The organism is Kitasatospora sp. NPDC058048 (genome assembly GCF_042885555.1).
In the GTDB taxonomy this organism is placed as follows: domain Bacteria; phylum Actinomycetota; class Actinomycetes; order Streptomycetales; family Streptomycetaceae; genus Kitasatospora; species Kitasatospora lactacystinica.
Genome location: NZ_JBHVRT010000029.1, coordinates 1 through 54,973, shown reverse-complemented (window position 1 = coordinate 54,973; position 54,973 = coordinate 1). Strand labels below are relative to the sequence as shown.

The 54,973-nt window shown below is 75.1% G+C and carries 54 protein-coding genes (1 of these 54 cut by a window edge); 23 read left to right on the top strand and 31 right to left on the bottom strand.

Going from position 1 to position 54,973, the window contains the following annotated elements:
* The 4 genes from ACFVVA_RS27545 to ACFVVA_RS27530 all read right to left on the bottom strand — a co-directional run.
* A protein-coding gene (locus ACFVVA_RS27545) for a CocE/NonD family hydrolase (protein WP_387693508.1) crosses the window boundary here: on the bottom strand, positions 1-892 show its start. It extends 977 nt beyond the left edge of the window; the window shows 892 of its 1,869 coding nt (coding positions 1-892); its start codon is at positions 890-892; the stop codon falls past the left edge of the window.
* A complete protein-coding gene (locus ACFVVA_RS27540; protein ID WP_387693507.1) occupies positions 889-1,014 on the bottom strand; it encodes a hypothetical protein in 126 nt (41 codons plus the stop codon). Before ACFVVA_RS27540 ends, ACFVVA_RS27545 begins: the two co-directional genes overlap by 4 nt.
* 95 nt (positions 1,015-1,109) lie before the next feature.
* On the bottom strand, positions 1,110-1,934 hold the full coding sequence (locus ACFVVA_RS27535; RefSeq protein ID WP_387693506.1) for a Mut7-C RNAse domain-containing protein: 825 nt from the start codon (positions 1,932-1,934) through the stop codon (positions 1,110-1,112).
* A 187-nt stretch (positions 1,935-2,121) separates the two neighbouring features.
* Complete coding sequence (locus ACFVVA_RS27530) at positions 2,122-3,396, bottom strand: MFS transporter (RefSeq protein WP_387693505.1); 1,275 nt, start codon at positions 3,394-3,396, stop codon at positions 2,122-2,124.
* A 451-nt stretch (positions 3,397-3,847) separates the two neighbouring features.
* On the opposite strand from ACFVVA_RS27530, the gene ACFVVA_RS27525 reads away from it, so the two are divergent.
* The 3 genes from ACFVVA_RS27525 (at position 3,848) to ACFVVA_RS27515 (ending at position 8,145) form a co-directional block, all read left to right on the top strand.
* The gene (locus ACFVVA_RS27525; RefSeq protein WP_387693504.1) at positions 3,848-6,328 is read left to right on the top strand and encodes a molybdopterin cofactor-binding domain-containing protein; all 2,481 of its coding nucleotides are present in this window, start codon (positions 3,848-3,850) and stop codon (positions 6,326-6,328) included.
* Positions 6,329-6,372: 44 nt separating this feature from the next.
* Entirely contained in the window at positions 6,373-6,840 is a 468-nt protein-coding gene (locus ACFVVA_RS27520) for a (2Fe-2S)-binding protein (RefSeq protein WP_387693503.1), read from the top strand.
* Between the two features lie 138 nt (positions 6,841-6,978).
* A complete protein-coding gene (locus tag ACFVVA_RS27515; protein WP_387693502.1) occupies positions 6,979-8,145 on the top strand; it encodes an alpha/beta hydrolase in 1,167 nt (388 codons plus the stop codon).
* A 96-nt stretch (positions 8,146-8,241) separates the two neighbouring features.
* Here the strand turns inward: ACFVVA_RS27515 and ACFVVA_RS27510 are convergent, their stop codons facing one another.
* The 7 genes from ACFVVA_RS27510 to ACFVVA_RS27480 all read right to left on the bottom strand — a co-directional run bounded on the left by ACFVVA_RS27510 (position 8,242) and on the right by ACFVVA_RS27480 (position 17,140).
* The gene (locus ACFVVA_RS27510; protein WP_387693501.1) at positions 8,242-8,847 is read right to left on the bottom strand and encodes a TIGR03086 family metal-binding protein; all 606 of its coding nucleotides are present in this window, start codon (positions 8,845-8,847) and stop codon (positions 8,242-8,244) included.
* A 113-nt stretch (positions 8,848-8,960) separates the two neighbouring features.
* Positions 8,961-9,716 carry an SDR family NAD(P)-dependent oxidoreductase gene (locus ACFVVA_RS27505; RefSeq protein WP_387693500.1) on the bottom strand — a complete coding sequence of 252 codons (756 nt, stop codon included), beginning with the start codon at positions 9,714-9,716 and terminating at the stop codon, positions 8,961-8,963.
* Between the two features lie 118 nt (positions 9,717-9,834).
* Positions 9,835-10,533 (bottom strand): class I SAM-dependent methyltransferase, encoded by a 699-nt coding sequence (locus ACFVVA_RS27500; protein ID WP_387693499.1) that lies wholly within the window; start codon positions 10,531-10,533, stop codon positions 9,835-9,837.
* Positions 10,534-10,764: 231 nt separating this feature from the next.
* Positions 10,765-11,520 (bottom strand): transglycosylase family protein, encoded by a 756-nt coding sequence (locus ACFVVA_RS27495; RefSeq protein WP_387693498.1) that lies wholly within the window; start codon positions 11,518-11,520, stop codon positions 10,765-10,767.
* A 556-nt stretch (positions 11,521-12,076) separates the two neighbouring features.
* Positions 12,077-12,745, bottom strand: coding sequence for a response regulator (locus ACFVVA_RS27490; RefSeq protein WP_387693569.1), 669 nt, complete (start codon positions 12,743-12,745; stop codon positions 12,077-12,079).
* A 148-nt stretch (positions 12,746-12,893) separates the two neighbouring features.
* A complete protein-coding gene (locus tag ACFVVA_RS27485) occupies positions 12,894-14,561 on the bottom strand; it encodes a sensor histidine kinase (protein WP_387693497.1) in 1,668 nt (555 codons plus the stop codon).
* A gap of 140 nt (positions 14,562-14,701) precedes the next feature.
* On the bottom strand, positions 14,702-17,140 hold the full coding sequence (locus ACFVVA_RS27480) for a SpoIIE family protein phosphatase (RefSeq protein WP_387693496.1): 2,439 nt from the start codon (positions 17,138-17,140) through the stop codon (positions 14,702-14,704).
* Positions 17,141-17,326: 186 nt separating this feature from the next.
* Here ACFVVA_RS27480 and ACFVVA_RS27475 point away from each other — a divergent pair, with 186 nt between their 5' ends.
* Entirely contained in the window at positions 17,327-17,653 is a 327-nt protein-coding gene (locus tag ACFVVA_RS27475; protein WP_387693495.1) for a DUF4326 domain-containing protein, read from the top strand.
* A gap of 11 nt (positions 17,654-17,664) precedes the next feature.
* Here ACFVVA_RS27475 and ACFVVA_RS27470 read toward each other — a convergent pair whose 3' ends face one another.
* Complete coding sequence (locus ACFVVA_RS27470) at positions 17,665-18,231, bottom strand: Uma2 family endonuclease (protein ID WP_387693494.1); 567 nt, start codon at positions 18,229-18,231, stop codon at positions 17,665-17,667.
* A 162-nt stretch (positions 18,232-18,393) separates the two neighbouring features.
* Here ACFVVA_RS27470 and ACFVVA_RS27465 point away from each other — a divergent pair, with 162 nt between their 5' ends.
* Together ACFVVA_RS27465 and ACFVVA_RS27460 are read left to right on the top strand one after the other, a co-directional pair.
* A complete protein-coding gene (locus ACFVVA_RS27465) occupies positions 18,394-19,731 on the top strand; it encodes a PQQ-binding-like beta-propeller repeat protein (protein WP_387693493.1) in 1,338 nt (445 codons plus the stop codon).
* 86 nt (positions 19,732-19,817) lie between these two features.
* Entirely contained in the window at positions 19,818-20,453 is a 636-nt protein-coding gene (locus ACFVVA_RS27460; protein ID WP_387693492.1) for a uridine kinase, read from the top strand.
* On the opposite strand, the gene ACFVVA_RS27455 is transcribed toward ACFVVA_RS27460, so the two are convergent.
* Together ACFVVA_RS27455 and ACFVVA_RS27450 are read right to left on the bottom strand one after the other, a co-directional pair.
* Positions 20,401-21,249 carry a DNA-formamidopyrimidine glycosylase family protein gene (locus ACFVVA_RS27455; protein WP_387693491.1) on the bottom strand — a complete coding sequence of 283 codons (849 nt, stop codon included), beginning with the start codon at positions 21,247-21,249 and terminating at the stop codon, positions 20,401-20,403. The two genes, ACFVVA_RS27460 and ACFVVA_RS27455, sit on opposite strands and share 53 nt — an antisense overlap.
* 51 nt (positions 21,250-21,300) lie before the next feature.
* Positions 21,301-21,762 (bottom strand): universal stress protein, encoded by a 462-nt coding sequence (locus tag ACFVVA_RS27450; RefSeq protein ID WP_359900206.1) that lies wholly within the window; start codon positions 21,760-21,762, stop codon positions 21,301-21,303.
* A 147-nt stretch (positions 21,763-21,909) separates the two neighbouring features.
* Between ACFVVA_RS27450 and ACFVVA_RS27445 the strand changes: the two genes are divergently transcribed.
* Positions 21,910-22,293: a hypothetical protein gene (locus ACFVVA_RS27445; RefSeq protein ID WP_387693490.1), complete on the top strand. Its 384-nt coding sequence runs from the start codon at positions 21,910-21,912 to the stop codon at positions 22,291-22,293.
* Between the two features lie 45 nt (positions 22,294-22,338).
* Here the strand turns inward: ACFVVA_RS27445 and ACFVVA_RS27440 are convergent, their stop codons facing one another.
* From ACFVVA_RS27440 to ACFVVA_RS27430, 3 genes are all read right to left on the bottom strand, one after another.
* A complete protein-coding gene (locus ACFVVA_RS27440) occupies positions 22,339-23,343 on the bottom strand; it encodes a zinc metalloprotease (protein ID WP_387693489.1) in 1,005 nt (334 codons plus the stop codon).
* A 93-nt stretch (positions 23,344-23,436) separates the two neighbouring features.
* The gene (locus tag ACFVVA_RS27435; RefSeq protein WP_387693488.1) at positions 23,437-24,105 is read right to left on the bottom strand and encodes an AAA family ATPase; all 669 of its coding nucleotides are present in this window, start codon (positions 24,103-24,105) and stop codon (positions 23,437-23,439) included.
* 144 nt (positions 24,106-24,249) lie between these two features.
* Positions 24,250-25,176, bottom strand: a complete 927-nt coding sequence (locus tag ACFVVA_RS27430; RefSeq protein WP_387693487.1) for an LLM class F420-dependent oxidoreductase — start codon at positions 25,174-25,176, stop codon at positions 24,250-24,252.
* Positions 25,177-25,339: 163 nt separating this feature from the next.
* Between ACFVVA_RS27430 and ACFVVA_RS27425 the strand changes: the two genes are divergently transcribed.
* Positions 25,340-25,693, top strand: a complete 354-nt coding sequence (locus ACFVVA_RS27425) for a DUF6401 family natural product biosynthesis protein (protein WP_359910813.1) — start codon at positions 25,340-25,342, stop codon at positions 25,691-25,693.
* Positions 25,694-25,733: 40 nt separating this feature from the next.
* Here the strand turns inward: ACFVVA_RS27425 and ACFVVA_RS27420 are convergent, their stop codons facing one another.
* The gene (locus ACFVVA_RS27420) at positions 25,734-26,540 is read right to left on the bottom strand and encodes a hypothetical protein (protein ID WP_387693486.1); all 807 of its coding nucleotides are present in this window, start codon (positions 26,538-26,540) and stop codon (positions 25,734-25,736) included.
* Positions 26,541-26,741: 201 nt separating this feature from the next.
* Here ACFVVA_RS27420 and ACFVVA_RS27415 point away from each other — a divergent pair, with 201 nt between their 5' ends.
* A complete protein-coding gene (locus ACFVVA_RS27415) occupies positions 26,742-27,506 on the top strand; it encodes an alpha/beta hydrolase (protein ID WP_387693485.1) in 765 nt (254 codons plus the stop codon).
* A gap of 102 nt (positions 27,507-27,608) precedes the next feature.
* Here ACFVVA_RS27415 and ACFVVA_RS27410 read toward each other — a convergent pair whose 3' ends face one another.
* From ACFVVA_RS27410 to ACFVVA_RS27395, 4 genes are read right to left on the bottom strand one after another with little or no spacing between them, the layout of a single operon-like run.
* Positions 27,609-28,115 (bottom strand): hypothetical protein, encoded by a 507-nt coding sequence (locus ACFVVA_RS27410; protein ID WP_387693484.1) that lies wholly within the window; start codon positions 28,113-28,115, stop codon positions 27,609-27,611.
* Positions 28,116-28,162: 47 nt separating this feature from the next.
* The gene (locus tag ACFVVA_RS27405) at positions 28,163-28,585 is read right to left on the bottom strand and encodes a hypothetical protein (RefSeq protein WP_380551336.1); all 423 of its coding nucleotides are present in this window, start codon (positions 28,583-28,585) and stop codon (positions 28,163-28,165) included.
* Entirely contained in the window at positions 28,582-29,454 is an 873-nt protein-coding gene (locus ACFVVA_RS27400) for a class I SAM-dependent methyltransferase (RefSeq protein WP_387693483.1), read from the bottom strand. The genes ACFVVA_RS27405 and ACFVVA_RS27400 overlap by 4 nt, the downstream gene beginning before the upstream one ends.
* The gene (locus ACFVVA_RS27395) at positions 29,451-30,230 is read right to left on the bottom strand and encodes a DUF2071 domain-containing protein (protein WP_387693482.1); all 780 of its coding nucleotides are present in this window, start codon (positions 30,228-30,230) and stop codon (positions 29,451-29,453) included. Before ACFVVA_RS27395 ends, ACFVVA_RS27400 begins: the two co-directional genes overlap by 4 nt.
* Before the next feature lie 363 nt (positions 30,231-30,593).
* On the opposite strand from ACFVVA_RS27395, the gene ACFVVA_RS27390 reads away from it, so the two are divergent.
* Positions 30,594-31,280, top strand: coding sequence for a hypothetical protein (locus ACFVVA_RS27390; RefSeq protein ID WP_387693481.1), 687 nt, complete (start codon positions 30,594-30,596; stop codon positions 31,278-31,280).
* Here ACFVVA_RS27390 and uppS read toward each other — a convergent pair.
* Both uppS and ACFVVA_RS27380 read right to left on the bottom strand, forming a co-directional pair.
* Positions 31,219-33,045, bottom strand: coding sequence for a polyprenyl diphosphate synthase (gene uppS / locus ACFVVA_RS27385; protein WP_387693480.1), 1,827 nt, complete (start codon positions 33,043-33,045; stop codon positions 31,219-31,221). The genes ACFVVA_RS27390 and uppS overlap by 62 nt on opposite strands.
* 183 nt (positions 33,046-33,228) lie before the next feature.
* Positions 33,229-33,819 (bottom strand): isochorismatase family protein, encoded by a 591-nt coding sequence (locus ACFVVA_RS27380; RefSeq protein WP_387693479.1) that lies wholly within the window; start codon positions 33,817-33,819, stop codon positions 33,229-33,231.
* A gap of 152 nt (positions 33,820-33,971) precedes the next feature.
* Between ACFVVA_RS27380 and ACFVVA_RS27375 the strand changes: the two genes are divergently transcribed.
* Entirely contained in the window at positions 33,972-35,033 is a 1,062-nt protein-coding gene (locus ACFVVA_RS27375; protein ID WP_387693478.1) for a GlxA family transcriptional regulator, read from the top strand.
* Here ACFVVA_RS27375 and ACFVVA_RS27370 read toward each other — a convergent pair.
* Together ACFVVA_RS27370 and ACFVVA_RS27365 are read right to left on the bottom strand one after the other, a co-directional pair.
* Positions 35,014-36,513 (bottom strand): sensor histidine kinase, encoded by a 1,500-nt coding sequence (locus ACFVVA_RS27370; protein ID WP_387693477.1) that lies wholly within the window; start codon positions 36,511-36,513, stop codon positions 35,014-35,016. The two genes, ACFVVA_RS27375 and ACFVVA_RS27370, sit on opposite strands and share 20 nt — an antisense overlap.
* The gene (locus ACFVVA_RS27365) at positions 36,510-37,226 is read right to left on the bottom strand and encodes a response regulator transcription factor (RefSeq protein WP_387693476.1); all 717 of its coding nucleotides are present in this window, start codon (positions 37,224-37,226) and stop codon (positions 36,510-36,512) included. Before ACFVVA_RS27365 ends, ACFVVA_RS27370 begins: the two co-directional genes overlap by 4 nt.
* Before the next feature lie 227 nt (positions 37,227-37,453).
* On the opposite strand from ACFVVA_RS27365, the gene ACFVVA_RS27360 reads away from it, so the two are divergent.
* The 3 genes from ACFVVA_RS27360 (at position 37,454) to ACFVVA_RS27350 (ending at position 40,238) form a co-directional block, all read left to right on the top strand.
* Entirely contained in the window at positions 37,454-38,833 is a 1,380-nt protein-coding gene (locus ACFVVA_RS27360; protein ID WP_387693475.1) for a ferric reductase-like transmembrane domain-containing protein, read from the top strand.
* Positions 38,834-38,923: 90 nt separating this feature from the next.
* Positions 38,924-39,454, top strand: a complete 531-nt coding sequence (locus ACFVVA_RS27355) for an FMN-binding protein (RefSeq protein ID WP_387693474.1) — start codon at positions 38,924-38,926, stop codon at positions 39,452-39,454.
* A 31-nt stretch (positions 39,455-39,485) separates the two neighbouring features.
* Complete coding sequence (locus tag ACFVVA_RS27350; RefSeq protein WP_387693568.1) at positions 39,486-40,238, top strand: FAD:protein FMN transferase; 753 nt, start codon at positions 39,486-39,488, stop codon at positions 40,236-40,238.
* A 147-nt stretch (positions 40,239-40,385) separates the two neighbouring features.
* Here ACFVVA_RS27350 and ACFVVA_RS27345 read toward each other — a convergent pair whose 3' ends face one another.
* Positions 40,386-41,411, bottom strand: a complete 1,026-nt coding sequence (locus tag ACFVVA_RS27345; RefSeq protein ID WP_387693473.1) for a hypothetical protein — start codon at positions 41,409-41,411, stop codon at positions 40,386-40,388.
* 169 nt (positions 41,412-41,580) lie between these two features.
* Here ACFVVA_RS27345 and ACFVVA_RS27340 point away from each other — a divergent pair, with 169 nt between their 5' ends.
* From ACFVVA_RS27340 to ACFVVA_RS27325, 4 genes are all read left to right on the top strand, one after another.
* Complete coding sequence (locus ACFVVA_RS27340) at positions 41,581-42,876, top strand: sensor domain-containing protein (RefSeq protein ID WP_387693472.1); 1,296 nt, start codon at positions 41,581-41,583, stop codon at positions 42,874-42,876.
* Positions 42,864-43,520, top strand: coding sequence for a response regulator (locus tag ACFVVA_RS27335; protein ID WP_387693471.1), 657 nt, complete (start codon positions 42,864-42,866; stop codon positions 43,518-43,520). The genes ACFVVA_RS27340 and ACFVVA_RS27335 overlap by 13 nt, the downstream gene beginning before the upstream one ends.
* A gap of 460 nt (positions 43,521-43,980) precedes the next feature.
* Positions 43,981-44,850 carry an IS5 family transposase gene (locus ACFVVA_RS27330; protein WP_387693470.1) on the top strand — a complete coding sequence of 290 codons (870 nt, stop codon included), beginning with the start codon at positions 43,981-43,983 and terminating at the stop codon, positions 44,848-44,850.
* 26 nt (positions 44,851-44,876) lie between these two features.
* Positions 44,877-45,257, top strand: a complete 381-nt coding sequence (locus ACFVVA_RS27325) for a hypothetical protein (RefSeq protein WP_387693567.1) — start codon at positions 44,877-44,879, stop codon at positions 45,255-45,257.
* An 8-nt stretch (positions 45,258-45,265) separates the two neighbouring features.
* On the opposite strand, the gene ACFVVA_RS27320 is transcribed toward ACFVVA_RS27325, so the two are convergent.
* The 4 genes from ACFVVA_RS27320 to ACFVVA_RS27305 all read right to left on the bottom strand — a co-directional run bounded on the left by ACFVVA_RS27320 (position 45,266) and on the right by ACFVVA_RS27305 (position 49,230).
* A complete protein-coding gene (locus ACFVVA_RS27320) occupies positions 45,266-46,261 on the bottom strand; it encodes a hypothetical protein (protein WP_387693469.1) in 996 nt (331 codons plus the stop codon).
* Positions 46,258-47,172, bottom strand: coding sequence for an ABC transporter ATP-binding protein (locus ACFVVA_RS27315; RefSeq protein ID WP_387693468.1), 915 nt, complete (start codon positions 47,170-47,172; stop codon positions 46,258-46,260). Before ACFVVA_RS27315 ends, ACFVVA_RS27320 begins: the two co-directional genes overlap by 4 nt.
* Before the next feature lie 43 nt (positions 47,173-47,215).
* The gene (locus ACFVVA_RS27310; protein WP_387693467.1) at positions 47,216-47,668 is read right to left on the bottom strand and encodes a GntR family transcriptional regulator; all 453 of its coding nucleotides are present in this window, start codon (positions 47,666-47,668) and stop codon (positions 47,216-47,218) included.
* Between the two features lie 98 nt (positions 47,669-47,766).
* Complete coding sequence (locus ACFVVA_RS27305; RefSeq protein WP_387693466.1) at positions 47,767-49,230, bottom strand: DUF2079 domain-containing protein; 1,464 nt, start codon at positions 49,228-49,230, stop codon at positions 47,767-47,769.
* 218 nt (positions 49,231-49,448) lie between these two features.
* On the opposite strand from ACFVVA_RS27305, the gene ACFVVA_RS27300 reads away from it, so the two are divergent.
* The 5 genes from ACFVVA_RS27300 (at position 49,449) to pcp (ending at position 54,826) form a co-directional block, all read left to right on the top strand.
* Positions 49,449-50,363, top strand: a complete 915-nt coding sequence (locus ACFVVA_RS27300; protein WP_387693465.1) for an alpha/beta fold hydrolase — start codon at positions 49,449-49,451, stop codon at positions 50,361-50,363.
* A 96-nt stretch (positions 50,364-50,459) separates the two neighbouring features.
* Positions 50,460-51,311: a MerR family transcriptional regulator gene (locus ACFVVA_RS27295; RefSeq protein WP_387693464.1), complete on the top strand. Its 852-nt coding sequence runs from the start codon at positions 50,460-50,462 to the stop codon at positions 51,309-51,311.
* An 84-nt stretch (positions 51,312-51,395) separates the two neighbouring features.
* Positions 51,396-52,610, top strand: a complete 1,215-nt coding sequence (locus tag ACFVVA_RS27290) for an MFS transporter (protein ID WP_387693463.1) — start codon at positions 51,396-51,398, stop codon at positions 52,608-52,610.
* 184 nt (positions 52,611-52,794) lie between these two features.
* Entirely contained in the window at positions 52,795-53,988 is a 1,194-nt protein-coding gene (locus tag ACFVVA_RS27285) for an alpha-hydroxy-acid oxidizing protein (protein WP_387693462.1), read from the top strand.
* A gap of 154 nt (positions 53,989-54,142) precedes the next feature.
* Positions 54,143-54,826: a pyroglutamyl-peptidase I gene (pcp, locus tag ACFVVA_RS27280; RefSeq protein WP_380636312.1), complete on the top strand. Its 684-nt coding sequence runs from the start codon at positions 54,143-54,145 to the stop codon at positions 54,824-54,826.
* Positions 54,827-54,973 lie beyond the last annotated feature (147 nt).

Genomic DNA, 54,973 nt, shown 5'->3' with positions numbered 1-54,973 from the left:
CGGCCTCGACGGCGTCGGTCCGCTCGCCGACGCTGCCGACCGTCCAGCTCTTCGGGCCGTCCCGGTAGTCGCGGTGGACGCCGGTGTGCGCCATCTCGACGAGGTTGGCGTTGTTCGTGTGCTCGGCGCGCGCGGCGGCGAGCAGGGCCGGGCCGTCGGGCCCGTCGACCGGCCGGGGCTGGAAGCCGGTGAGGCCGACGTCCGAGCAGAGCCTGCGGGTCTGCTCGTCGGTCTCGCAGGTGGTGCCGCCGGCCCCGTCGAGGATGCGCAGCAGCAGCGCGTACTGGGCGATCCGCGGTTCGATGAGCACGCCGCCGGGGCGCACCAGGTCCTCGTACGGGTCGAAGTCGTAGGAGATGGGGGCGGCGGCGGTGATGTGGTGGTTGCCGAGGGAGGTGGCGAGCATCGCGGTGTCGCCGCCGTAGGAGATGCCGGTGGTGCCGACCCTGCCGTTGGACCAGGGCTGGGCGGCGATCCAGTCGCTGAGCGGGCCGCTGTCGGCGGTCACGTCGGCGCCGAGTTCGGAGGTGAGGGTGCCGAAGGAGGCTCCGGTGCCGCGCAGGTCGGCGGTCACGAAGGCGTAGCCGCGGGCGGTCCACCGGTCGGCCTCGCCGCTGGTGCCGCCGGGTTGGCCGGCCCGGACCCGGGCCCGCCAGTAGCGCTGGGTGACCAGGACGGTGGGCAGGTGGGCGCCGGCCCGGGTGCCCTCGGGCAGGTAGACGTCGACGGCGAGGCGGACCCCGTCCGGCATGGTCACGTAGCGCGACCGCAGATGCGGCTCGGCGGGCCCCGCGTCGGCCCCGGCGGCGGCCGCCGGGACGACCGAGACTCCGAGTGCGGCGGCAGCCGCGACCAGCGCCGCCAGCGGGCGGCGCGGTATCCCCCGCCTCATCGGACGGTCGCCTTCCGGGGGCCTTCCTCCGGGCGTACCTCGGCGCCGTGCGGGACCGTCACCACGGCGGCGTCCCCGACGTCCGCGCTGTGGAAGGGCTGCCGACCTGCCTGATTGCTCATTGCGACGACCTGGCCTCTCTCGTACGAGCGAGTAGCGTGGTCCCGTCCCCCACCGTCGATGGGACCACGCGCGCCCGGCCGTCCACCAGAGCGCTCTACCCTGAGACGACCCCGATGCGGCCCTGACCCTCCCCGGAGTCCTGGGAGGGTCCGGAGTCCTGGGAGGGTCCGGAGTCCCGGGAGGGTCCGCCCGCCGGGCCGTCGCCGAAGTCGCGCACCGCCTCGGTGACGATCGCCTCCAGCCGGGCGTGGTGGGCGCCGCGCCAGTAGGCCTGGCCGCAGTCGGCGCACTGGGCGAAGGCGTCGTAGGAGCGCTCGGTGCCGTCCCGCAGCTGCTCGCGCACCGAGGTCTTGGTGGCCGGGTGCAGGGTGCCGTTGCAGGTGGTGCAGCGGCTCCAGGGGGCGAGCGGCGGCGCGAAGCGGGAGAGCACGTCGCGCAGTTGCTCGGCGGGGCGGTGGCTGTAGACGTAGGCGCCGGCCCACAGTTCGCGCCGGCGCAGCAGTCCGCGGTCGCGGGAGAGCATGATCCGCTGTTCGGCGGCCGAGCGGGCGGCCAGGGCGGCGTCGCCGATGTCGGGGTTCTCGTACGCGGCGTCGACGCCGAGCAGGCGCAGCCGCCGGGCGAGGGTGCCGAGGTGGACGTCCAGCAGGAAGCGCGCCGGGCCGGGCACGGGCTGCGGCCTGGCCACGGCCAGGACGGCGATCTCCTCGCCGTCGGCCGGCACGTGGGAGTCGGGCACGGCCCGGCCGTCCACCAGCAGGCCGCCGACCTCGGTGAGCGGGACGCCCAACGACTCGACGACGTGGCCGAGGGTGGAGCTGCCGTCGGTGCGCAGCGCGGTGCGGCCGGCCCGCCGGGGCGCGGAGACGAAGAGGTGCAGCTCGGGGGCGAAGTCGAGCCGGATCTGAGGTCGGTCCACGCGGCCAGCATGCCAGCGGGCGGCGGGCCGGGGCCACCGGGTTTCCGGCCCGCTCCCCGGGCCCGCCGCCGCGGCCTCCCGGGTCGGACCCGTTGTCGCGGCCTCCCGGGTCGGACCCGCCGTCGCCGCCTCCCGGGTCGGGCCCCGGCCCGACGTCCCCGGGCGGCCGCCACCGCGGCGTTCGCCGTCAGGCCCCCGGCGACGCGCCCGCGGCCACCGGTGACGGCGGTGGCACCGCGGGGCCGCGGTCCCGCGCCGCCCAGCGGGCGACCGGCCCCATCGCGTACCCCGCCGCGAGGAAGACCCCGCCGAGGACCAGCCAGCCGGCCAGGCCCCCGTCCAGCAGCAGCGTGGTGAGCAGCAGCGGCCCGAGGGTGCGGGCGACGGCGACGCCGGTGCCGAAGAAGCCCTGGTACTGGCCGATCCGCCCGGCCGGGGCGAGGTCGAAGGCGATCTGCCAGCTGCCGGCCGACTGCTTCATCTCCCCGGCCACCTGCAGGACGGAGGCGGCGACCAGCAGCGCGCCGACCGCCCAGACCGGCACGTCCAGCGCGGACAGCCCGAAGACGGCGCAGGAGCCGAGCAGCAGCAGCCCGGCGGAGCGGACCGCCCGGGCGGCCGGGTCAAGTCCGGTGATGCCGTGTGCCGCCCGGACCTGGAAGGCCAGCACCGCGAGGGTGTTGAGCACGAACAGCGCCGAGCCGAGCCAGCCGATCCCGGGGGCGCGCGCGGCGATCCAGAGCGGGATGATCAGGCTGAGCAGGGGCATCCGCAGCAGCAGGACGGCGTTGACCGCGGTGACGGCGGCGTACCGGCGGTCGCGCAGCACGGCGAGCCGCGGCCCGGCGTCCGACGGCCCCGCCGGGGCCGGGGCCTCGGGCAGCCGCCGCAGGACCAGCGCGCTGAGCAGGAAGCCGAACGCGGTGACGGCGAAGGCCGAAAGGTAGGCGGCGCGGGTGCCGACGCCGAGCGCGATGCCGCCGATCGCCGCTCCAACGGCCAGTCCGCCGTTGAGGGTCGACTGGATGTGGGCGAGCAGGGCGGTGCGCTGCGCGGGCGGCACCAGGGCGGCGACCAGCGCCTGGCGGGCGGCTGTCAGGCCGGACTGCGCGGTGGCGTAGAGGCAGACCGCGAGCAGGAACAGCGGGTAGGAGCGGATCACCAGGAAGGCGGCGACCACGGCCGCCGTGCCGAGTGCGAGCGCCACCGAGGTGCGGCGCGGGCCGCGCCGGTCGGCGAGGTGGCCGAGCGGGACGCCGGCGACGGAGCCGAGTGCCCAGGCGAGGGTGAGGCCGAGCCCGAGGGCGGTCGGCGACATCCCGACGACCCGGGTGAAGTAGAGCGCGGAGCAGGTGTAGTAGGCGCCGTCGCCCACGGCGGCGGCCAACTGGGCGGCCGCGAGGGTCCGCTGGGGCCCGGCGGGCGGCAGGGCGTCCCAACGGGCGGCTCGGTCGGTCGGCATGCTCCTCCTTCTCTGGTGAGCGGGTGTCACCCGCCGGGCGGATCCGGGCGGTCACCCACACGCGTCCACCTGCGTAAACGTCTTCACGGACCGTCACCCCTGCCCGCGACCGCCGGACGGGCGGCGCGCGGAGCCGATCTCCGCGACCGCCGGTGCCGGCACGCCCCCACTCTAAGGAAAAACCGGCCCAGTGGAACGGTCCAGTGATCAAGGAATTCCCTGGGCCAATCCGTCGCGCCGCCGCACCGCCGACCGACCCCTGAACCCGCGTGCGAGAGGCGCCAGTTGGCGCCTCCGAGCCCTTCCGGGCGAGCTCGCCCCGGCCTCGCCCGCGCCTCCGAAGCGCCGTCCGTACCCGCTCCGAATCCACTCCGGCCGCCCGCCGCGAAACCGCGATCGGGCAGACCAGGGGCCAACTTTGACCGTGTTGACCCGTCAGTAGCGCCCTTTTATGCTCAACGGCGTTCGCGATCCGGCACCGGGCCGGGGCCACACCGCCCGCCCGTCCCGTCGCCGTCCCCGGCTCGAAGGGTGGCCCCCCATCAGCACCTCCACCGCCCCCTCGGACTCCCCCAGCCGACCCGGCGGCACCGACCACCCGCACACCCGCGCCCTCCCCACCGCCCCGGACACCGCCGCCGACCCCACCGCCCCTACCGCCCCGGACACCCCTACCGCCCCGGACACCGCGGCCCCGAACGGGGCCACCCGCCGCCGGCGCTTCCTCACCTACCTGCTGGCCGCGCCCACCCTCACCGTCGCCGCCGGCCTCGACGCCGCCGCGCCCGCCCCCGCACGGGCCGCCGCCCCGACCCCCGTCCCGCGGCCCGCCCCGGCCGCCGTACCGGTCCGGGAGACCGCCCTCCCCCATCAGCTGATCGGCCTGCCCGGCATCCCCGACATCGTCGACCTCGGCGACGCGATGATCATCGCCGGCCTGCCGACCGCGCACCTGCTGGTCCTCGAAGTCACCCCCGCCGGCCGGGCCGCGCTGCACCTGCCCCGGCTGGAGGTCGGCCAGGGCCTCACCACCTCGATCGCCATGATCGTCGCCGAGGAGCTCGACGCCCGCCTCTCCGACGTCGACGTCCCGCTCTGCGACTCCCGCCCCGAGCTGCTCTTCAACCAGCTGACCGGCGGCTCCAACTCGATCCGCTCGCTCTACGACCCGGTGCGCGCCGCGGCCGCCGCCGCCCGCGCCCGGCTGGTGACCGCCGCCGCCAAGCGCTGGAACGTTCCCGCGGCCACCCTGCGCACCGCCGACTCCGCCGTCCTCGCCCCCGACGGCCGCCGACTCGGCTACGGCGACCTCGCCGCCGAGGCGGCCGAAGTCGCCGTACCCGCCGTCCCGGCCGTCCCCAAGACCCCCGACCAACTGCGCCTGGTGGGCCGGCCGACCGGCCGGATCGACGCCCGCGACATCGTCACCGGCCGCGCCAAGTACGCCGGGGACCTCCAGATCCCGGGCGCCGTGCCCACCGTGGTCGCCCGGCCGACCACCGTCAACGGCACCCTCAAGTCCCTGGACGCCTCCGCCGCCCGCGCCATGCCCGGGGTGCTCGGCGTGGTGCGGATCCCGACCGGCGTCGCCGTCCTCGCCGAGACCTTCGACCAGGCGCTCAAGGCCCGCGACGCGCTGCGCACCACCTGGAACCCGGGCCCGGTCGCGGGCCTGTCCGACGCCGACGTCCGGTCCCGGCTGCGCGCCGCCCACCTGCCCTCGCTCCCGCCGCCGCTGCTCTCCCACCGGGTGCAGGCGGAGTTCGACTTCGCCTTCGTCAACCACGCCCCGATGGAGGTGCTCACCGCCGTCGCCGACGTCCGGCCGAACCGCGCCGAGCTGTGGTTCGCCTCGCAGAGCCCGATCCTCGCCCAGGGCACCATCGCCGCCGAACTCGGCCTGCCGGAGAACGCCGTCACCGTCCACGTGGTGCGCGGCGGCGGCTCGTTCGGCCGCCGGCTGTTCTTCGACGCCGCCCTGGAGGCCGCCCAGGTCTCCAAGGCCGCCGGCCGCCCGGTCAAGCTGATGTGGACCCGCAACGACGACATGCGCCACGGCCGGGTGCGCCCGGCCAGCCACCACGTCATCCGGGCCACCTACGGCCTCGGCCAGGTGTTCAGCTGGGAGCACCACGTGGCTGGCGTCCGGACCGACCTCGGGCACGGCCTCGGCGACATGCTCACCGCCGCCGGCTACAACCTCCCGCTGGCCGGACTCACCGCCTCCGAACTGTTCTTCCTGCTCACCGAGAAGATCCCGTACGACGTCGGAGTGCCCACCCAGCTGCTCGCCGAGGTGCCGCTGGAGCTGAACACCGGAAGCTGGCGCTCGGTCTACTCGGGCACCGTCCGGGTCACCGACGAGATCATGATGGACGAACTCGCCCGCCGGATGGGCCAGGACGAGCTGGGCTTCCGCCGCGACCGGATGCGCAGCGCCGCCGGGCGGGCGGTGCTGGACGAGCTCGCCAAGCGCGGCAACTGGGGCCGCCCGATGCCTCCCGGCCAGGCCCAGGGCATCGGCTACCACGACGAGCACAGCGCCAGCGCCGGGTACCTGGTCGAGCTGGACGCCACCGACCGCGCCAACCCCCGGGTGACCAAGGCCGTCGTCGTCGCCGACGTCGGCCGGGTGATCAACCCCAGGGGCCTGGAGGCCCAGCTGACCGGCGCGCTGGTCGACGGCATCTCGGTGATCCTGCAGGCCGGCAACCACCTGGACAACGGGGCCTTCCGGGAAGGAAGTTACGGCGACTTCCACTACGCCCGGCAGCGGCACACCCCGCCGGTGGTCGAGGTCCACCTGATGCCGCCGAGCGGACCGCCCGGCGGCGCGGGCGAGCTGGGCGTCCCGGCCGCCTCGGCCGCCGTCGCCAACGCCTACGCCCGCGCGACCGGCACCAGCCCCCGCTCCTTCCCGATCCTCTTCTGACCCCCGGCACCATCCGACCACCTGCTGAGGAATCCCGACTCCCCATGCCCACCCACACCTTCGTCCTCAACGGGCGGCCCGTCAGCGTCGAGGCCCCGGACGACATGCCGCTGCTCTGGGTCCTGCGCGACAAGCTCGGCGTCACCGGCCCCAAGTACGGCTGCGGGGTGGGCGTCTGCCGCGCCTGCACCAGCCACCTGGACGGCGAGGAGTTCCAGCCCTGCACCCGGTCCGTCAAGGACTGCGGGGGCCGCACCGTCACCACCATCGAGGGCCTGGCCGACGGCGAGGTCCTCCACCCCGTCCAGGAGGCCTGGCTCGCCTGCGACGTCGCCCAGTGCGGCTTCTGCCAGCCCGGCCAGATCATGACCGCCGTCGCCCTGCTGCGCCGCACCCCGAACCCGACGGACGCGGACATCGACCGGATCCAGAACGTCTGCCGCTGCGGCACCTACCCGCGCATCCGCGAGGCGATCAAGCAGGCCGCCGCGCGGCAGGCCGCCAAGCCCTGAGCCGCCCCGAGTCGGCTTGAACCACCCTGGGCCGCCGTGGGCCGCCCTGGGCCGACCGGCACCCCGCGGCCCCTGGTCCGGCCGGCCCGGAGCACCTAGGCTTGCCGGACCACGTCGCCGAGCCGGCAAGGATGACGCATGATCAGGCGCCGTTCACTGCTCGCCCTCGCGGGCCTGGGAGGCTCCGCCGCCCTGCTGCCCGCCGGGCCCGCCCTGGCCGCCCCGCCGCGCACCGTCGACCTGCCCGCACCGCCGCGCACCATCGACCTGCCCGCACCCACCGTCGGCCGGCCGGTCGGCACCACGAGCCTGCACCTGGTGGACCGCGACCGACCCGACCCGTTCGCACCCACCCCCGGCCCGCGCGAGCTGATGGTGCAGTTCTGGTACCCGGCGCGCGGCACCGCCGGCCGGCCCCGCGCGCCCTACACCACCCCCCGGGTCGCGGCCGCGATCGAGCGGATCCTGCCGCTGGACCCGGGCACCCTCGACCTGGTCCGCCCCACCGCCCGCGCCGGCGCACCCGCCCACCCCGGCCCGCTCCCGCTGCTGCTGCTCGGCCACGGCCGCACCGGCGGACGCAGCAACTGCACCGCGCTGGCCGAGGAGTTGGCCGCGCACGGCTACCTCGTCGCGGCCGTCGACCACACCTACGACGCCGCCGCCGTGGAGTTCCCGGACGGCCGGCTGGTGCGCAGCGTCCTGCTGGAGGATCCGCCGGACTGGGACGCCGCCGAGCGCAAGGAGATCGCCGCGCGGGTCGGCGACCTGCGCTTCGTCACCGATGAACTGACCGACGGCCGACTGCCGTTCCGGGTCGACGAGGAGCGGATCGGCGTGCTCGGCCACTCCATGGGCGGAGCCGCGGCCGCCGAGGCACTGCGTCTGGACCCGCGCTTCCGGATCGGCCTCGACCTCGACGGCGGCCTGTTCGGCTCCCCCGTCCCGGAGCTCGGGCTGGACCGGCCGTTCCTGCTGCTCACCTCGATCGACGACCACGACACCTGGCAGCGCTGGCGCGAGCACCACCACGCCTGGGGCCGCCAACTGCGCACCCTGGGCGCGGGCCACCTCACTTTCACCGACCTGCCGCACGCCGCCGTCCCGGGCAACCTCCCGGCCCACCTGCCCCCCGAGGTCTACACCACCCTGCTCGGCACCATCGCCCCCGCCCGCGCCACGGCGCTCACCCGCACCTACGTCCGGGCCTTCGCCGACCACTTCCTCCGCGGCCGCCCCGCCCCGCTCCTCGACGCCCCGTCCCCGCGCCACCCGGAGATCGAGTTCCGCTGGAGCCACTCGTAGGCACCCCGGCGCCGGGGTGCGGCGCCGGGGTGCGCGCATCGCACGGCGCAGCCGGGAGCACCTCCCGGCCGCCGGGGGCCCGAAGACCGGCCCTGGCTAACCCATCGGGCCCGCCGCCGGGTCGCGGCCGAAGAAGGCGGCGAGCCGGTCGTACGCCGGGGCGTCGTCGGGGACGGCGACGGCGGGGCCGAAGGCGTGCCGCTCCTCCTCCGCGCCGCGGTACTCGGGCTTGAGCGCACCGCCGGCCCAGGCGAGCGCGGCGAGCGCGACCTCGTGGTCCAGGCCCTCGGTGGACTGGCCGGTGGCGTGGGCCAGGTCCCAGCCGTGGACGGCGAATTCGGCGGTCTGCTGGTCGACCGGGAAGCGGGCCGGCAGGGCGCCGAAGCCGGGGATCTCCAGGGTGCCGCCGAGGTCGCCGGCCGCGCGCCAGGCGTCGACCAGTTCCTCCGCCCCGGCCTCGAAGGCGTGCAGCCAGTCGTCCTCGACCCGTTCGAAGGGCTGCGACCAGTCCGGCTGCCCGCCCTTCGCCCGTACGGTGAACTGCCGCAGGTCGTGCAGGAGGTGGCTGATCAGGTCGCCGACGTCCCAGGAGCGGCAGGGCGTCGGGTGGCCGGCCAGCTCGACGCCGGTACCGTCGATCAGCCCGGCGGTCTGCGCGAGGGCCCGGGCGAGCAGCCCGATCGGGTCTTCCGCTGCGGTCATGGCACACCTCTCGGTACGGGGTCCCGGTGCGGGAGCACGGGTCGTGCCGGGCGATCGTAAGCGCGGGCGCCGACAACCGCCCGGCACGACACCGTGCCGCCGGGTCCCGCGCGTCAGGCGGCGAAGCCGCCGTCCACCGCCAGCTCGGCGCCGGTGACGTACCGGCCGTCCTCGCCCGCCAGGTAGGCGACGGCGGCGGCGACGTCCGCGCCGGTGCCGAAGCGGCCGAGCGCGGTGAGCCCGCTCTGGAACTCCGCCGACGGGCCGTCGACCGGGTTCATGTCGGTGTCGATCGGCCCCGGGTGGACCAGGTTGGCGGTGATCCCGCGCGGCCCGAGCTCCCGGGCCAGCGCCTTGGTCAGGCCGATCAGCGCGGCCTTGCTGGTCGCGTACAGCGTGGCGCCGGGGAAGGCGACGCGCTGGGCGATGCAGCTGCCGACGGTGACGATCCGTCCGCCCTCGGCCAGGTGCGCGGAGGCCGCCCGGGCGTAGAGGAAGGGTGCCCGGACGTTCACCTCCAGCACCCGGTCGACGTCCGCCAGGGTGAGGTCGCCGATCGGGCCGAGGACGCCGACACCCGCGTTGTTCACCAGGACGTCCAGCTTCCCGAACCGCTCGACGACGGCCTCGACCACGCCCTCCACCGCCTGCGGGTCGGCGCTGTCCGCCCGTACGGCCCAGCCGGTCCGCCCCATCGCGGTGATCTTCGCGGCGATCTCCTCGGCCCGCTCCGCACCGCCCTGGTAGGTCACCACCACGTCGGCGCCGTCCTCGGCCAGCCGCAGGGCGACCGCCGCCCCGATCCCCCGGCTGCCGCCGGTCACCAGGGCCACCTTGCCGTCGAGCACCGTCGCACCGTTCATCGTCATATCTCCAGAACTCCTCGTTCCGATCTCGGACATGACTCGATCCTGGTCCGACGGGCTTCAAACCTCCGGCGGTATTCGGACGTTGCGTTCAACGTTCAACAATTCCGTGCGGCGCCCCTCACCCCGGCGCACACGCCCGCTGGTGATAGAACGACCCGACCGCCGGCTGACCCGTCCAGTTGGCCCCGGCCGCCGGGTCGGCTCCGGCGTAGGCGAAGGGCAGCGCGACCTTCCGCCCGCCGTCCAGGACCAGCAGGTGCCGGCGCGCCCGGTACTCGAAGCCGGCCGACCGCAGCGCCGCCACCACCGCGCGGGCCGCGCCGGAGCCGTCCGCGCGGCGCACCGACTCCGGGTCGAAGTGCGCGGCGAACCGGCCGTCCGGGGTCAGCCAGGAGGCGGCGCGGGTGATCGCACCGAGCTGGTCGCCGAGGTAGTGCAGCCCGTGCACACAGGTGATCAGGTCGTAGGACCGCTCCGGCTCCCAGTCCGCCACCGCCGCCGTGACCAGGCGCAGGTGCGGCAGCTCCGCCAGGTCCGGCGGCGGGGCCGGCGGGCCGACCAGGTCCACACCGGTAAGCTCCACGACCGCCCCCGGGGTCCGGCTCCGGGCCGCCGCCAGCAGCGCCCGGCCCTCGCCGCTGCACAGGTCCAGCCACCCCGGCGTCGCACCCCCGTGCTCCACCAGCCAGGCGAGCGGGTCGAAGCCGAGTTCGCGGGCGTAGCTGTTCACCCCGGTGAGCCCGCGCTCGCGGTTCATCGTGCTGTTGGCCACCACCGGGGAGGCGGTGAGCTCACTGTCGTCGATCAGTCGGACCATCGGCCGACCCTACCGGCGAGGGGCGCGACAGCCGACCGCACGCGGAGAACGGGGGCCCCGCAAGGGCCTGCCAGGGCCCACCAGGGCTCGCAGCGGGCCGTAACGGGCCGTTAACGGCCCGCGAACGCACCGGAACCGGCCGGAGCGGCCACCCCGTCCAGGGTGGCCGCTCCGGCCGGTCGGCAGGGCTCCGTCGGGCGGCTCCCCGCCGGACGGCCTCCCGTCGAAGGGTCAGACCGTCAGCGTCTGGCCCGGGAAGATCAGGTCCGGGTCGCCACCGATGGTGCGCACGTTCTTGCGGTAGAGGCTGTCCGTGTCGGTGCCGAACTTGGCCGCGATCTCGCTCAGGGTGTCACCGCTCCTGACGGTGTAGCCGCCCGCGGCGGTGTTCTTCGGCGCGACCGGCACGGACTGGGCCGGCTTGGCCGAGGGCTGCCCCTGGGGCGCCTGCTGCGCGGCGGCGGCCTTGGGGGCGGCGGGCTTGGCGGGCTTGGCCGCGGGCGCGGCGGCGGGCTTGGCGGGCTTGGCCGCCTTCGCGGCCGGCTTGGCCTCCGCACCGCCCGAGGTGTCGACGGCGGCCGGGGCGCCGCCCCTGCCCAGACCCGCCTTCTGCGAGCAGACCGGCCAGGCACCCGGGCCCTGCGAGGCGAGGACCTTCTCCGCGACGGCGATCTGCTGCGCCCTGCTCGCCTTGCTGGCCTGGGAGGCGTACGCGGTCCCGCCGTAAGCGGCCCAGGTGGACGGGGAGAACTGCAGTCCGCCGTGGAAACCGTTGCCGGTGCTGATGCTCCAGTTCCCGCCGCTCTCGCACTGGGCGACGGCGTCCCAGGTGGAGGCGGTAGCGGCGGAGGCCGAGGTGGCCGTGACGAGGCCGGCCACCGGCAGGGCCGCGACGGCGGCGCCCGCGACGACCGCCATCCGAACGCGGCGGCGCTTGGGGGTGGCGGTGGTGTCGGTGGCAGCGGCGGTCTCGTGACGGGGATTCATACAAGTCCTCTCGACAAGTCCCGGGTGGGCATGCGGAACCAGGCCCGGGACATGGGCCGGCAGTTTTTCGCTCACCTCACTCGACGGGCGGCCGGACACGTGTCGGACGTGCCGTGCCGCCCCGGTCACCTCCGCACGCCGACGGCCTGTTGGAGCCGGCCTCGTCGGCGGGCACCGCCCTCGCGCCGCTGGTCAGGCGGCGGGCAGTGCGTCGGGGTGGACCCGGGTGGCGCTCGTTGCGCCGCCAATGAAGCTAGGGGGCATCACCCGGACGCAGCAAGCAATTCTTGGACGTCGCAGGTCAGTTGACTGTTACCGGCGGTATTGATCAAGAAGATGCGCCTGATTTGAATACTTTTGACCGAATTTTCAAGATCGAATGATCGAAATCCGTGCCCTCGCTCACACCTATCCCTCCGAGAAAGCTCACACGCCATCCACACGGAGGAATCGTCAGCTGACGCACCGTCACCATCCGGTCCGGAGTTCCCGGTTCCGCGCCGCCGCCGAGTGGCATCCGTCACGCCCGACACGCACCGCGATCGAAAAAGGACTCTCAGTGACGGCCGTCGAGCTCCGCGTCCCGGGCCAACAACGCCGCCTGGACCCGGTTCTCGCAGCCCAGCTTGGCCAGGATCCGGCTGACGTAGGTCTTCACCGTCGCCTCGCTCATGTGGATCCGCGCCCCCGCGTCGGCATTGGACAGACCCTCTCCGAGCAGCGCCAACACCTCCAGCTCGCGCGGGGTGAGCACCTCCAGCCGGCGCCGCGCCGCCACCGCGCGGGCGGCCAGCGAGGCACTGCGGCCGGAGGCCAGCGAGTCGACGATGTGCCGGGTGGCGGCCGGCGAGAGGAAGGCGTTGCCGCCCGCCGCCGCCCGGACGGCCTGGATCAGCTCGTTCGGCGCGGTGTCCTTGAGCAGGAAGCCGGCACCGCCCTCGGTCACGGCGCGCAGGACGTTCTCGCGCTCCCCGAAGGTGGTGAGGATCAGGGCCCGCGCGCCGGGGGCGACCCTCGCCAGCTCCCCGAGCGCCGTCAGCCCGTCCATCACCGGCATCTGAATGTCCAGCAGCACCACGTCCACCCGGTGCGCCCGCGCGAGCTCCAGCGCCTCGCGCCCGTCGGCGGCCTCCGCGACCACCTCGATGTCGGCGGCGGAGCCGAGGATCATCCTGATCCCGGCCCGGATCAGCGGCTCGTCGTCGGCGACGAGGACTCGGATCACGCTGGTCATTCCCCTCGAACGGTGCTTCGGCTGCGGCACCATCCTCACATCCCGGCGGGACCGCTCCGAACCACCCCGATCCGGACCACCCTGCTCCGAAACCGGCCCGGCCCGCCCCGCCGGGGCACCAGCCCGCGCACGGGAGCACTCAGCCCCTGGCGACGTACTCCTGCTTCTCCACCAACGCCCCGTCCCGGAAGCAGAATCGCGCCACGTGCTCCTCGTTCCAGCCGGCTCCGGGCGCACCGTTCAGGACGAACCAGCGGCAGTGCGCGCCCGCCGGCACCTCGGGCCCCGTCCCCTTATAGGTGTCGGTGAAGAAGTTGTTGCCGCGCGGCAGCGTCTGCAGCACCTCGGCCTCGGCGGTGCCGACCCTGATCTGGTCGTACATCGGCTTCTGCACGGTCGCGTCGTTGGTGCCCTGGACGAAGGCGATCACGCCCCAGACCACCAGGCCGAGCACGATCAGCGCGACCGCGACCACCCCGAGCGCGCAGCCCATCGCCGGGCTGCGCCGCCCGCGCTCCGGCTCCTCGACGGGCGGCAGGCCGTCCAGCATCCAGTCCTCGGCCCCGCCCGTCGCCGCCGCCGCGTCCTGCTCCGCTCCCTCGTACGGGAGCACGGCCGCCAGCCGGAAGCCCTGCTCCGGCGTGGGCCCGGCGTGCACCATGCCGCCGACCAGCCTCGCGCGCTCCCGCAGGCCGGTCAGCCCCTGACCGCCGCTGACCGCCGCGCCCGCGCCGCCGCGTGCGCCCACGAGTTCCGGCGCGCGGGTGTTGCTCACCTCCACCACCAGCGCGTCCGGCTCGTACCGCAGCGCGACGGCGATCGGCGCGCCCGGGGCGTGCTTGTGCGCGTTGGTGAGCGCCTCCTGCACGATCCGGTACGCCGCGTGGTCGACGGCGGCCGCCAGCGGACGCCGGCCGCCCTCCACGGTGAGGTCGACCTCCGCCCCGGCCGCCCGGGAGGACTCCACCAGGCCGCCGATCCCGTCCACCCCGCCCCGGGCCGGCGGGCCGGCGGCGGCCGTCCCGGCGCTCGGCGGCAGCGCCGTCGACTCGTCGTGCAGCACCCCGACCACCTCGCGCAGCTCGCGCATCGCCGCGACCGCCGCCTGCCGCAGCACCCCGACCGCCTCGCGCTGCCGGTCGGTGAGCGTCCGGTCCACCTCCAGCGCACCCGAGTGCACCGAGATCAGCGCCAGCTGGTGGCCCAGGCTGTCGTGCATGTCCTGGGCGATCCGGTGCCGTTCGCGCAGCCGCGCCTGATGCGCCACCATGACCCGCTCGCGCAGCAGCTGCTCGTTGCGCTCGCGCAGCGCGTCCAGCAGGGCGCGGCGCTGCGCCCGGTAGCGGCCGTAGAGCGCCGGCAGCACGGCGATCACGAGGAAGAAGCCGAGCGACAGCGACAGCACCAGCTTCGGCGAGAGCGAGGCGACGTCCTTCACCACTCCCGTCACCGTGAACAGCACCCAGCCCACGACGAAGGCGCCGACCAGCGACCAGACCCGGCGGATCCGCGCGCCGGCCGTCCAGCCCGCGCACACCAGCAGAGGCATCGGTCCGACCGACCAGCCGGCCAGGGCCGCGGCGGCGAGCAGCACGGTGGCCGGCAGACCCTTGCGCAGCACCCACAGCACCGCGACGGCGAGGCCCAAGGGCAGCGCCAGGCCGGTGTTGGCGAGCAGCTCCAACAGCGCGGCGAACCCGCCCATCAGCAGGGCGGCCACCGCCTCGCCCACCACCCGCCGGGGCCGCCAGGGCCCTGGCAGCGCCGTCCGTACCACCGTGTTCCAGGCCCGCGCGATCGCTTCCACGCACCGAGGCTATCGGTCCGGCCGGGGCACCCGCCGTCCTCCTTCGTCGCGGCCCCCGCCGACGAAAGTCGCCTGGTCGGCCCGCCGGACCACCCCGCGGCCTGCCGGACCACCCGCCGGACCGACCGCCCGCCGGCCGCTCAGCCGAAGGCCGTGAGCAGCAGCGCCACGTCGTCCACCCGGCGGGTCGACCCGACCTCGCGCAGCAGCCGCTCGGCCGCCTGCTCCAGCCCCTCCCCCGCCGCGGCCCGGGCCAGCGCGGCCCGCAGCCGGTCCACGCCCTGGTCGATCGCCACCGCGGGGTCCTCGACCAGTCCGTCGGTGTAGAGGGCGAGCACCGCCCCGCTGCCCAGCCGCAGGTCGCTGACCGGGTAGTCGGCCAGGTCGTGCACCCCGAGCAGCGGACCGCCCGGGACGTACAACGCCTCGGCCCTCCCGCCGGGGTGGCGCAGCACCGGCGGGAGGTGTCCGGCCCGGGCGATCCGGGCCAGGCCGACGGCCGGGGTCAGCCGGACCAGGCAGCAGCTGGCGAGCAGCCCGGGGTCGAGGTCGAGCAGCAGCCGGTTGGTGCGGGCGAGCACCGCGTCGGGCGGGTCGCCGCCGGAGGCGAAGGCGCGCACGGCGCTGCGCAGCTGCCCCATCGTGGCGGCCGCGCCGACGCTGTGGCCCTCGACGTCGCCGATCACCAGGGTGACGTCCCCGCCGGTGACGATCGCGTCGTACCAGTCGCCGCCGATCTCCATGCCCTGGGTACCGGGCAGGTAGCGGGCGGTGATCCGGATGCCGGGCACCTCGGGCAGCCGGTGCGGGAGCAGTGCCTGCTGCAGGCCGCGGGCCAGCACGAACTCGGCGTCGTACAGCCGGGCGCGCTCCAGGGCCTGGGCGATGAAGCCGCCGAGCGCGGTGAGCAGGCCGCGCTCCTCCACGCTGAACGGGCGCGGCCGGTCGAAGCCGATGATGCAGGTGCCGACCGGACGACCGGAGGCGATCAGCGGCAGGAAGGCCCAGGCACCCATCCCGTCCAGGGCCAGGCCGGGGTAGGTGGCGGCGAGTTCGCGCACCGACTCGAAGAAGACCGGGGTGCCGGTGCTGAGCGTCTCCGCGCCGGGCACCCGGGCGTCGATCGGGGTGCCCTCGAAGGCCTCCAGGAAGCCGTCCGGGTAGCCGGCCTGGGAGAGCAGGTGCAGCTGCTGGTCGCGCGCCGCGTAGATGGCGAGCTCCTGGCCGCCGAAGGACGGCAGGACCTCCTCGGCCACCGCCCGGCAGACGTCCCGCACGGTGACCGCCTCGGTGAGGGCGCTGGCCAGCTGGAGCAGGTGGTGGGTGCCGCCGACCCCGGTGCGGCCGGCGGGCGGCGGGGTGGCGGGCGGTTCGGCGGCGCCCGGCGGCGGCTCGGCCGCGACCACCCGGGCGGTGACGCCGTGCGGGTCCGGGTAGAGCGAGAAGGCGAGCCAGCCGTCCGGCGGGCGGGCGGCCAGGAAGGCGGTGGGCCGCTGGGAGAACAGGGCGGCGCGGTAGCGGTTCTCGTAGACCGGGTCGGCGAGCCAGGGCAGCACGTCCCAGGGGTGGTGGCCGAGCAGGTCCTCGCGGCGGGCCCGGAGCAGCGGTTCGGTGGCGCGGTTGGCGTAGCTGATCCGGCCGTCGGGGTCGAGCGAGAGCACGCCCTCCTGCAGCCGCTCGACGGCGGCCGCGGCGGCGCTCAGGTCGCGCACGTCCAGCACCGCGCCGACCAGGTGGGTCCGGCCGTCGGAGATCGCCACGGGCACCCGGGCCCACAGCTCCACCGGGTACGGCAGGCCATCCGGCCCGAGCACCCGGACCCGGGCGGCCAGCACCTCGCCGCGCTCCAGCGCGACGCGGGCGGCGGCCCGGAACGCCGGCAGGTCACCGGGGGCGACCCGGCGGTTCAGCGCGGCCACCGTGCCGTCGAACTCGCCCGGTCCGAAGCCGAAGATCTCCCGGAACTGCTCGTCGGCGGCGAGCGCCCCGGTGGCCACGTCCCAGTCGAACAGCCCGACCCGGGTGGTCGGTACCGACGACGGCGGCGGCAGCTCCACCACGGCCACCTCGCCGCCCGGCTCCACCGACTGCCCGGTCCCGGCCAGCTCGGCCAGCTGCTCGCCCAGGCCGGCGGCCGCTTCGGCCAGCTGCCGGGCGGCCGGCTCCGGAAGCCCGTCGTCCGAGGCGGGCCACAGCCCGCTCAGCACGCCGAAGCGCTCCTCGCCGTACGCCACCGGCACGCAGACGGAGGCGAAGTCGTACGGCAGGCCGACCGCGAGCTGCGGGAAGCGCCGCATGGTGTCCTCGGTGTCGGTCAGGGTGATCACGTGCCCGGTCCGGAAGCAGACCGCGACCGGCAGCGGGCCGGCGGCGGCCACCCGCCGGAACGGGCTCATCACCGCCAGCGGCACGCCCGCGATCGTGCGCAGCACCAGCGAGCGGCGGTCCCGCGAGCGCAGGTACACCATCACTCCGTACACCCCGGTCGTCCCCAGCGCCCGGCGCACCGCGTCGGCGAGGAGCTCGTCCCGCCGCTGGTCCGTCTGCGGGGCCGGGTCCCGGACGGACGGCGGGAACACCCGGTCCGCCTCCGCGCCGGCCCCGGGCTCCGACGGCCGGTCCGGACTGGGCCGCGTACCAGGGGCCCCACCGGTCGCGTGCGGATGGCGCATGCTCTTTTGCTACGCCCGGCCCGCAACCGTGTCAAGGCGAGCCCGTACCGGCCCGGGCTGCCCCGGGGCGCGGAGTGCACCAGCATGGACGGCATGCCGAGCCGATCCCGCCGCACCACCGTGGTCAACCTCAAGGGCCACCGCGACGACCCCGGGTACGCGGACGTCGTCTACGTCGGCCGCGCGATGCACCGCGGCGGCTGGCACCTCGCCGAGTCCCCGCTGCACTGCCCGTACCGCCCGGGCCCCGGCCTCACCCGCGAGGAGATGGTCGTCAAGTACCGCGAGCACCTGCTCGCCCGCCCGGACCTGCTCGCCCTCGTCCCGCCCCTGCGCGGCCACCGCCTCGGCTGCTGGTGCGCCCCGCTCCCCTGCCACGCCGACGTCCTCGCCGACCTCGCGGACCACCCGCCGAACTGAGGCCGGGCGGCTCAGAGCCCGGAGAGGTCCACCGTCACGGGGTACGGCACCACAGCCTTGACCAGCCCGGTGAACAGTTCCCCCGGCCGGTACGCGGCCTCGGCCTCGTCCAGCACATAGGTGTGGACGATCGGCACGCGGCCGGCGGCCTGCTCGACCCGCCAGTAGAACGGGATGCCCGCCTTGGCGTACTGGTCCGGCTTGACCATCCGATCGGTGGTCTCCGAGCCCGGCGAGACCACCTCGACCACCAGCAGGACGTGGTCGGGCCTGGTCGGCGACTCGTCGATGGTGTCCGCGCGGTAGACCACCACGTCCGGCCGGCGGTTGTTCAGCGGCACGTCCTGCAGCCGGACGTCGAAGTCGGTGTCGGCGTTCCATTCGATGCCGCCCGCGTCGTCCAGGGCGTTCGCCAGGAGCCGGGCGAGCCGGTTGTGCCGCTTGGAAGCGCTTGGGGACACGACCACCATCCCGTCGACGATCTCGATGCCCGCGCACTGCTCCTCGGTCCAGGAGTCGTACTGCTCACTGGTGATCTGCCGGTGCATCCACTCGGGTGCGATCAACTCGGCCGTCACGGCGTACCTCCCCTGGGCTGCTGGCCGGGCCTCACTCTGTGTGCCACAGCCTAGTACGAGCCCTCGTACGAGCGTTGCGGCGGTTTCGGACGGTTCGGGGACTGTTCGATATTCTCCGGACGGGTGGCGGCGTGGGGCCGCCGGTGGGGAAGCGAGAGCCGTATGCAGTCGTCGTCCGGGGGGCCCGCGCGCGGAACGTCGTGGCAGTGGGACGAGGAGACGGACGGCGGCGGGGCCACCGAGGACGTGATCGCGGGCGGCGGGGAGCGCACCGGGCCGAGCCGGCGCCGGCTGCTGCTCGGGGCCGGGGCGCTCGCGGCGGGCGGGGCCGCCTGGGCGCTCGGCCGTTCGGGTGGCAGCGGGGCCCGTCCCTCGCCGGGGCCGACCGGGCCGCCGCCGACCGCGCTGTCCGGCCCGACGCCGCTCTGGACCTACCGCGGACCGGAGGCGATGACCCCGGAGCGGCTGACCGACCCGCCCCGCCGCCCCGTCTTCCTCTCCCGGAAGGGTCTGCAGATCCTCGACCCGGCGAAGGGCACCGCCGCCCGGCTGCTGGTCTTCGACCCACCGGCCAACCGCAGCTGGCCCAGCGACCTCGACATGCTCGGCAAGGTGGTGGTCGGGCCCGACCACCTCTTCACCGCCACCTACCAGGGCCACCTCGAAGCCCGCCACTTCACCGACCCCGCCGCCGACTGGAGCCTGCCGCTGCCCGACGAACTGCAGGGGCAGGTCCGCCTGGCCGGCTACGACCGCGACCCCGGCATCCTCTACGGCTACTCCTGGGGCCACCCGCGGGCCGACGGCAGTTCGACGGACAACCGCCTCTTCGCCCTGCGGGTCATCGACCGCGCCCTGCTCTGGTCCGTCCGCACCGAGCGGACGGAGCAGCCCGTCACGCCCGCCACCTTCGGCGGGGGCAGCCTCCTCGCCTGCATCCGATTCGTCGACGGCCGCACCGAGCTGGTGGCCCGGGACGCCGCCACCGGCCGCGAACTGTGGACCGCCCCCGGCGAGGAGGACCTGCGCTGGTGCGTCACCGGCGCGACGGGCGTCTACGTCCCCGACGGCAACGGCGGCGTGCGCATGCTGCTCCCCACCGGCGAGCCGGGCTGGACCCACTCGCCCCACCGGCGTGAGTCCTGGCGGGCGCTGCCGCCCGTCGCGCAGAACACCCGGGTGTACATCCCGTGGGACCAGGGCGTCGTCAGCTGCCTCGACGTGTCCAACGGCGCCGAGCTGTGGTCCTGCCGGCTGCCGTTCCCGCTGGACCGCCGCAGCCGTCCGCTGGTCGCCAACGGCACGCTGTTCGTCCCGGGTACGTCGGTCGGCGGGGTCAGCGCGATCCACCCGGCGACCGGCGAGCTGGGGTGGACCTTCCACGACTCCGGTCCGGGCAAGGACGTCTGGACCCTCGCCACCGACGCGACCCACCAGTACGACGGAACCCGCCTCTACGCGGGCCACGACGATGTCCTGCACGCCCTTCCGCTGAACTGAACGTCCCGACGACACTGAACGTCGCGATGTCCCGACGACACTGAACGTCCCGACGACCCGTCCCGACGACCCGGCAGGAGGGCCCGATGCAGGTACGCCCGATCTCCCCCGAGAAGCTGGCCGAGCTGCTCGCCGACCGCATCGCCGACCTGCCCGGCGCCCGCGACCGGCGCCTGCGGGTGGCCGTGGACGGCGCGGCGGCGGCCCGCCCCGAGGCACTCGCCGACGCGCTGGTGGAGCCGCTGCGACTGCGCGGCCACCCGACGCTGCGGGTCTCGGCCTCCGGCTTCCTGCGTCCGGCCTCGATCCGGCTGGAGTACGGCCACCAGGACGCGGACGCCTTCCACGACCTCTGGCTGGACGACGGCGCCCTGGCGCGCGAGGTGCTCGACCCCTTGGAGCCGGGCGGCAGCGGCCGTGTCCTGCCCTCGCTGCGCGACCCGGTCACCGACCGCTCGACCCGCGCCCCGTACACCGAACTCCCGCCCGGTGGCGTGCTGTTGCTGGACAGCGCGCTGCTGCTCGGCCGCTGGCTGCCGCTGGAGCTGTCCGTCCACCTGGCGCTCGGTCCGGCCGCGCTGGCCCGCCGCACCCCGGCCGACCAGCAGTGGACGCTGCCCGCCTTCGCCCGCTACGAGGCGCAGACCGTCCCCGCCGAGGCCGCCGACGTCACCGTCCGGGTGGACGACCCGCGCCACCCCGCGCTGGTCGAGCGGCCGTGACCTCCGGGGCCGGGCCGCGCTGGCAGTAGGGGCACCAGAAGACCGCCCGGTCGCGCGGCGGCGAGCCCTGGCGGCCGGCGACCACGGGGGTCACGCAGCGCGGGCAGGGCCGTCCGGCCCGGCCGTACACCCAGTGCTGGTAGCCGGGCCGGGTGTCGCCGGTGGTGATGTGGCCAGGGCGCAGTTTGTTGGCCTCCAGCATCTGCCGGGCGCGCTCCACCAGCCGGTCGGGGTGCGGGAGTTCGCCGACCTCGGTCCAGGGGGTGACGCCCGCGACGAAGCACAGCTCGTTGGCGTAGACGTTGCCGATCCCGGCGAGGTTGCGCTGGTCGAGCAGCGCCTCGACGACCGGGCGGCCCGGGTGGGCGAGGAGCCGGCGGACGGCCTCGACCGGGTCCCAGTCGGGGCCGAGCAGGTCGGGGCCGAGGTGGCCGACGATCCGCCGCTCGTCGGCGGTGCGCAGCAGTTCGACGACGGGCAGCCGGTAGCCGACGGCGGTGCCCCGGTCGGTGCCGAGGACGGCGCGGATCTGCCGGTCGGGGCCGCCGGTCCACCGCTCGCCGGGGCGGTAGACCTCCCAGCGGCCGTCCATCCGCAGGTGGGTGTGCAGGGTGAGGCCGCCTTCGAAGCGGGTGAGCAGGTGCTTGCCGCGCGGGGCGACCTCCAGCACCCGGCGGCCGGTGAGGTCGGCGGTGGCGTGCGCGGGCACCCGCAGGTCGGCGCTGGTCAGCGGCTGTCCGGCGAGGGCCTCGCGCAAGTGGGCCGCCACGCGGTAGACGGAGTCACCTTCTGGCATGTCTCCATTCTGGTCCGCGCGGCGGCCCGGCGGGACACCGGCCCCGGTGCGTTACGCCGACTGCCCCGGGGCGGCCTGGCCCTCGCGCACCACGACCACCGGGCAGGGCGCGTGCTCGGTGAGGTGGCGGCTGACCGAGCCGAGCAGCACGCCTGAGAAGCCGCCCAGGCCGCGGCTGCCGACGACGAGCAGCGCGGCGCCCTTGGCGGCCTCCAGCAGCGCCTGGGCGGCGTTGCCGGGCATCACGCTCTCGGCGATCGCCACGCCGGCGTCGTCGCCGGCCACCTTGGCGATGGTCTCGCTGAGGGTCTTCCCGGCGAGTTCCTCGGGGTTGAAGGCCTCGACGGTCGGCACGCCCTGCCCGGCCCACCCGTAGAAGGCCGGGTACTCCCAGGCGGCGATCGCGTGGACCGTCCCGCCGACGGCCCGCGCGTAGTCGATCGCCCAGCGCAGCGCCTGCTCCGAGGCGGGCGAGCCGTCCACGCCGACGACGATCCGGGGATTGGCACTCATGGCCTTGCTCCTTCGGTTGCTCCTGATCGGTCCCGACCCTCTGAACATAGATCAAATCGGACAAACGCTCGGTATTGCCACGCCGAAAGCGACCCACCGCATTCAATTCGATCGCGGCCGGGGTTCCGGGCCTGGGAGGATGCCCGGATGCCGAGCAAGCCCCGCCGCCGTACGGGCGGCTTCGCCGACGTCCTGGCCGCCCTGCCCCCGAAGGAGGAGCGCGAGTACTGGGATCTCGCCGACCCGCTCGCGTCGGGCGGCTTCGTGGACGCCGGGGGGCGCTACTGGCGGCTGGCCCGCGGCCCGGTGGACCGGCGGCTGGCGAAGCGGCTGGCGGTCGACGCGGACGAGATGACGCTGGGTCTGCGGGGCGAGCTGGAGGAGGTCTCCCCGGGCGTCTTCGTGCCCGCCCTGCTCACCCCCGAGGAGCGTCCGGCCGCCTGGCGGGAGGCCTGCGAGCTGGAGCACCTGGCCTACGAGTTCCGCGCCTCCGGCGGCCGGACGCTGCTCTACCTGGTGGTGTTCTGCTGAGCCCCGTGCCGTCCTGCCGCACCGCCCTGCCCGCGCCGCCGCCGCTCAACTCCGGTAGGCGGCCCAGGCGTTGGCCATCCGCTGGACCTGCCCCCGAGTGAACCCGGTCATGCAGGAGTCGTAGCTGTAGTCCATGAAGTTGTGGATCGGGTCGAGCCCGGGGCCGGCGCAGGTGTCGCGGCCCTCGGGGCAGCCGGAGGCGGCGGTGCGCTCGGGCGGGGTGTCGTCCACGTAGTCGCCCGGGGCCCGGCAGCCGCCCTGGAAGGTGTGGAAGAGGCCGAGCCAGTGGCCGATCTCGTGGGTCGCGGTGTCGCCCTCGTCGTAGTGGGTGGCGGCGCCGCCGGGCAGGGAGGCGTCGAGCACCACCACACCGTCGTCGGTCGGGTTCGTCCGGTACGCGTCCGGGAACGTCGACCAGCCGAGCAGGGAGTCGCCGAGGCGGGCCGTGTAGAGGTTGAGGACGCCCTGGTCGCCCTTGCGCAGGGCGGTCTTCATGTTCTGCTCGGCCGGCGAGCCCGGGGTCATGCCGGTGTACCAGGACGCGTTGTCGGTCCAGTCGGCGCCGACCAGCTCGAAGTGGAACGGGCTCGCGACGTTGTTCTGCCCCCGGCCGCCGTAGCTCTCGTTGAGGTGGTCGATCTGGCCGGTGACGGCGGCCTGGTCCAGCCGTCCGGCGGCGCCGTCGTGGATCACGTGGAAGAACACCGGGACGGTGGTCGGGGTAGTGGCCCGGCGCCGGCCGGCGCCCAGTTCGGCGAGCCGCCGGTCGAGATCGGCCTGCATCGCCCGGGCCTGCCCGGCGCCGACCGCGTTCGGGTCCCCGCCCGGCCGGCTGCCGGCGGGCCGCCGGGCGGCGGCACCGGCCTCCCCGGCGGCATCGGCCGCATCGGCGCCGTCGTCCGCGCACCCGGCCACCGCGGCGGCCGGAGCCGCGGTGGCGCGGTGTGCGGCCGGAGCGGCGAACTGGCTCAGGCCGGCCGCGGCGACCAGCGCGGCGGCGCAGGGGAACAGGCGGGGGGCACGCGAGCGCACCCGGGCAGTACGGCGCATCAGCGCTCCTGACGGGGGAGTTGACGTGGTCTCGGCCGCGTGCCGGGCCTGCTCCGGCCGGACCCGCCGGCGCCCGGCGCGGACTCGCCGAGACTACGACGCCGTGAAGTCGATCTCCCGCAGGGCGCGCGCGGCGGCCCGGTCGAGTACCACGGCCGACGCACAGCCGGCCGGCAACCGGCCGGCCTCCAGGATCCGGTGGCGCAGCCGGGCGACCGCGGCCAGGTGCCGGGCGAAGGCGTAGCGCGAGACGCCGCGCCGGCGCCGCCGCTGCCCGTCCAGGGCCTCGGCCGGGTCGGCGTCGAGCAGCAGCAGGTGCACCCGGCGGCCCTGCCGGGCGGCGGCGCGGACCAGCCAGGCCCGCACCCAGGGCTGGGTGCCGCAGTCGTGCACGGCGAGCGGCCCGCCGTCCAGGACGGCACGGCGCAGCCGCCGGTAGTGGGCGAGCCGGGCCAGCGGGCGGTAGAGCGCGTACGGCAGGCGGCCGGGCAGCCTGGCCGCGTACTCCTCGCGGACCAGCTGGGAGTCGATCAGCGGGGCGCGGACGCAGCGGCGCATCAGGGTGCTCTTGCCGCTGCCGGGCAGGCCGGTGACGACCAGCAGGTCCCCGGCGGGGTAGCGCAGGACCGCCGGCCCGGGCCCGCGCAGCTCGTGCCGGGCGGGCGGGTCGTGCGGCGCGGGCAGGACGACGCGCTCCCCGGCGGTGCGCGGCGGCGGCACCCTCGGCGCCGCCGCCGTCCGCACCGTTCTCGTCCCGCTCACCCGGTCTCCCCCCGCCGTTCCCGTCCAAGGAGCATGGCGCATTCCCAAGAACGAGTAAAGGGCGGAGGTCGGGGCGGGTACGGACGACCCCGGCCGGGCCCGGGCCGCCGGGCGTTCGGACCGCCGACGGGCCCCGGGCGTGCCTCAGGCGAGCTGCGGGGCGATCCGGGAGGCGATCAGCTCCAGGTGGTCGAGGTCGTCCAGGTCGAGGATCTGGAGGTAGATCCGCTCGCTGCCGACGGCCGCGTACCGGCCGATCTTCTCGACGACCTCGTCCGGGGTGCCGGCCAGCCCGTTCTCCTTGAGCTCGTCGACGTCGCGGCCGATCACGGCGGCCCGGCGGGCGACCTCGGCGTCGTCCCGGCCGACGCAGGCGACCAGGGCGCTGGAGTAGACCAGGTCGCCGGCCGCGCGCCCGGCGTGCTCGACAGCGGCGCGGACCCGGCCGAACTGGGCGGCGGTGTCGTCCACCGAGGCGAACGGCAGGTTGAACTCGTCGGCGAAGCGGGCGGCCAGGGCCGGGGTCCGCCGGGGGCCGTGCCCGCCGACCAGCACCGGGACGTGCTCCTGGACGGGCTTGGGCAGCGCGGGCGAGTCGGTCAGCGTGTAGTACTCGCCCGCGAAGTCGAAGGTGTCGCCGAGCTTGGTCCGCCACAGCCCGGTGATGATCGCCAGCTGCTCCTCCAGCCGACCGAACTTCTCCTTCGGGAAGGGGATGCCGTACGCGGTGTGCTCGGCCTCGTACCAGCCGGCGCCGAGGCCGAACTCGACCCGGCCGCCGCTCATCGCGTCCACCTGGGCGACCTGGATCGCGGTGACGCCCGGCAGCCGGAAGGTGGCGGCGGTCATCAGCGTGCCCAGGCGGATGGTGCTGGTGTCGCGGGCGAGGCCGGCCAGGGTGATCCAGGCGTCGGTGGGCCCGGGCAGGCCGTCGACGTCGCCCATCTTCAGGTAGTGGTCGGAGCGGAAGAAGGCGCTGAAGGCCCCGAGTTCCTCGGCGGTGCGGGCCACCTTGAGGAGGGTGTCGTAGCTCGCGCCCTGCTGGGGTTCGGTGAAGATGCGGAGATCCATGCCGGCCATTCTGGTACGGAGCACCCCGTGATCGGCAGAGCGAACCGGACGGGACACGGACCGTCGCCGCGGCGGGCGGTGGCGCGGGCGGGGTGGCCAAGGTCTCAGCACGGAACCGTCACGGGCGTCCGTTCCGGCTCCGGGGCTCGCCTAACGTGGACGGATGTTCGCCACCTCCGACGATTCCTTCCGGCGCTCCCCCGACGAGCCGGCCGGCTGTCCGCTGCCCGGCATCGTGACGGCCTTCACGCCCCGCCTGGCCGAGTTCGCCTTCGAGCCCGGTTTCGTCGCGGCGGTCGACCAGCACGCGGCGATGCTGCGGGAACTGCTGTACGCGCAGGGACCGGAGCTGGCGCCCCGGCCCCTGGACCGTGAGGAGTTGTCGGACTACGCGCTGGGCTTCGTCGACGCGCTCGACGAGATCGGCTGGCGGGAGCCGGTCGGCTACGACTACGCCGTCATGCGGCTCACCGCGATCTGCTGGCTGGTGCGGGAGCAGGGCCTGCTGGAGGTCTGAGCCCCGGCGGGCCCTGCCCGGCGACCGGCGGTGGCGGCGGCTACCGGTTCTGGTCGCCCTCGATGCCCGGCGCGGGCGGGGTGCCCGGACCGGTCTGGGTGGTCGGCCGGACCGGCTGGTTGGACAGCGCGTCGGAGCGGCCGGCCTGGTAGGCAGTGCCGCGCAGCCGGGCGGTCTCCCGTTCGGCGCCGTCCAGCCACCGCTCCCAGCGCTGGCGCATCGGCAGGATCAGGCCGCCGCCGACGCCGACCACCAGCACGCCGGCGATGGTGGCGAGCACGGCGATCAGCACCGGGGTCGTGATCGCGGTGGCGATCCCGACCTGGCCCAGCGCGGCGATCACACCGAGGCCGACGATGAACGCCCAGACCGTGGTGGCGACCACCCGGCCGTACGAGGCTCCGGACAGCGAGTTGCCCACGATGTCCCGCACGCCGTTGGCGATGGCCATCGCGACCACCAGGATCACGACGGCGACGATGGCCCTGGGCAGCCAGGCGACGATGCTGTGGATCATCACGCTGATCGGGTTCGGGCCGAAGACTCCGAACGCCAGCTGCAGGGCCATCAGCAGGACGATGTAGTAGACGACCTTGCAGACGATGCCGGTCATGTCGTACTTGGAGCCGGCCAGCCGGGCGGCCATCCCCGACCGCTCGGCGACCCGTTCCGAGCCGAGCCTGCGCATCACCCGGTCGAGGAGCTTGGCGATCGCCTTGGCCACGACCCAGCCGATGAACAGGATCACCAGGAAGGCGATGAACTGCGGGATGACCTTGGCGATCTTGGACCAGGCCTGGGTGAAACCCGACCCGAAGTCGACGGACAGAGCGAGCTGCTGAGCCACGGAGTCCTCCACTCGGTGACACGGCGCCACGAGCGGGCGCTTGCGGCCCCCCACCCTTCGTGAATAGCAGGCGCCCGCTCCGGCCGCGCGCGCCCGGTGTCCGGGATGGTTCCCTCGGGTGAACGGTCCGGCCGTCCGCACGCGTACAGTGGCGGTCCGGGGGGGACGGGCCACGGGCGGGACGGACGGGACGGTGCGGCAGTGAGCGGTACGGCGGCGGAGCGCGCGGTGGACCACCGGGCGCTGCACTGGCAGGTCCGGCCGGACGCGGCCCGGGCCGCCGTCCTGGTGCTGCACGGCGGCGAGGAGCACAACTTCTCCCGGCCCGGACGCCTCAACCTCCCGCTGCTGCGGATGCACGGCTTCCTGCGCGGGCTCACCAGGGCGACCGCGGACGCCGGCGTCGCCATCGGGACCGTCCGCTACCGCCACCGCGGCTGGAACGGCGAACGGGCCGACGCCGCCCAGGACGCGACCGCCGCGCTCGACGAACTGACCGCGCTGCTCGGGCCGGTGCCGACGGTGCTGGTCGGCCACTCGATGGGCGGGCGCGCCGCGCTCCGGGCCGGCGGGCACCCGTCCGTCACCGGCCTGGTCGCCCTCGCACCGTGGTGCCCGGCCGAGGACCCGTGCGAGCAGCTCGCCGGACGCGACGTGCTGATGCTGCACGGCGACCGCGACACCGTCACCCCGCCCGCCGACACCCGCGCCTTCGCCGCCCGCAGCCGCGCCGCGGGCGCCAGGGTCTGCGGATACACCGTCACCGGCAGCGGCCACGCCATGCTCCGGCGGATCCCCGACTGGCACCGCGCCACCACCCGGCTGACCACCGCGCTGCTCGGCCTCCAGCCGCTCCCCGCCGAGACCGCTTCCGCCCTCGCCCTCCCGACCGCCTCCCGCGAGGCCCTCACCCTCGCCCTCCCGCCCCAGCCGCGCCGCGCGCCGGCCCTGCCGGCGAACGTCTGACGGGACGGGCCCCGCGGAGCGGCGGAGCGGGCTGCCCGTCCGGGCCGGCGGCCGGCGCGGCCCGCGAAAGCGGTCCGCCCGGGCGAGGAGGTGCCGGGGTGCTCAGCCGGTGGCCGCCTTGGCCCCGTCGGGCGAGACGCAGGGGGACTCGAAACCGACCTTCAGCGTGGCCGGCCAGTTGTCGCCGTCCGAGACGGAGGCCTTGAAGCCGTTGTCCGGGTTGGTGAGGACGATCACACCGGGCCTGCTGTCGGTGACCCGGAACCCGGCCACGACGAGGTGGCCGCGGAAGGCGTCGAAGATCGTGTCGTGGTGATCGGCCGGAATGTCCCGCAGGAAGCGGTAGGTGACGGCCTTCACCCGGCCGTCCGGCTCCGAGGGGGCGCCCTTCTTGAAGCACTGCTCCTCGCCGTCGCGGTCCACCACCGGCGAGATCGGCTTCGGGAAGGCGAGGAAGGTCTCGGAGAAGTACTGGTCGGTCTTCTGCTTGGCCTGGGCGCTGGTCAGCGCCGCGTCGGACGAACCGGAGCAGGAGGTGGCCGCCAGCAGGACGACGCCGGCCGACAGGGCCGACCGCACGGCGCGAGCACGGGGGAAAGCAACGGTCACCGCATGATCCTTGAGGGGTGTGTGGGCTCCTGGGGTCGCGACTGATCCTAGACCGTGTGCCAGAGGGCTCCGGCGAAGACCGCCGTCACCCAGGTCCACAGCACGCAGAGACCGAGGTGGGCGACGGTGCGCAGGCGGTCTCCGCGCCACAGCCGGGGCGAGAAGTAGGCGAACTCGAAGAGCCAGCGCAGGCCCCAGAAGAGGGTCTGGCCCGCCAGCAGGGCGGTGCCGAGCCGGCCGCCCGCCAGCAGGTCGGGGGCCAGGCAGAGCGGGAGCAGGCCGAGCAGGGCGCAGGCCAGGCCGATGAAGAAGAGGTGGGCGTAGGAGACCTGCCGGGTCAGCAGGGTGGTGCCGGACAGGTCGGCGGGCCAGCCGATGGCACGGGGCAGCACCGCGTGGACCAGGCCGAGGGTCACGAGGGCGGCACCGACCAGGCGCAGCTGGGCCTCCAGGGTGACCAGCCCGGTCATGACGAGACCTTCCGGAAGGCGAAGGCGGTGACCAGGCCGGCGATCCGGCGCTCGACGGCCGGGTGCAGGCCCGCCTCGGCGGCGTGCCGCAGCCAGGTGGCGCGGGGCAGGAAGTGCCAGGCGCCGGGACCGTAGACGGCGGTGTTGGCGGCGTCCCGCAGGTGCTCGACCAGCAGCAGGGTGCCGCCGGGGCGCAGGCCGCGGGCGGCCTCGGCGAACAGGGCGGTGCGGTCGGCGGGCCGGCGCAGCTCGTGGGCGGCGAAGACGGCGAACACCGTGTCCAGGGCGCCGGTCGCGGCGGGCAGGGCGTCCGGGCGGGCCGGGATGCCGCCGGGGGCGGGCGGGGCGTGGCGGCGGGCGCGGCGGATCGAGCCGCTCGCGGTCAGCGCGGGGTCGTACAGGTCGGCGAGCCGTCCGCGGGCACCGGGGTGGCGGGCGGCGATCGGGCGGCTGGCCTCGTCCAGGCCGGTGCTGATCACCAGGTGGTCGCCGGGGCCGTCGGGCAGCAGCTCCGGCAGCCAGTCGTAGCGGTGGAGTGCGGAGCGGTCGTAGACGCACCAGGTGGCGAGGGTGCTGACGGCGAGGTAGCCGGCGGCGGTGGCGGCGGCCGCCCGGGCGAGCCCGGCGGCGGGGCCCGGCAGCCGGCCGGCCAGCGCCCCGCCGACGGCGACGGTGAGCGCGCCGGCGGCGTACATCGGCCAGTTGTAGCGGACGACCTCGCGCACACCGGACGGGCGGGGGCCGTCGGTCCGGGCCGTGGACGGGCACAGGACGGCGGAGCAGGCGGCGAACGGGCGGGCGGCGAACGGGCGGACGGCGGACGGGCGGGCGGCGGACGGGCCGGGCCCGGCCGGGGCGGGGGCGGTCATCGGGCGGCTCCGGTGAGGTGGCGGCGCTCTCCGGCGTGCCAGCCGTAGTCGAGGCCGGCGACGTGGAAGGCGTTGGCGAGCAGGGGCCGGCTGCCGGCCAGCGGGCCGTGGTCGAAGAAGGTGAGCCGGGGCACCTCGACGGCCACCGGGACCGGGTCCCAGTGGGCGCGGGTGGCCTTGACCACGATCATCGAGCGGGTCTGCGGCTCGTACTCGAAGGTGTAGGGCAGCGGGCCGGCGAAGCGCCGCGCGGCCCGGGCGTCCGCGAACGGGCTGTCCGGCGGGAGGGCGGCGGGGGCGCCGCCGAGGTCGGCGCGCACGTGCAGGTCGGCGCGGCCGTCGCCGCTGACCACCTTGAACTCCAGGGTGTCGCCGACCACCCGGGTGCCGATCCGGGCGTGCCGGTAGTGGTAGCGGGAGAAGGCGTTGCCGCCGAGCGCCATCATCCGGCTGTCGGTGTCCGAGCGCAGGATGCGCAGGCCGCGCATGGTGCGGCCGCCGGGGGTCGGGAAGCGGGTGAAGACCCGGTAGCCGGTCAGGATGAAGTCCCGGCCGAGGCGGGCGGGCAGCGCGGCCGGGCGCAGTGCCCGGGTGTCCACGACGGCGGCGGCGACGAAGCCGTGCTCGGTGCCGTCGGGGTCGGTGTAGGTGTCGAGGGCGAGGCCGGGCGGCACCAGCGGGGCGAGCAGCCGGGGCGGCAGGGCGTAGGTGAGGACGAGCGAGTGCGCGAAGTGGGTGCGCATCGCGAAGGGGTGGCGTTGCAGCAGGTGTCGCACGGTCGACTCCGGGGTCGGGTGAGGGGGTTCGGAGCGTGACGGGGCAGCACGGGACCGCTTTCCGCCGCAGGCCGCGGCGGGGTGTTCTCGCGCCTCCTCATCATGGCGCACGACTTTGAACACGTTCAACTCGGGGTGGGAGCGGTACGGCGGGGGTACGCGAACGGCCGGGACGGCCCGGCGCGGACACCCGGCGGGCAGCCGTCCCGGGGGGCTCATGTTCCCGAACGGACCACCCGTGGCTGCGTCCCACTCCCCCCGTGCGAGTGGTTTCGTTCTCCGGAATGCCCTCGGAGACGGTCGGTGGACGGATGATCCGTCCCAGGGCCGTGCTGGACGGCCCGGGAAGGACGGTTCGGGACGATGAGCACGACGCGGCGTTCGCTGCTGGGCGCGGCGCTGGGCGCCCCGCTACTGGGGTGGCTCACCGGGACGGCGGCCGGTGCCGTCGACGGCGGCACCGACCGCTCCGGAAACCTGGGAACGCTCTCCAACGGCTGGGTCGAGGTGCGCTGGACCCCGGAGGCGCAGGCCCAGCTGGACCGCTTCCACGCGATGGTGGACGTCGTCGCCCCGGCCCGCATGGTGATGGACCGCCACGGCCCGGCCGTCCACCTGCCGATCCGCTCGGCCGTGGGCGACCCGTCCCTCGCGAACCCGCCGAAGGCGCACGGCGACGGGGCACTGGACGGCGGGGTGTCCGTCCGCACCTCCCGGGGCGATTACCGGGTGGTGAACCTGGCCGGCGCGATCAAGGACGGCCTGGGTTCCGGCCGGTGCGAGGTCGGCGGGGCGGAGATGGGGCACCGCTCGGCCTTCCGCTGCGGCCTCACGGAGGGCAAGCTGACTGCCGATCCGGTACCGGCCGGGCACCCGATCAAGGTCCGGCTCACCGGGGTGCCGCTGCGCCCCACCCAGGAGGCGGTGGACACGTACACCGCGAACTTCGGCGCGCACCCCGTGACCGTGGACACGGTGCTGGCGTACGTCACGGCCCAGGGAACGTACACCCCTCCTCCCCCGGCGGCGGCGCAGGAGCAGCACTCGTAGGGGGCTTCCGGGACTGCTGGGACCGTTGGGACGGCGCGGACGGCCCCAACGGCCCCGAGTGCTGCGACGGCCCGGACGGCCCCGGCGGCCCGGGTTGCTGCGACTGCCGGGACTGGGCGGGCACGCCCCCGCCGAAGCGGCGCTCGCGGGCCGCGTAGGCGCGGACGGCCCCGCGCAGCCGGGCCAGGTCGTAGTCGGGCCACGGCGTGGGGTCGAACAGCAGCTCGGCGTAGGCGAGTTGCCAGGGCAGGAAGTTGCTGATCCGCTGCTCCCCCGAGGTGCGGATCAGCAGGTCGACGTCCGGGAGGTCCGGAAGGTACAGGTGCCGGGCGAGGTCGGCCGGGCCGATCGCCTCCGGGCGGATCCCCCCGGCCGCCACCTCGGCGGCCAGGCCCCGGGCCGCGGCGGCCAGTTCCTCCCGTCCGCCGTAGTCCACGCAGACCGTCAGGGTCAGCGTGCCGTTGTTGGACGTCATGCTCTCCACCAGCGCGATCGCGGAGGCCAGCGACTCGTCCACCCGGTCCCGCCGGCCGCACCACCGGATCCGCACCCCGAGCGCGTGCAGGCCCTCCGCGCCACGGGTCAGGCCGTCGGCCAGCGAGTCGAACAGCGCGGTCAGCTCCTCGGGCGGGCGGTCCCAGTTCTCGGTGGAGAACGCGTACAGGCTCAGGTGGCGGATGCCCAGCCGCAGCGCCGCGTTGACCAGGCGCAGGGCGGCCCGCTGCCCCGCCTGGTGGCCGTGCCGGGCGGGCAGTCGGCGGGCCTCGGCCCAGCGGCGGTTGCCGTCCATGATCACGGCGACGTGGGCGGGCGCCCCCTCGGCGGCCACGGGCCGGGCGCGACGGCGGGGGGTGGCGCCGTCGGAGCTCAGCGGGGTGAGGCCCTCGGACAGGACGCGCGAGCGCGCCAGGGTCACTTCGTCGTACTGCAGCTGGGCGCCGAGCAGCAGGGTGTGCAGGAACGGGCGGCAGCCGGGGGCGGCGAGCCAGGTGACGGGCAGCGCCTGCTCCAACAGCCGGTGCAGCTGCGCCTGCTGACCCTCGACCAGTGTGTCCAGGGCGGCCCGGTGGCGACCCCGGGGATCGGGTCGGCCGAGGTCGCCGACGGTCAGGCCGAGCCGGCGCAGCTCCTGCTGCGGCAGGTAGCAGCGGCCGGCCGCGAGGTCGAGCGGGAGGTCCTCCAGGATGTCGGCCAGCTGGCAGGCCTCCCCCAGCGCGGACAGCGCGTCCGCCGCCCGCGGGCCCCGCGCCCCCAGCAGCGGGGCCCACAGCTCGGTGATCGTCCCCGCGACGCCGCGCAGGTGGCGGCGCTGGTCCGCACGGGTCTCGAAGACCGGCGGGTGGGCCCCGTCGCCCTGGGTGGCGTCCAGGAACTCCTCGACCAGCGCCGGGTCCAGCTCCCACCGGCGCACGGTGTCCACGAAGGCCCGGCGCAGCGGGTGCTCGCTGCGGCCGGCCGCCAGCTCGGCCAGGGTCTCGGCCCGCCAGCGGGCGAACCGGCGCAGCCGCTCGGCGGGGGCGGCCTGGGCCCGGGCGTTGCGGGCGCCGGCGTCAGGGATATCGGCGTCAGGGGCATTGTCGGCGATCCGGTCGGACCGGGAGGCGAAGCCGTTGACGGCGTGGAAGTACGGCCGCACCTCGGGCGGCAGTGTGTCGCTGATCGCCCGCAGCGAGGCCTGGTGGTCGGCCACCTCCTGCTCGCAGACGCGGTACGACTCCGCCAGCTCCGGCGGGCCGCCCACGGCCGCCGCCCCGTTCCCCGCCATGCCCGTTCCCCGCCCTCCGCCGACACCGTGCGCGGACTGGTCAACGAGGCGGGGGCGGATCGGTGGCGTTTCCGGGCGCCCTCGACGCCCCGGACCACCACAGTGGACCGCCACGGCGGGCGGTCCGGCGGGCGGTCCGGCGGGCGGTCCGGCGGGCGGTCCGGCGGGCGGTCCGGCCGAGGCTCAGCCGAGGTCGGCCGGGGACTCCACCACCACGCCGTACAGGTCGCCGATCGTCGCCAGCGCGGCGCGGTGGACCTGGGCGGCCGTCAGCCCGGTGCCGGCCGACTCCAGCGGGCGGGTGGCGCAGGCGGCGGCCACGACGGTCGGGCGGTTGCCGCGCAGGAAGGCGCCGGCCGTGGTGAAGGCGACGCACATGTGGGTCATGAATCCGGCGACGACGACGTCCCGGTGGCCGGCCGCGTCGAGCAGTTCTCCCAGGTCGGTGCCGACGAAGGCGTCCGGGGCCTGCTTGACCACCACCCGCTCGCCCTCGGCGGGGGCCACGCTCGGGTGGATCCGCCCGATCTCGGCCCGGATGTCGTACGGGGTGCCCTCGCCACCGTCGTTGATCACGTGGATCACGGTGGCGCCGGCCTCCCGGGCCCGGGCGAGCAGCTCGGCGCCGGCGGCCAGCGCCTCCTGCCAGCCCGCCAGTTCCATCACGCCGCGCACATAGGTGTTCTGGTAGTCGATCATGATCAGGGTCGAGTCGCCGAGCACGGCGGGCTTCTCGTCGAGGCCGTTGAGGGTGCGCAGGGTCGTGGTGGGCACGGGGTACCGCCTTCACGGTCGGGAGTCGGGGATCTCGCGGGCCACTGCGGGTGCGGCCGGCCCTGAAAACGCTACGGTCGGCGCTCGGATGTCGGCAATGTCGTCTAACCTGCAGATTCCGACATCGAGCAGGGACGAGGAGGAGGGAAGCGGTGCCCGCACCCGCTGCGCAACGGCTGATCGTCATCGTGCTGTTCGAGGGCGTCGACCTGCTCGACGTGACCGGCCCGCCCGAGGTGTTCTCACTGGTCCGCCGGGAGACCGGCGACGCGACCGGCTACCGGGTCGTCCTCGCCGCCGAGACGGCGGAGCCGGTCACCACCGCGGCGGGCGTGCGCATCCTGCCCGACCTCACCTTCGACGAGGCCGCCCGGAGCCGGATCGACACCCTGCTGGTGCCCGGCTCGGTCGAGGTGGACGACCACCGCCGGGTCCGCGCGCTCGCCGACCCGGCGGTGGTCGACCGGGTCCGCACGCTGGCCGCCCGCTCGCGCCGGGTGGCCAGCGTCTGCGTCGGCGCGCACCTGCTCGCCGCCGCCGGGCTGCTGGACGGGCGGCGCGCCACCACCCACTGGTCCACGGCCGGCCAGCTCGCCGAGGAGCACCCGGAGGTCGAGGTCGATCCGGACCCGATCTTCATCCGCGAGGGCGAGGTCTGGACGGGTGCGGGCATCAGCGCCTGCCTGGACCTGTCGCTCGCGCTGGTCGCCGAGGACTTCGGCGAGGAGCTGGCCCTGCGGGTCGCCCGCCAGCTCGTCATGTACCTCAAACGACCCAGCGGCCAGAGCCAGTTCAGCGTCCCGCTGGAACCCGTGTCGACCACCCGGCGGATCGAGGAGCTGCGCCACCACATCCTGCGCAATCTCGCCGGGCCGCTCACCGTCCCGGACCTCGCGGCCCACGCCCACGTCGGCGAACGGCAGTTGACCCGGATCTTCAAGACCGAGCTGGGCACCACCCCGAGCGCCTACGTCGAGTCCGCCCGGGTCGAACTCGCCCGCCACCGGCTGGAGTCCACCGACGCGACGCTCGACCGCATCGCCACCATCTGCGGCTTCGGCACCGTCGACACCCTGGTGCGCGCCTTCCGCCGCCGCCTCGGCACCACGCCGACCGACTACCGGCAGCGCTTCCGTACGACGGCGGCGACGGGCACGGCACCGACGGCGACGACACCAGCGACGGCGGTGACCGTCACGGCAGCCGGACGGTGAACACGGTGCGGCCGGGCCGGCTCGCCACCGCCACCGTGCCGCCGTGCGCCCCGACCACGGCCCGGACGATCGCCAGACCGAGCCCGGTCGAGCCGGTGGCGCGGGAGCGGGCCCGGTCGCCCCGGACGAAGCGCTCGAAGACCCGGTCGGCCAGCTCCGGCGCGATCCCCGGACCGTCGTCCGTGACGCTCAACTCCACCTGACCGTCCGTCCGTTCGAGGCAGAGCCGGACCTCGCTGCCGGGCGGGGTGTGGGTCCGGGCGTTGGCCAGCAGATTCGCCACCACCTGACTCAACCGGTGCTCGTCCCCGCGCACCAGCACCGGCTCCTCCGGCAGGGCGAGCCGCCAGCGGTGCTCCGGCCCGGCGGCGCGGGCGTCGGCCACCGCGTCGAGGGCGATCCGGGTCAGGTCCACCTCCTCCTCGGCCAGTGGGCGGCCGGCGTCCAGCCGGGCGAGCAGCAGCAGGTCCTCGACGATCGCCCCCATCCGCAGCGCCTCGGCGTCGATCCGCTCCAGCGAGTGCCGTACCGGCGCCGGGAACGGCCCGGGGTGGCGCAGCGCCAGCTCGGCGTGGCCGCGGACCGCCGCGACCGGGGTGCGCAGCTCGTGGCTGGCGTCGGCGGCGAAGCCGCGCAGCCGCTCCTCCACCGCGTGCCGGCGCGCCAGCGCGTCGCCGACGTGCCCGAGCATCCGGTTGAGCGCGGCGCCGACCCGGCCGACCTCGGTGCGCGGGTCGTCGTCCGGCACGCGTTCGGCGAGCATCACCTCGCCGCTGGCGAGCGGCAGCGCGCTGACCCGCTCGGCCATGCCCACCACCCGCCGCAGCGGGCGCAGCGAGAAGCCGACCCAGGCGGCCCCGGCCGCGCCCGCCGCGGCGACGGAGATCGCGAAGACGGTGAGTTCCAGGCTCTCCAGCCGCTCCACTGTGTCCTCGGCCGGGCGCAGCGGCAGGCCGCTGACCAGCACGTCGCCGTCCCGCCCGGCGACCGCGCGGACCCGGTAGTGGCCGAGCGCCCGGCCGAGGTCGAGGGTGCGGGCCGGGCCGTCGACGGGCAGGGCGGCCAGGGCGTGCTCCCGGTCGGGGGCGAAGGCGACCCGGTCGTCGTCGTTCCCGGGGTCGTCCACGTCGTCGGCGTCCCCGTCGACCACGCCCGCGGCGGTGACCCGTCCGCCCAGCAGCCGTACGCCGAGGGTGCCGGGGGTCTGGGCCCGGGTGTCGGGGCCGGCGCCGTGGCCGGTGTGCTCCAGGCTCGCGGCGTAGCGGCCGCCGGACTCGGCGAGCTGCTGGTCCAGGCGGTCGACCAGGAAGTGGCGCAGCGCGGCGGTGGTGGCGAGGCCGACGGCGGCGCAGGTGGCGACGAGCAGCACCAGCAGGCCGGCGATCAGCCGGGCGCGCAGGGTGCGGGGGGCCAACCGTGGACGGCGTCCGCCCGGGCGGCGGGCCGGCCGTGGACGGGAGCGCCCCGCGCGGGGCTTCATGTCGCGGCCTTGATCAGGTACCCCGCGCCGCGCACCGTGTGGATCATCGGGCTGCGGCCGGCGTCCACCTTCTTGCGCAGGTAGCTGATGTACAGCTCCACGATGTGCGCCTGCCCGCCGAAGTCGTACGACCAGACGGCGTCCAGGATCTGCGACTTGCTGAGCACCTGCCGGGGATGGCGCATCAGGTGGGCGAGCAGCGCGTACTCGGTCGGGCTCAGCTCGACCGTCTCCCCGCCCCGGGTGACCTCGCGGGCCCGGTCGTCCAGCACGAGGTCGCCGAGCACCAGCGCGTGCGGCGGCGGCTGCCCGGCCGCGGCGGGCGGGGCGGCCCGGCGCAGCAGGCCGCGCAGCCGGACCACCACCTCGGCCAGGCTGAACGGCTTGGTCACGTAGTCGTCGCCGCCGGCCGCGATGCCGGCGATCCGTTCCTCGACGGCGTCCCGGGCGGTCAGGAAGAGCACCCGCACCTCGGGCTGCCCGGCGTGGACGCGGCGCAGCACCTCCAGGCCGTCGAGGTCGGGCAGCATCACGTCGAGCACCACGGCGTGCGGCCGCCAGGCCGCGGCGGCCTCGACGGCGGCCAGGCCGGTGGTCACGCCGCGGGCCTGCCAGCCCTCGTAGCGGACGGCTCCGCAGACCACCTCGACCAGGTCCGGTTCGTCGTCGACGACCAGGACCCGCCAGTCCGGGCGGTCGGCGGTCTCGTCCATGGGGCTCCTCGTGTCGGGTGCTGCGCGGTGGTCATTCTGGCCGGTCCCGATGAGAAACCGGTGAGACCCCGGAAAACGGTTCGTAGGCCGGCACACCCGCCCTGAGCTGCCCTTTTCCATTCACCGATGGGCGCCGGGGCCGGCCCGGTTCAGAGCCCGCTCAGAGCTTGCGGTGCGATCGTGGACGGCCTCGGCGGCACTCGCCGCCGGGCGCCGAGGAGGATCCGATGACCACTGCCGCCGCCCCGAAGCCGCGGCCCGGGCCCCGGCGGGCACCCGACCGCCCGGGCCACCGGGCGGCGCCGCGTCCACCGTTCGCCCTCGACCCGCGCGCGGCGCTCGGCCTGATCGCCGCGGGCGTGCTCGGCGTGCTCGCGCTGTGGTGGACGGGCACCCCGGCCGTGGTCGGCGCGGACGGCTGGCTGACCGGCGCCGGCCGGATCACCGGGCTGCTGGCCGGCGGTGCCGCGCCGGTGCTGGTCCTGCTGATGGCCCGGCTGCCGCCGGTGGAGCGCGGGGTCGGCGCGGACCGGCTGGCGCGCTGGCACGCCTTCGGCGGGCGCTGGACGGTGGCCCTGGTCACGGTGCACGTGCTGACGGTCGTCTGGGGCTACGCGCTGACCGACGGGCGCGGGCCGATCGGCGAGGGCGTGGAGATCGTCTTCCACTACCCCGAGATGCTCAAGGCCACCCTGGGCACCCTGCTGCTGCTCGGCACCGGCGCCGTCTCCGCCCGGATCGCACGCCGCCGTCTCCCGTACGAGGCCTGGTACTACCTGCACCTGGCGACCTACCTCGCGGTGGCGCTGGCCTTCGCCCACCAGCTGGCGACCGGCGCCGACCTGGGCGGCGGCCCCGGCCGAGCGGCCTGGTACGCGCTCTACTTCGGCACCGCGGCCCTGCTCGGCTGGTACCGGCTGCTGCGGCCGTGGCTGCTCGACCGGCGGCACGGCCTGACCGTAGCCGAGGTACGGCCGGAGGGCCCCGGGGTGGTGTCGCTGTTCCTGCGCGGGCGGCGGCTGGACGAACTCCGCGCCGAGCCCGGCCAGTTCTTCCGGCTCCAGTTCCAGGCGCCCGGGCTGCGCTGGGCCGCCAACCCGTACTCGCTGTCCGCGCCGCCGCACCCGCACTTCCTGCGCTTCACCGTCAAGGACCTCGGCGGGCACAGCGCCGCGGTGGCCGCCCTGCGCCCGGGAACCCGGGTGCGCGCCGAGGGCCCGTACGGGGCGTTCACCGGGCGGGGGTTGCGGCAGCGCCGGGTGCTGCTGCTCGGCGCCGGGGTGGGGATCACCCCGCTGCGCGCCCTGTTCGAAACCCTGCCGGGCGAGCTGACGCTGGTCCAGCGGGCCCGGCGGCCGCAGGACGTGCTGTTCCGGGCGGAGCTGGCCGAGGTCGCCCGGCGACGCGGCGCGGCGGTGCACGAGCTGCTCGGCCCGCGCGAGCAGGTCGGCGACCTCGGGGCCGCGCTGGCCCGGCTGGTCCCGGACCTCGCCGAGCACGAGGTCTACCTGTGCGGCCCGGACGCCCTGACCGAGGAGGCCGTCCGCGCGCTGCGGGCGGCGGGGGTGCGGCCGGGACGCATCCACCACGAGAGCTTCTCCTTCTGAAGCCTTTCCTTCTGAGCCCGTTCGGCTCGCCCCCGAGCACCCGAGCACCCGAGCACCCGAGCACCCGAGCACCCGAGGAGCGTCCATTCCATGCGCCGAGCCGTCGTCACCAGCGCCGCCACCGCGGCCGGAGTGGTCCTGCTGCTGTCCCTCAAACCGCACGAGGCCGCCGGGCCCGTGCCGGTGATCGGCTCGGGGCCGGGCAGCGGCACCGGCCAGGGCACCACCGCCGGCTCCGGCACCGGCTCCGGCACCGGCTCCGGCACCGGGTCCGGGGTCTCGGCACCGTCGAACGCCCCGGCGCCCTCCGTCTCCGCACCCGCGCCCGCATCCGCCTCGGGCGCCACCAGGAAGGTCAGCGGGGACACCGTCAACACCCGCTACGGCCCGGTGCAGGTCCAGGTCACCCTGGCCGGCAGCAGGATCACCGCCGTCGACGTGGTCAAGTACCCGAGTGCCGAACGGCGCGACCGCGAGATCAACACCTCCGCGCTGCCGGTCCTCAACCAGGAGGCGATAGCCGCGCAGAGCGCCCGGATCGACGTGGTCAGCGGCGCGACGTACACCAGCGACGGCTACGTCCGCTCCCTGCAGAGCGCCCTCGACCGGGCCAAGGGCTGAGGCGCCCGTGCTGCGCCACGCCGAGCCCGTGATGGGCACCGTCTTCTCGGTCACCGTACGCGACCCCGCCCCCGGGACCCCGGCCGTGCTGGAACGGATCGCGGAACGGCTGCACCGGATCGACGCGGTGTTCTCGACGTACCGGCCGGACAGCGACATCAGCCGCCTCGACCGGGGCGAACTCGCCCTGGACGACTGCGATCCGGAGGTCCGCACCGTGCTGGCCGCCTGCCGGGAGGTGGCCGCCGAGACCGACGGCTACTTCACCGACCGGCCGGGCGGCCGGCTCGACCCCAGCGGCTGGGTCAAGGGCTGGGCGGTCGAGCAGGCGGCCGCCCTGCTGCGCTCCTCCGGCTCCAGGCAGTACTGCGTCAGCGGCGGCGGAGACGTGCAGAGCGCCGGCGGACCGTGGCGGATCGGCATCGCCGACCCCCGGCGACCGGGTCTGCTGGCCGCCGTCCTGGCCGGCCACGACCTGGCCGTTGCCACCTCCGGCACCGCCGAGCGCGGCGCGCACATCCTCGACCCGCACACCGGCCGCCCGGCCTGCGCCCTGGCCTCGCTCACCCTGGTCGGCGCTCCGGGCACCGGCATCGCCCGCACCGACGCCTGGGCCACCGCCGCCTTCGCCATGGGCCCGGACCGCGCCCTCGCCTGGGCCGCCCGCCGACCCGGCATCGAGGCCCTGGCCGTACTGCCGGACGGCTCGAAGCGCTGGACCCCGGGCCTGCCCGGGCACCTCCCGGCGAGCGGGCCGGCGGACTGGCGCACCGCCGTCGGCTGACCGGGCGGCCGGGCCCGGCACGCCAGTTCCTCCTGGGCCGCGCTTCCCCGCGCGAAAACGGTGCCCGCTCCGCGCGGAACTGCGCCACTCCGCACGGACTGTGCCCACTCCGAACGGAACACCCGTCCCGGCGAGGCGAGTTCCGGCCTAAGCCCGCTCCTGCTGCGCCGCCCGCCAGGCCTCCCAGGCCACCAGCGGCGCGAGGTACGACCAGCGCCGCGAGCCGTCCGGGCAGGTGCCGCCCTCGATCAGCTCGGAGACCGTCCGGCGGGTGAACGGCACCCAGACGGCCATGTCGTGCTCGAAGGTGCTGTGGCAGGCCTCGCGGCGGCGGTCGATCTCGGCCGCGTCCAGCCGGGACCGGACGGTGGCCACCAGCGTGTAGCAGGAGGCCGGCTCGCTCCAGCCCAGCCAGGTGATCACGGTCGGCCCGACATCGTCCGGCAGCAGCCCCAACTCCTCCTCCAGCGCCCGCCGGACCAGCCCGTAGAAGTCCTCGGCGGCGCCCGGCTCGTCGCGGTACTTCATCGTCTCGTTGATCCCGACCGTCCACTGCGCCGGGAAGGTGTGGACCGCCAGCGAGCGGCGGAGCAGCAGCAGCCGGCCCAGCCGGTCCCGCACCGCGACGCAGGCGCTGACCATCGTGGGCGGCGCGACGGCCACGAAGCTCGTCAGGCCCTGGTCCAGCGCCTCGTGCAGCAGCCGGGCCGCCTCCGGGTCCTCCCGGCCCATCCCGGTGGTGGCCATGCACTCCGCGTAGTCGCTCTCCGCGATGTCCACCTCGCAGACCCGCGCACCGCCGTGCTCGCCGTGATCGACCGTCAGCCGCGAGATGTACGCGGTGCGGCCCGCCGCACCGGCCGCCCTCCGGCGCACCACCTCCTCGGCCCACCCGGCCGCGTCCAGCACGTGCGGGCGCTCGACCCGCCCGCGGTGCGCCGTCACCAGCGTGCTCGGCGCCAGCGGCCGGGTCGCCGACCAGGTGATCAGCGGCGCCAGCCCGTCCGCCCGCACGTCGTGCGCCCGGGCCGCCGCCGTCAGGCTCGCCCGCCGGACCCGCGGCACCGGCACCCGGGAACCGAGCCGTGAGCCGCCGAACTTGGCGAAGTCGTACACCAGATTGGTCACCACCCCGAGCAGCAGGGCCCCACCGATCCCCAGCAGCCACTCCACCCCGGTTCCCCCACTTCCGCGATCGACCCGCCCCATTGTGGAGGTGTCCGGTACGGCGGCGGAAGAGCCGCGCCCCGTGACGGCCTCCGGGCCGGTCCCGGAGCCGCTTCCAGGGCCGGTGTTAGGGTGATCGAACAGTCGGCTCGGAGGCTCGGAGGACTGAACCATCGTGCGGGCGCCCAGGATTGCCGCGTCCACGGTCCGGTCGGCCGTCCGGTCCGCCGCCCGCTCCGCGGTGCGCCGCTCTCCCGCCGCCGCCGGCCACCTCCTGCTCTGCCTCGGCACCGGGGCGGCCGCGCTGGTCGGGCTCTGCCTGCTGCTCGTCGTCCTCGCCCTCTGCCCGGTCGGCCCGGGCCTGCCGCTCCTGCCGCCGGCCCTGCGACTGCTGCGCCGCTTCGCCGAGTTCCACCGCCGGCGGGCCGGCCGGCGGCTGGGCGGCGACCGGCCGCGCAGCCCGTACCGCGACCGGACGTCCCTGCGCGACCCGGCCGTCCGCAAGGACCTGGTGTGGCTGCTCGCCCACGCCACCGCCGGGACGGCCCTGTCCGCCGCCGCCCTCACCCTGTGCAGCCACGCCGTCAACTGGCTGACGGCGCCGGTGTGGTGGCGTCTCCTGCCGGACGAGCGCGGGAGCATCATCCTGCTGACCGTCGACTCCTGGCCGGTGGCCGTCGCGGCGGCGGTCGGCGGGGTCGGCTACACGGTGGTCGCCCTGGCCGTGCTGGCGCCCGCCGCCGACCTGCACGCCCGGGCCTCCCGCCGGCTGCTCGTCGCCCGGCCCCGCGCCTCGCTGGCCCGGCGCGTCCAGGAGCTGACCACCACCCGGTCCGAGGCGCTGGACGCCCACGCCGCCGAACTGCGCCGGATCGAACGGGACCTGCACGACGGCGCCCAGGCCAACCTGGTGGCCGTCTCGCTCCGGCTCGGCATGATCCGCCGCGCGCTGGACCAACGTCCCGAGCAGGCGGCCGCGTTGGTGGACTCCACCCAGCTCGTCGCCGAGCAGGCCCTGGAGTCGCTGCGCGCCCTGGTGCGCGGCATCCACCCGCCGCTGCTCGCCGACCGCGGTCTCGCCGAGGCCGTCCTGTCGCTCGCCGCCCGCTGCGCCGTGCCCACCCGGGTCGAGCCGGACACCGGGGGCGGCCGGGGCGCCCCTTCTCCGGTCGACCCGCCACCGCGCGCACCGGTCGCCGCCGAGGCCGCGGCCTACTTCGTGGTCTCCGAGGCGCTCGCCAACGTCGCCCGGCACAGCGGAGCCCGCGGCGCCCTGGTCCGGCTGCGGATCACCGCGGCCGCCATCGCCGTCCGGGTCGAGGACGACGGCCGGGGCGGCGCCGTCGAGGGCGCCGGAAGCGGCCTGCCCGGCCTGCGCCGCAGGGTCGCCGCGTTCGACGGCACCACCCGCCTGTCCAGCCCGCCCGGGGGCCCGACCATCCTGGAAGTGGAGATCCCGTGCGGATCCTGATCGCCGAGGACAACGCCCTGCTCCGCGAGGGCCTCGTCCTGCTGCTGCACAGCGAGGGACACGAGGTGTGCGCGACCGTCGAGCACGGCGACGACCTGCTGCCCGCCCTGCTCGACCACCGCCCCGACGTCGCCGTGGTCGACGTCCGGCTGCCGCCGGACTTCCGCGACGAGGGACTGCGCGCCGCCATCGAGGCCCGCCGCCGACTGCCCGCACTGCCCGTCCTGATCCTCTCCCAGTACGTCGAACGCGCCTACGCCGCCGAGCTGCTCGCCCAGAGCGCCACCGGCGTCGGCTACCTGCTCAAGGACCGGGTCGGCCGCGCCGAGGAGTTCCTCCAGGCGCTGCGGCGGGTCGCCGAGGGCGGCACCGCGATGGACCCGGAGGTCATCTCCCAGCTGATGGCCCACCGCACCGGCCCCGACCCGCTGGCCGCCCTCACCGCGCGCGAGCGGGAGGTGCTCGCCCTGATGGCCGAGGGCCACAACAACCCGACAATCGCCCGGCTCCTCTTCCTCGCCGAGAGTTCGGTGAACAAGCACATCGGCAGCATCTTCGGCAAGCTCGGCATGCCCACCCCCGACACCGGACACCGCCGGGTGCGCGCCGTCCTCACCTACCTGCGCGCACTCGCGGACAACTGACCACCCGCCGTCCCGCGCCCCGCTCGACGCGCCCCCCGGCACGGACCGCGTCCTCGCGGGGTCCCTCAGGCTGCCACGCCGGGCGCTGCGGGAGTCCGCCTGTTGCTGCCGGCAGAACGGGCCAGGCCCCGAGTCGGTGACTCGGGGCCTGGCCGTGGGTCGTCGTCGCCCGCTCGACGGAGCGGTGACGCTGGGGAGTGTCTGACAATTCGCGTCGGATCAGGGTGCGGCGTTGGGGTGCGTGCATCGCAAGGCGGAGGTGGGGGCACCTCCCGGCCGGAGGCTGGGGGCGGAGCCACTGCGGTGGGGGCACCTCCCGGCCGCCAGGCTGGGGGCCATTGGCGACCGACGACAACGCGGCGAGGTGCGTGCCCCAACGCCGCGCACCCGGCGGGAATCGTCAGACACTCCCCTAGGCCGTGCTTCAGAAGGTCATCTGGCTTGATGCCAGGCTCATCGGATGGGGCGTGGGGATCTGTCGGATGACCAGTGGGCGGTGCTGGAGCCGTTGTTGCCGGTTGCCGGCGTGGGACGTCCGGCGAGGTCGCGCCGCAGGCTGGTCGACGGGGTTCGGTGGCGGGTGCGGACGGGTGCTCCGTGGCGGGACATTCCGCCGGAGTACGGACCCTGGCAGACGATCTACGGACTGTTTCGCCGCTGGCAGCGTCAGGGCGTCTGGCAGCAGATTCTGGCCAGCCTGCAGGCGCGGGCCGATGCGGCGGGGATGATCGTCTGGGAGGTGAACGTCGACTCCACGATCTGCCGTGCCCACCAGCATGCGGCAGGGGCCCGACGGGACGGCGCCGCCCAGAAGGAGCCGCCGGGCGGCATCGGCGACGAACCTGCGGACCACGGGCTGGGCCGGTCGCGGGGCGGCTTCACGACCAAGATTCATCTGGCGTGCGAGCAACGCCAGAAGCCGCTGTCCCTGCTCGTCACGGCCGGTCAGCGCGGGGACTCACCGCAGTTCACGGCGGTGCTCGACGCGATACGGGTGCCCCGGACCGGCCCGGGGCGACCCCGCACCCGCCCGCTTCGAGTGCGCGGCGACAAGGCGTACTCGTCCAAGACCAACCGCGCCTACCTGCGCAGACGCGGTATCCGGTGCACCATCCCCGAGCCGGCCGACCAGATCCGCAACCGCAAGCGGCGCGGCGCGAGCGGTGGACGTCCGCCTCGCTTCGACCGTGAGGACTACAAGGCCCGCCACGCCGTCGAGTGCGGCATCAACCGGCTGAAGCAGCACCGAGCGGTGGCCACCCGGTTCGACAAACTCGCCGTCCGCTTCGAGGCTGCCGTCCTCGTCGCCGCGATCAACCAGTGGCTGTGAGACCCGACGTGTCGGGCTCGCGTGCCATGCTGGCCGCGAGCCCGGAGCGGGGTGTTGCACAAGGGGAGAAACCGGTGGCCGCTGACTACTACTGCGCCGACAGCGAGAACGGCGACCACATCGACGACCCGTCCGAGGACGCCATCTTCATACTGGTCGACGACCTCAACGACACCGACAACACGTTCGTCGTCATCCAGCCCGACGAGGACGACCCGGTCTGGTACGTCTCGGTCGCCGTCCTCGACGAGGGCGGATACGAGATCGTCCGCCGTGACGCGAGCCGTCGCGAACACGACGTGGTCACCGAGAGCAGCATCGGCACGATCGCTCGCGACCTCATCCTCTGGTTGGCCGCCCGAAGCTTTCCAGGACGGCCAACCAGACGCACCTCCGAGGCCTTCTGAAACACGGCCTAGGCGCGGATGCGGCGGAAGACTGCGAGCAGCAGGAGCAGGGTCAGCGCCAGGAGGATGCCGGCCTCGACGAGTTGGATGGGGACGAGGTGGTCGGCCGGGTGGAAGCGGGCCCAGGAGGCGATGGCCTCGTCGCAGCCGGGGGCGCGGGCGGAGAAGAGGCAGGAGTCGGTGCTGGCGTGGGTGCCGTCGGGCAGGACGATGCCACGGCCGAGGAGCCAGGCGTTGGTGGGTTGGGGGGTGCCCACGGCGGCGATCTGTTCCACGGCCGGGTAGAAGTGGGGGCGGGCCCAGAGGACGAGGCCGTGGGCGGCGGCGACGAGGGCGCCGGTGAGGAACATCGCGGGCAGGGTGCGGCGGACGAGTTGGCCGATCAGGACGCCGAGGGTCAGGGCGAACAGGGACCAGGCGATCGGGGCGAGGCCGAGGACCGGGTAGGTGAAGAACTGGAACGGCGGGTCGAAGGCGGCCGGGCCGTGCACGATGTCCGTCCACCACACCCAGGTCATCAGGGAGGCGAGCACGCCGGCGGCGGCCAGGACGGCGAGGCCGGGAACGGCGAGGCGGACGGTCAGCCAGCGGACCGGGCTGACGGACTGGGCCCGGATCAGGCGGATGGTGCCGCGCTCGTACTCCTGGGCCAGCAGCGGGGCGCCGACGAACACGCCGGTCAGCAGCGGGACCGCGGTGACGGCGGGCTGGAGGACCTGGAGGTACCAGAAGTTCGGGCGGTCGATCGGCTCCAGGCGGTTCCAGCACTCGCGCCGGTCCCAGGTTTCGGGGTAGTAGCAGTCGGTCCGGCGCAGTTCGCTGACGATCCCGCTGCTGGCGAAGTGGATCCACAGGAGGTCGGCCACCGCGAGGACCAGGAGGATGCCCAGGGTCCAGAGGAGGAGCCGGTTCTGGCGGAGCACCAGCCAGAGGATTCCGCGCAGGGCGGGCTTGGTGGAGGCCGCGGGAGCGGTGGTGCGGTCGGGCAGGACGGTCGTGCTCATGCGGCCACCTCGTTCGGTTCCTTGCGGTCGGCCGGTTCGGCGGGTCCGCGGAGGTAGCCGAGCAGCAGGTCCTCCAGGCTCGGGCGCTCGCTCTCCCACTCGCCGTCCACCGGCTCGTCGGTGCGGACCAGGGCGATGGCCCGACGGCCGCTGACGCGTTGCTCGACCACCGACTCGGCGGCCAGGGAGGACTCCTGGGCGGCCGGGCCGGTGAGCAGCCGGTGCCCGTCGAGGATCTCCTCCAGGTCGCCGGCCAGCCGGACGCGTCCGCGCTGGACGAGGAGCAGGTGGTCGATGACGCCGTCCAGCTCGGGAAGGATGTGCGAGGACAGCACGATGCTGGTGCCGCGCTCGGCGGCGGACGACATCAGGGCGCCCATCAGCTGGTGCCGGGCGAGCGGGTCGAGGTCGGCCATCGGCTCGTCGAGCAGCAGCAGGTCAGGGAGCTTGCCGAGGGCGAGGGCGAGGCAGACCCGGGTACGCTGGCCGCCGGAGAGCGAGCCGATCCGCGCGTCGGGGTTCAACTCGCCCTGGTCGACGATCTGTTGGGCACCGTCCTCGTCCCACACCGGGTTGAGCTCGCGGCCCATTCGCAGCGTCTCGGCGACGGTGAGGCCCGGGTAGAGCGGCTTGTCCTGCGGCACGTAGGCGATCCGGGCGCGCAGCCCGGGATCACCGGCGGTGGCGCCCAGCACCCGCAGTCCGCCCTCGGTGGGCGCGAGTTGGCCGGCGGCGAGGGAGAGCAGGGTGCTCTTGCCCGCGCCGTTGGGGCCCACCACTCCGCAGATCCGCCCGGCCGGGACGGTGAGGTCGCAGCCGCGCAGGGCCCAGCCGCCGCGGTACCTCCTGCCGAGGCCTTCGGCCTCCAGGGCCGGCGCCGACGCGGGCGCCGTGGTCGTCGGGTCGTCCACCCGGTCCCCCCACTGTTCTCTGTTCGATGTTGCCGAGGGGTCCTCAGACCCCGGTGTCGGAGCCGGAGGCCTTGTTGTCGGAGCCGGAGGCCCCGGCGTCGGAGCCGGAGATCCCGGTGTCGAAGCGCTGCTCCAGGACGGAGGCCATCAGCGCGGCGATGTCCTCGCGCTCCAGGCCGGCCCCCCGGGCCTGGTCCACCCACCCGACCAGGTCCGCGCGCAGCGGCCCGTCCGCGGCCGCCTCCGGCCGGGCGAGCGAGCGCCGGACGAAGGTGCCGAGACCCGGGCGGGGTTCGACCAGCCCTTCGCGTTCGAGTTCGCGATAGGCCTTCAGCACGGTGTTCGGGTTGATCGCGGTCAGTTCGACCACCTCACGGGCGGTCGGCAGTTTGTCTCCGGGCTGGAGCAGTCCGAGTCGCAGGGCCTGCTTGGTCTGCTGCACGATCTGCTGGTACGTGGAGACGCCGCTGCGCCGCTCAATGCGGTACTCGATCACCGGCGTTTCGGCCTTTCACTAGTTCAATAGTGGAATAGTGGCCCACGGCGGCACGCGGGTCAAGCCGGACCCTCGGAGGGTGTCCCGGCAGAGGTCCGTCAGGGACGTCGCAGCAGGAGCAGGCCGTCCTGCTCGACCAGCGGACGGTAGCCGCGCTCCCGGTAGAGGGCCAGCATCCGGGCGGTGTCGGCGGTGGCGCACGGGGCCTGCACGCTCGGGTCGCGCAGGTCGACGGCCACCCACTGCGGCCCGGGGCCCACCGGCGCCCGGCAGACCAGGGTGACCTCGGCCCGGCCGGTGAGCTGCGCCGCCAGCCGGTTGGAGGCTGCCACGGCGGCGCCGTCGGGTATCCGGTGGAGCATCGCCCGGGTCTCGGTGAGCCGGGGCGAGGTGCGCCAGGCCTCGGGCATCACCACCTCGTGCAGCGGGTAGAGCGGCAGCGTCACGGCGGTCACCAGGGCGCTGACGGCGAGCGCGCGGCGGACGCGGCGGGCGTCGCAATGCCGCAGGACGTCGACCAGGGCCGCCAGCGCGATCGGCATCAGCACCGCGCTGTAGTGGTAACTGACGCCCCAGTAGTGCGGGTTGGCCGAGAGCAGCCGCCAGGCGAGGGTGGGCACGCAGAGCAGGAGGAGCGGCGAGCGCACACCGGCGAAGCCGGCGGTGGCGGCGAGCAGGAACAGCAGCAGCCACTTGACCGGCGGCCAACCGAGCCGCAGCGGCAGCGCCCGGAGCGAGGCCTGCCCGCCCTGCCCGCCGCCGTCCAGCTGCTGCCAGTAGTCGAAGCCCCCGCTCGGGTTGAAGGCCGGCAGCACGACGAGCACGGTGAGCACGGTCGCGGCGAGGCCGACGACGGCGAGGGCGAGCCCGGGCAGCGGACTGCGGCGGCGCTCCCGCCGGGCCTGCCAGGCGATCAGGACGCCGACGGCGGCGACCGTCAGCCCCAGGTCCTCCTTGACCAGCAGCAGCGGCAGCGACCAGAGCGCGGCGGCGAGCGGCCGGCGCCGGCCGAGGGCGGTGGCGGCGAAGGCGAGCAGCGGGACGGCGAAGGCGATCTCATGGAAGTCGTCGGCCGCCGCCCGGACGATCCCCCAGGAAGCCCCGGTGGCGCAGCCGACGACCAGTGCCGCCCTCGCCCCGGCCACCTCGTGGGCCCAGCGGGTCAGCGGGACGACGGCCAGCGCCATCAGCAGCGCCTGGGCGACGACCAGGGTGAGCGGGCTCGGGAAGGCCCGGTAGGCGGGGGCGAGGACGGCGATCAGCGGGTGGAAGTGGTCCCCGAGCAGGTGGTAACCGGGCCCCTTGAGCGGCACGATCGGCGCCTGCCCGTGGGCGTACGCCCGGACGGCCTGCTCGAAGATGCCCAGGTCGTAGGCCTTGGTGAGGCCGCGCCGGTGCCGGTTGACCGCGACGCAGATGTAGAGCGCGGCGAACCCGGCCGCCAGGCCCCAGGCGAGCGCGGCGGGGCGGCGGGCGAGCAGGGCCAGCAGGGTCGCGAACCGGGCGGAGGGCGCGGGGGGCGTGGGGAGCAGGGTTCGCGGCGGGGAGACGGAAGCGGGCATCGGCAAAGTACCCTTTCACTATTTGATTAGTGGAAGGGTGGTGGAAGGCGGATCCGCCGTCAAACCCGGCCGGCCGACGCCGACCGGGCCTTCGGGCTGCCCGCCGAACCCCCGATCCGGCTCACTCCGCGCCCGAGCACCCGAGCACCCGAGCACCCGAAAGGCTCCCGCGACGAACGCTTGACCTTGACGCTGCGTCAGGGTTGGAGGCTTGCCGCATGACGAACGAGAGCACTTCCACCGCCCCGCTCCACCCCCCGGTCGGCGGTTTCCAGGAGGTCGACGGCCGCCGCCTCTACCTGCACCGCCAGGGCACGGGCGGGCCCGCAGTCGTCCTCCTGCCCGGCGCCAGCGCCATCGGCCTGGACTACTTCGGTGTGCAGCAGGGCGTCGCGCAGTTCACCACCGCCGTGGTGTACGACCGCGGCGGCACCGGCTTCAGCGACGAGGCCGCACTGCCCCGCACCGCCGCCGAGGTCGCGGCCGAACTGCGCGAACTGCTGCGTGCCCAGGGCGTTCCCGGCCCGTACGTCCTGGTCGCGCACTCGCTCGGCGGCGCTTACGCCCACGGGTTCGCCCAGCGGTACCCGCAGGACGTGGCCGGACTGGTCTGGCTGGACGCCTTCCACCGGGACTGGGACGACTACATGCCCGCCGAGGCGAGCCTGGCCGCCACCCAGCGCCTGTCGCCCACCGAGGAGCAGCTGCGGCAGGCGCTCCCCGCCATCCGGCAGCTGTGCGAGGAACTGCTCGTGGACTACCCGGCGGACGTCCGCGACGCGGTGACCGAGTACCACGTGAGCGAGCGCTGGATCCACGCCGGCATCGCCGAACGCGCCTCGATGCCCGAGCTGGCCGTCGAACTGCGGGCCGGGGCGGACCTCCCCGACGTCCCGCTGGTCGCGCTCACCCCGCTGGGCGTCGACCCCGGCCAGCAGGCGCTGATGTCGGAGGAACTCCTCCAGGCGATGCACGACGGCAAGACGCGGCTGTACGCGGACATGGTGGCCAGGGTCTCGAACGGCGAGCAGCGCCTCCTCGCCGACACCGGCCACAGCCAGTTCGTCTTCGAGCGGACCGATGTCGTGGTCCAGGCGATCCGCGATGTCGTGGACCGGGCGGGCCACGCCTAGACTTCGGCCACGACCACGGCCACGGCCACAGCCACAGCCACAGCCACCGCCACCGCCACCGCCACGAAGCCTCAACAACGGAACCGGAGCCGGACGGTGCTGACGATCAGTCAACTCGCCGCGACCGCGGGCGTGACCGTGCGCACCGTCCGCCACTACCACCAGGTCGGGCTGCTGCCCGAGCCCGAGCGCGACCGCTCCGGCTACCGCCGGTACAGCGCCCAGGCCGCGGTGGACCTCATCCGGATCAGGACGCTCGCCGACGCCGGGGTGCCGCTGGCCCGGATCGACGCGCTGCTGCACGCGCAGCCGGAGGAGTTCGCCGCCGCCATCACCGACCTCGACGCCGAACTGCGGCACCGGATCGACCAACTCGCCGAGCACCGCCGCCGGATCGCCGACCTCGCGAGCGGCGAGCGGCTCGCGCTGCCGCCCGAGGTGGTCGCCATCCTGGACCGGATGCGCGCGCTCGGGGTCAGCGAGCGGTCGGTGCTGCTCGAACGGGACACCTGGATCCTGCACCAGGCCCTGGACCCGGAGGCCATGCGCCAGGGTATCCGGGAGAAGAACGCCAGCTTCGGCGACGCCGGGACGATGCGGTTGTTCCTGCTCTGCGACCAGTCGCTCGACTGGGAACCGGACGACCCCCGTGTGGACCGGCTGATCGACGACCTGGACGCCTGGGAGGCCGCCCACGGGCGGGACAGCAGCCGGCCCGGCAAGCAGGCGGTGATCTTCTCCCGGCTCGCCGAGGCCTCGCCGACCTGGCAGCGCATCCTCGGCGTGCTCGCCCACCGCGCCAAGCAGCGCCGCATCGCCGAGGAGCACCGCCTCGCCGAGGGCCACAGTCCTACCGAAGGCCACAGTCCTGCCGAGAAGCACCGCCCCGCCGAGGAACCCCCCGCCGCCGAGGAAGGCCGGGCCGCGGACCCGACACGGAAGCGTTGACGTCGGATTCACGCCAGCCCAACCCCCGTTCGTACTGCTGGACTTCGGGTCACGAACCCACCACCCAGCGACGGGACCTCCGGCATGCCGACCGGCACCACCCTCCATCCAGCCCCGACCACCCCGGGCCCGCGCCCCCGGGACGGCGGCACCCTCGCCGTCCTCGCCGTGACGACCGGCGTGTTCTCCATCGTCACCACCGAGATCCTCCCGATCGGCCTGCTGACCCCGATCGGCGCCACCTTCCGGATCTCCGACGGCACGGCCGGGCTGATGATGACCCTGCCGGGCATCGTCGCCGCGGTGGCCGCGCCCCTGGTGACCGTCATGACCCGGCGGGCGGACCGGCGGACCATGCTCTGCGCGCTGCTGCTGGTGCTGACCCTGGCGGACCTGCTCAGCGCCTTCGCCCCCGCCTACTGGGCGGTGCTGGCCGCCCGGATCGTCCTCGGCCTGGTCATCGGGGCGTTCTGGTCGATCGGTTCGGGGCTCGCCCCGCGCCTCGTCCCGGAGCACCGGCGGGCCCGGGCCAACACGGTGATCTTCTCCGCCGTCCCGCTCGGCTCGGTGCTCGGCGTCCCGGCGGGGGTGTTCCTCGCCTCCCTGGCCGGCTGGCGGACGGCCTTCCTCGCGATGGCCGCACTGACCCTCCTCGCCCTGGCCGCCCTCCTGCGGTCCCTGCCGCCGCTGCCCCCGCTGACCGTCACCGGGCTGGGAGTGCTGCGCGGTCTGCTGGCCGGCCGGGGCACCCGGACCGGCATCCTGGTGACCTTCCTGATCGTGCCGGCCCACTTCGGCAGCTACACCTACGTCACGCCCTTCCTCGCCGGCACCACCCACGCCGGCCCCGGCCTGATCACCGCCCTGCTGCTCCTCTACGGTGCCGCCGGACTGCTCGGCAACCTCCTGGCCGGGGGCCGGGCGGCCGGGGCACTGCGTCCGGTGTTCGGCACGGCGGCCGTCCTGCTCGCCGCCGCGGCGCTGCTGCTGCCGCTGCTGGGCACCGGCGGTCCGGGCGCCGCCGTCCTGCTGGCGCTCTGGGGCACGGCCTACGGGGCCGTCCCGGTCTGCGCGCTCAGCTGGTTCCTCGCCGCGGCCCCGCACGCCCCGGAGGGTGCCGGCGTGGTCTTCACCTCGGCGTTCCAGGCCGCCTTCTCGATCGGCGCGCTGGCCGGCGGCCTGGCGGTGGACCACTCCTCCCCGGGCACGGTCATGCTGCTCGGCGGAACGGTCGCCCTGCTCGCCGCGGCCGCCGTGTGGCGGTACGGCCACCGGGTCCGTCCCGAACCGACGCCGTGAGACGGCCGACGCGGTGAGACGGCCGACGCGGTGACACACCCCCGGCCGGACCCTGGCCGTCCGCTCCGTCCGCGGTGAGAATGCCGGGGTGCCGTCAGCCCGTCCGTCCCGTACGACGGAGCCGCGGACGGCACCGCCGGCCGGGACGGTCCCGGGCGGCCGAGGACGAGAGGACGGCCGACGGATGGACAGCCAGCGGACGGATCCGGCGTTCCAGGGGCGGTTCGGCGACTACCAGAACGAGATCTACCTGCGCGGGCTCGGCGGCGTGCTGCCGACGATGCCGATGGCCTTCGCCGAACTGGAGGCGCGGGCGAGCACGGCGCTGGCGCCCTCCGTGCTCTCCTACGTGGCGGGCGGGGCCGGCGACGAGTCCACCCAGCGGGCGAACGTCGCCGCCTTCGGCCGGTGGGGCCTGGTGCCGCGGATGATGGTCGGCGCGCGCGCACGGGACCTCTCGGTGGACCTGTTCGGGATGCGGCTGCCGACCCCGCTGTTCATGGCTCCGATCGGGGTGATCGGCCTGTGCGCCCAGGACGGTCACGGGGACCTGGCCACCGCCCGCGCGGCCGCCCGGACCGGTGTGCCGATGGTCGCCTCCACCCTGACCGTCGATCCGCTGGAGCGGGTGGCCGCCAAGTTCGGCGACACCCCCGGCTTCTTCCAGCTCTACACCCCCACCGACCGGGCGCTCGCCGAGAGCCTGGTCCACCGCGCCGAGGCCGCCGGCTACCGGGGCATCGTCGTCACCCTGGACACCTGGGTCACCGGCTGGCGCCCCCGCGACCTGGCGACCGCCAACTTCCCCCAGCTGCGCGGCCACTGCCTGGCCAACTACACCTCCGACCCGGTGTTCCGCGCCCGCCTCGCCAAGACCCCCGAGGAGGACCCGCAGGCGGCCGTCCTGGAGTGGGCCGGCGTCTTCGGCAACCCGCTGACCTGGGACGACCTGCCCTGGCTGCGCTCCCTCACCGACCTGCCCATCATCCTCAAGGGCATCTGCCACCCCGAGGACGTCCGCCGCGCCAGGGACGGCGGCGTCGACGGCATCTACTGCTCCAACCACGGCGGCCGCCAGGCCAACGGCGGACTCGCCGCCCTCGACACCCTCCCCGACGTCGTCGAAGCCGCCGACGGCCTGCCCGTCCTCTTCGACTCCGGCGTCCGCACCGGCACCGACGTCGTCAAGGCCCTCGCCCTCGGCGCCACCGCCGTCGGCATCGGCCGCCCCTACGCCTACGGCCTGGCCCTGGAGGGCACCGACGGCATCATCCACGTACTGCGCTCCCTGCTCGCCGAGGCCGACCTCCTGATGGCCGTCGACGGCTATCCCACCCTCGCCTCCCTCCGCGCGGACGGCGCACTGCACCGCACATGACGAGAATTCAGGTCACGAGAGGTCAGGTCACGACGAGGAATCAGGTCATCGTGTCCACCGGAAAGCGACGGGGCTTGCCGGGACATTCGGGACGGCCCTACGCTCGAACGGCACAAATCGGGTCCGTACGTTCCCGCACGCTCGGAGGTCCGCCATCATCCGCGTCCTGCTGACCGCCTTCGAACCGTTCGGCCGCGATCCCCTGAACTCGTCCCTGGAGGCGGGCCGACTCGTCGCTGCCGGTCCGCCGGCCGGGGTGGCCCTGGAGTTCGCCGGGCTGCCCTGGGCGTTCGGCGACTCGATCGCCGAACTGCGCCGGGCGGTGGCCCGGTTCGAGCCGGACCTGGTCATCGCCACCGGCCAGGGCGGCAACCGGCCGGACCTCACGGTCGAGCGGGTGGCGATCAACCTCGACGACGCCGTCCGGACAGCCGACCGGAAGGGCCACCAGCCGCTCGACCAGCCGGTCGTGCCGGACGGCCCGGCCGCGTACTTCTCCTCCCTGCCGGTGAAGGCCTGTGTGGAGGCGGTCCAGCAGGCCGGGATCCCGGCCACCGTCTCCCACACCGCCGGCACCCACCTCTGCAACCACGTCTTCTACGGGCTGGCGCACCTGATCGCCACCGAACGCCCGGAGCTGCGCGGCGGGTTCGCGCGCCTTCCGTACCTGCCGAGCCAGGCCTCCGGCCGGGAGCAGAGCGCCTCGATGTCGGCCGAGACGGCCGCCGAGGGGGTCCGCATCCTGATCCGCAGCGCCGTGGCCACCCTGCACCTGCCGCCCGTCGGCACGGTGGCGGCACCGCGCCGACGAAGCTGGCTGTCCCGCCGGAGCAACTGATTCCCCGGAAACTGGGTTCCGGAGACTTCCGGAAACTTCCAGAAATGCGAAAAACCCCCATCCGGATCCCGGATGGGGGTTCTTCTGAATAATTGTTCGGCGGCGTCCTACTCTCCCACAGGGTCCCCCCTGCAGTACCATCGGCGC

Coding starts and splice junctions, on each gene's coding strand:
- ACFVVA_RS27540 (WP_387693507.1), bottom strand. CDS start 1,014: ATGAGCAATCAGGCAGGTCGGCAGCCCTTCCACAGCGCGGACGTCGGG.
- ACFVVA_RS27530 (WP_387693505.1), bottom strand. CDS start 3,396: ATGCCGACCGACCGAGCCGCCCGTTGGGACGCCCTGCCGCCCGCCGGG.
- ACFVVA_RS27525 (WP_387693504.1), top strand. CDS start 3,848: ATGCTCAACGGCGTTCGCGATCCGGCACCGGGCCGGGGCCACACCGCC.
- ACFVVA_RS27520 (WP_387693503.1), top strand. CDS start 6,373: ATGCCCACCCACACCTTCGTCCTCAACGGGCGGCCCGTCAGCGTCGAG.
- ACFVVA_RS27515 (WP_387693502.1), top strand. CDS start 6,979: ATGATCAGGCGCCGTTCACTGCTCGCCCTCGCGGGCCTGGGAGGCTCC.
- ACFVVA_RS27510 (WP_387693501.1), bottom strand. CDS start 8,847: ATGACCGCAGCGGAAGACCCGATCGGGCTGCTCGCCCGGGCCCTCGCG.
- ACFVVA_RS27505 (WP_387693500.1), bottom strand. CDS start 9,716: ATGACGATGAACGGTGCGACGGTGCTCGACGGCAAGGTGGCCCTGGTG.
- ACFVVA_RS27500 (WP_387693499.1), bottom strand. CDS start 10,533: ATGGTCCGACTGATCGACGACAGTGAGCTCACCGCCTCCCCGGTGGTG.
- ACFVVA_RS27495 (WP_387693498.1), bottom strand. CDS start 11,520: ATGAATCCCCGTCACGAGACCGCCGCTGCCACCGACACCACCGCCACC.
- ACFVVA_RS27475 (WP_387693495.1), top strand. CDS start 17,327: ATGCCGAGCCGATCCCGCCGCACCACCGTGGTCAACCTCAAGGGCCAC.
- ACFVVA_RS27465 (WP_387693493.1), top strand. CDS start 18,394: ATGCAGTCGTCGTCCGGGGGGCCCGCGCGCGGAACGTCGTGGCAGTGG.
- ACFVVA_RS27460 (WP_387693492.1), top strand. CDS start 19,818: ATGCAGGTACGCCCGATCTCCCCCGAGAAGCTGGCCGAGCTGCTCGCC.
- ACFVVA_RS27455 (WP_387693491.1), bottom strand. CDS start 21,249: ATGCCAGAAGGTGACTCCGTCTACCGCGTGGCGGCCCACTTGCGCGAG.
- ACFVVA_RS27450 (WP_359900206.1), bottom strand. CDS start 21,762: ATGAGTGCCAATCCCCGGATCGTCGTCGGCGTGGACGGCTCGCCCGCC.
- ACFVVA_RS27445 (WP_387693490.1), top strand. CDS start 21,910: ATGCCGAGCAAGCCCCGCCGCCGTACGGGCGGCTTCGCCGACGTCCTG.
- ACFVVA_RS27440 (WP_387693489.1), bottom strand. CDS start 23,343: ATGCGCCGTACTGCCCGGGTGCGCTCGCGTGCCCCCCGCCTGTTCCCC.
- ACFVVA_RS27430 (WP_387693487.1), bottom strand. CDS start 25,176: ATGGATCTCCGCATCTTCACCGAACCCCAGCAGGGCGCGAGCTACGAC.
- ACFVVA_RS27425 (WP_359910813.1), top strand. CDS start 25,340: ATGTTCGCCACCTCCGACGATTCCTTCCGGCGCTCCCCCGACGAGCCG.
- ACFVVA_RS27405 (WP_380551336.1), bottom strand. CDS start 28,585: ATGACCGGGCTGGTCACCCTGGAGGCCCAGCTGCGCCTGGTCGGTGCC.
- ACFVVA_RS27400 (WP_387693483.1), bottom strand. CDS start 29,454: ATGACCGCCCCCGCCCCGGCCGGGCCCGGCCCGTCCGCCGCCCGCCCG.
- ACFVVA_RS27390 (WP_387693481.1), top strand. CDS start 30,594: ATGAGCACGACGCGGCGTTCGCTGCTGGGCGCGGCGCTGGGCGCCCCG.
- uppS (WP_387693480.1), bottom strand. CDS start 33,045: ATGGCGGGGAACGGGGCGGCGGCCGTGGGCGGCCCGCCGGAGCTGGCG.
- ACFVVA_RS27370 (WP_387693477.1), bottom strand. CDS start 36,513: ATGAAGCCCCGCGCGGGGCGCTCCCGTCCACGGCCGGCCCGCCGCCCG.
- ACFVVA_RS27365 (WP_387693476.1), bottom strand. CDS start 37,226: ATGGACGAGACCGCCGACCGCCCGGACTGGCGGGTCCTGGTCGTCGAC.
- ACFVVA_RS27360 (WP_387693475.1), top strand. CDS start 37,454: ATGACCACTGCCGCCGCCCCGAAGCCGCGGCCCGGGCCCCGGCGGGCA.
- ACFVVA_RS27355 (WP_387693474.1), top strand. CDS start 38,924: ATGCGCCGAGCCGTCGTCACCAGCGCCGCCACCGCGGCCGGAGTGGTC.
- ACFVVA_RS27350 (WP_387693568.1), top strand. CDS start 39,486: ATGGGCACCGTCTTCTCGGTCACCGTACGCGACCCCGCCCCCGGGACC.
- ACFVVA_RS27330 (WP_387693470.1), top strand. CDS start 43,981: ATGGGGCGTGGGGATCTGTCGGATGACCAGTGGGCGGTGCTGGAGCCG.
- ACFVVA_RS27325 (WP_387693567.1), top strand. CDS start 44,877: ATGCTGGCCGCGAGCCCGGAGCGGGGTGTTGCACAAGGGGAGAAACCG.
- ACFVVA_RS27320 (WP_387693469.1), bottom strand. CDS start 46,261: ATGAGCACGACCGTCCTGCCCGACCGCACCACCGCTCCCGCGGCCTCC.
- ACFVVA_RS27305 (WP_387693466.1), bottom strand. CDS start 49,230: ATGCCCGCTTCCGTCTCCCCGCCGCGAACCCTGCTCCCCACGCCCCCC.
- ACFVVA_RS27300 (WP_387693465.1), top strand. CDS start 49,449: ATGACGAACGAGAGCACTTCCACCGCCCCGCTCCACCCCCCGGTCGGC.
- ACFVVA_RS27290 (WP_387693463.1), top strand. CDS start 51,396: ATGCCGACCGGCACCACCCTCCATCCAGCCCCGACCACCCCGGGCCCG.
- ACFVVA_RS27285 (WP_387693462.1), top strand. CDS start 52,795: ATGGACAGCCAGCGGACGGATCCGGCGTTCCAGGGGCGGTTCGGCGAC.